50 protein-coding genes (2 of these 50 only partly in view) are annotated in these 57,671 nt (G+C 33.5%); 27 read left to right on the top strand and 23 right to left on the bottom strand.

Annotated features, from left to right (window positions below):
* The 3 genes from BMY96_RS06060 to BMY96_RS06050 all read left to right on the top strand — a co-directional run.
* A protein-coding gene (locus BMY96_RS06060; protein WP_092850372.1) for a hypothetical protein crosses the window boundary here: on the top strand, positions 1–834 show its 3' portion. It extends 762 nt beyond the left edge of the window; the window shows 834 of its 1,596 coding nt (coding positions 763–1,596); the start codon falls outside the window, past its left edge; its stop codon occupies positions 832–834.
* Positions 835–968: 134 nt separating this feature from the next.
* Positions 969–2,831, top strand: coding sequence for a sensor histidine kinase (locus tag BMY96_RS06055; RefSeq protein ID WP_092850370.1), 1,863 nt, complete (start codon positions 969–971; stop codon positions 2,829–2,831).
* Between the two features lie 2 nt (positions 2,832–2,833).
* A complete protein-coding gene (locus BMY96_RS06050) occupies positions 2,834–3,244 on the top strand; it encodes a response regulator (RefSeq protein ID WP_092850367.1) in 411 nt (136 codons plus the stop codon).
* A 26-nt stretch (positions 3,245–3,270) separates the two neighbouring features.
* Here BMY96_RS06050 and BMY96_RS06045 read toward each other — a convergent pair whose 3' ends face one another.
* From BMY96_RS06045 to BMY96_RS06030, 4 genes are all read right to left on the bottom strand, one after another.
* Positions 3,271–4,194, bottom strand: a complete 924-nt coding sequence (locus BMY96_RS06045) for an ATP-grasp domain-containing protein (protein WP_092850365.1) — start codon at positions 4,192–4,194, stop codon at positions 3,271–3,273.
* Positions 4,184–4,867 (bottom strand): hypothetical protein, encoded by a 684-nt coding sequence (locus BMY96_RS06040; RefSeq protein WP_092850363.1) that lies wholly within the window; start codon positions 4,865–4,867, stop codon positions 4,184–4,186. The genes BMY96_RS06045 and BMY96_RS06040 overlap by 11 nt, the downstream gene beginning before the upstream one ends.
* 105 nt (positions 4,868–4,972) lie before the next feature.
* Positions 4,973–6,445 (bottom strand): chymotrypsin family serine protease, encoded by a 1,473-nt coding sequence (locus BMY96_RS06035; protein ID WP_092850360.1) that lies wholly within the window; start codon positions 6,443–6,445, stop codon positions 4,973–4,975.
* Positions 6,446–6,489: 44 nt separating this feature from the next.
* Positions 6,490–6,729, bottom strand: a complete 240-nt coding sequence (locus BMY96_RS06030) for a hypothetical protein (protein WP_092850358.1) — start codon at positions 6,727–6,729, stop codon at positions 6,490–6,492.
* Positions 6,730–6,934: 205 nt separating this feature from the next.
* Here BMY96_RS06030 and BMY96_RS06025 point away from each other — a divergent pair, with 205 nt between their 5' ends.
* From BMY96_RS06025 to BMY96_RS06010, 4 genes are all read left to right on the top strand, one after another.
* Positions 6,935–7,423, top strand: a complete 489-nt coding sequence (locus BMY96_RS06025; protein ID WP_092850356.1) for a P-loop nucleotide/nucleoside kinase family protein — start codon at positions 6,935–6,937, stop codon at positions 7,421–7,423.
* Positions 7,424–7,619: 196 nt separating this feature from the next.
* Positions 7,620–9,053, top strand: a complete 1,434-nt coding sequence (locus tag BMY96_RS06020; protein ID WP_092850353.1) for a glycosyltransferase family 2 protein — start codon at positions 7,620–7,622, stop codon at positions 9,051–9,053.
* A gap of 247 nt (positions 9,054–9,300) precedes the next feature.
* Positions 9,301–9,984 carry a hypothetical protein gene (locus tag BMY96_RS06015; RefSeq protein ID WP_092850351.1) on the top strand — a complete coding sequence of 228 codons (684 nt, stop codon included), beginning with the start codon at positions 9,301–9,303 and terminating at the stop codon, positions 9,982–9,984.
* Between the two features lie 187 nt (positions 9,985–10,171).
* Positions 10,172–11,044 carry an alpha/beta fold hydrolase gene (locus BMY96_RS06010; RefSeq protein WP_092850349.1) on the top strand — a complete coding sequence of 291 codons (873 nt, stop codon included), beginning with the start codon at positions 10,172–10,174 and terminating at the stop codon, positions 11,042–11,044.
* 370 nt (positions 11,045–11,414) lie between these two features.
* Here the strand turns inward: BMY96_RS06010 and glyA are convergent, their stop codons facing one another.
* Positions 11,415–12,686, bottom strand: a complete 1,272-nt coding sequence (gene glyA, locus BMY96_RS06005) for a serine hydroxymethyltransferase (protein ID WP_092850346.1) — start codon at positions 12,684–12,686, stop codon at positions 11,415–11,417.
* Positions 12,687–12,918: 232 nt separating this feature from the next.
* Here glyA and fahA point away from each other — a divergent pair, with 232 nt between their 5' ends.
* Entirely contained in the window at positions 12,919–14,202 is a 1,284-nt protein-coding gene (fahA, locus tag BMY96_RS06000; RefSeq protein WP_092850344.1) for a fumarylacetoacetase, read from the top strand.
* A gap of 519 nt (positions 14,203–14,721) precedes the next feature.
* The gene (locus tag BMY96_RS05995) at positions 14,722–15,900 is read left to right on the top strand and encodes a hypothetical protein (RefSeq protein WP_175473523.1); all 1,179 of its coding nucleotides are present in this window, start codon (positions 14,722–14,724) and stop codon (positions 15,898–15,900) included.
* A 73-nt stretch (positions 15,901–15,973) separates the two neighbouring features.
* Here BMY96_RS05995 and BMY96_RS05990 read toward each other — a convergent pair whose 3' ends face one another.
* The 3 genes from BMY96_RS05990 to ytxJ are packed head-to-tail and all read right to left on the bottom strand — an operon-like array spanning position 15,974 to position 17,975.
* Positions 15,974–17,128: a hypothetical protein gene (locus BMY96_RS05990; RefSeq protein WP_092850342.1), complete on the bottom strand. Its 1,155-nt coding sequence runs from the start codon at positions 17,126–17,128 to the stop codon at positions 15,974–15,976.
* A 47-nt stretch (positions 17,129–17,175) separates the two neighbouring features.
* The gene (locus BMY96_RS05985; protein WP_092850340.1) at positions 17,176–17,577 is read right to left on the bottom strand and encodes a gamma-glutamylcyclotransferase family protein; all 402 of its coding nucleotides are present in this window, start codon (positions 17,575–17,577) and stop codon (positions 17,176–17,178) included.
* Positions 17,578–17,588: 11 nt separating this feature from the next.
* Positions 17,589–17,975, bottom strand: a complete 387-nt coding sequence (gene ytxJ, locus BMY96_RS05980; RefSeq protein WP_092850338.1) for a bacillithiol system redox-active protein YtxJ — start codon at positions 17,973–17,975, stop codon at positions 17,589–17,591.
* A gap of 266 nt (positions 17,976–18,241) precedes the next feature.
* Between ytxJ and clpB the strand changes: the two genes are divergently transcribed.
* Both clpB and deoC read left to right on the top strand, forming a co-directional pair.
* A complete protein-coding gene (gene clpB, locus BMY96_RS05975) occupies positions 18,242–20,851 on the top strand; it encodes an ATP-dependent chaperone ClpB (protein WP_092850336.1) in 2,610 nt (869 codons plus the stop codon).
* A gap of 440 nt (positions 20,852–21,291) precedes the next feature.
* A complete protein-coding gene (deoC, locus tag BMY96_RS05970; RefSeq protein WP_432416255.1) occupies positions 21,292–22,038 on the top strand; it encodes a deoxyribose-phosphate aldolase in 747 nt (248 codons plus the stop codon).
* 78 nt (positions 22,039–22,116) lie between these two features.
* Here deoC and BMY96_RS05965 read toward each other — a convergent pair whose 3' ends face one another.
* From BMY96_RS05965 to BMY96_RS05945, 5 genes are all read right to left on the bottom strand, one after another.
* On the bottom strand, positions 22,117–22,866 hold the full coding sequence (locus BMY96_RS05965; RefSeq protein WP_092850333.1) for a DUF6503 family protein: 750 nt from the start codon (positions 22,864–22,866) through the stop codon (positions 22,117–22,119).
* A 66-nt stretch (positions 22,867–22,932) separates the two neighbouring features.
* On the bottom strand, positions 22,933–23,787 hold the full coding sequence (locus tag BMY96_RS05960) for a 5-oxoprolinase subunit C family protein (RefSeq protein ID WP_092850330.1): 855 nt from the start codon (positions 23,785–23,787) through the stop codon (positions 22,933–22,935).
* Complete coding sequence (gene pxpB, locus BMY96_RS05955) at positions 23,780–24,511, bottom strand: 5-oxoprolinase subunit PxpB (protein WP_092850328.1); 732 nt, start codon at positions 24,509–24,511, stop codon at positions 23,780–23,782. The genes BMY96_RS05960 and pxpB overlap by 8 nt, the downstream gene beginning before the upstream one ends.
* 6 nt (positions 24,512–24,517) lie before the next feature.
* Positions 24,518–25,258 carry a 5-oxoprolinase subunit PxpA gene (pxpA, locus tag BMY96_RS05950; protein WP_092850326.1) on the bottom strand — a complete coding sequence of 247 codons (741 nt, stop codon included), beginning with the start codon at positions 25,256–25,258 and terminating at the stop codon, positions 24,518–24,520.
* A 13-nt stretch (positions 25,259–25,271) separates the two neighbouring features.
* Positions 25,272–26,381, bottom strand: a complete 1,110-nt coding sequence (locus BMY96_RS05945) for a DUF2891 domain-containing protein (RefSeq protein ID WP_092850324.1) — start codon at positions 26,379–26,381, stop codon at positions 25,272–25,274.
* Positions 26,382–26,546: 165 nt separating this feature from the next.
* Between BMY96_RS05945 and BMY96_RS05940 the strand changes: the two genes are divergently transcribed.
* A complete protein-coding gene (locus BMY96_RS05940) occupies positions 26,547–27,182 on the top strand; it encodes a response regulator transcription factor (protein ID WP_092850321.1) in 636 nt (211 codons plus the stop codon).
* A gap of 155 nt (positions 27,183–27,337) precedes the next feature.
* On the opposite strand, the gene BMY96_RS05935 is transcribed toward BMY96_RS05940, so the two are convergent.
* A complete protein-coding gene (locus BMY96_RS05935; RefSeq protein ID WP_092850921.1) occupies positions 27,338–28,873 on the bottom strand; it encodes a YifB family Mg chelatase-like AAA ATPase in 1,536 nt (511 codons plus the stop codon).
* A gap of 646 nt (positions 28,874–29,519) precedes the next feature.
* Here BMY96_RS05935 and BMY96_RS05930 point away from each other — a divergent pair.
* The 6 genes from BMY96_RS05930 to BMY96_RS05905 all read left to right on the top strand — a co-directional run bounded on the left by BMY96_RS05930 (position 29,520) and on the right by BMY96_RS05905 (position 36,488).
* Positions 29,520–30,059, top strand: coding sequence for a YfiR/HmsC family protein (locus BMY96_RS05930; RefSeq protein WP_092850319.1), 540 nt, complete (start codon positions 29,520–29,522; stop codon positions 30,057–30,059).
* Positions 30,060–30,067: 8 nt separating this feature from the next.
* A complete protein-coding gene (locus BMY96_RS05925) occupies positions 30,068–32,395 on the top strand; it encodes a TonB-dependent receptor plug domain-containing protein (protein ID WP_175473522.1) in 2,328 nt (775 codons plus the stop codon).
* Between the two features lie 30 nt (positions 32,396–32,425).
* Entirely contained in the window at positions 32,426–32,890 is a 465-nt protein-coding gene (locus tag BMY96_RS05920; RefSeq protein ID WP_092850315.1) for a hypothetical protein, read from the top strand.
* Between the two features lie 66 nt (positions 32,891–32,956).
* A complete protein-coding gene (locus BMY96_RS05915; protein WP_175473521.1) occupies positions 32,957–34,672 on the top strand; it encodes an ATP-binding protein in 1,716 nt (571 codons plus the stop codon).
* 10 nt (positions 34,673–34,682) lie between these two features.
* Positions 34,683–35,078, top strand: a complete 396-nt coding sequence (locus tag BMY96_RS05910; RefSeq protein ID WP_092850920.1) for a response regulator — start codon at positions 34,683–34,685, stop codon at positions 35,076–35,078.
* Positions 35,079–35,090: 12 nt separating this feature from the next.
* Positions 35,091–36,488 (top strand): ATP-binding protein, encoded by a 1,398-nt coding sequence (locus BMY96_RS05905; RefSeq protein ID WP_092850310.1) that lies wholly within the window; start codon positions 35,091–35,093, stop codon positions 36,486–36,488.
* A 94-nt stretch (positions 36,489–36,582) separates the two neighbouring features.
* Here BMY96_RS05905 and BMY96_RS05900 read toward each other — a convergent pair whose 3' ends face one another.
* The 9 genes from BMY96_RS05900 to BMY96_RS05860 form a co-directional block, all read right to left on the bottom strand.
* A complete protein-coding gene (locus tag BMY96_RS05900; protein WP_092850306.1) occupies positions 36,583–38,721 on the bottom strand; it encodes an OmpA family protein in 2,139 nt (712 codons plus the stop codon).
* Positions 38,722–38,732: 11 nt separating this feature from the next.
* Positions 38,733–39,671, bottom strand: coding sequence for a PorP/SprF family type IX secretion system membrane protein (locus BMY96_RS05895; RefSeq protein ID WP_092850918.1), 939 nt, complete (start codon positions 39,669–39,671; stop codon positions 38,733–38,735).
* A gap of 23 nt (positions 39,672–39,694) precedes the next feature.
* On the bottom strand, positions 39,695–43,711 hold the full coding sequence (locus BMY96_RS05890; RefSeq protein ID WP_092850303.1) for a gliding motility-associated C-terminal domain-containing protein: 4,017 nt from the start codon (positions 43,709–43,711) through the stop codon (positions 39,695–39,697).
* Positions 43,712–44,067: 356 nt separating this feature from the next.
* A complete protein-coding gene (locus BMY96_RS05885; protein WP_092850300.1) occupies positions 44,068–45,321 on the bottom strand; it encodes an alginate export family protein in 1,254 nt (417 codons plus the stop codon).
* A 128-nt stretch (positions 45,322–45,449) separates the two neighbouring features.
* On the bottom strand, positions 45,450–46,280 hold the full coding sequence (locus BMY96_RS05880; protein WP_217639587.1) for an ABC transporter ATP-binding protein: 831 nt from the start codon (positions 46,278–46,280) through the stop codon (positions 45,450–45,452).
* A 7-nt stretch (positions 46,281–46,287) separates the two neighbouring features.
* The gene (locus tag BMY96_RS05875; RefSeq protein WP_092850297.1) at positions 46,288–47,136 is read right to left on the bottom strand and encodes an ABC transporter ATP-binding protein; all 849 of its coding nucleotides are present in this window, start codon (positions 47,134–47,136) and stop codon (positions 46,288–46,290) included.
* Between the two features lie 251 nt (positions 47,137–47,387).
* Positions 47,388–48,494, bottom strand: a complete 1,107-nt coding sequence (locus BMY96_RS05870; protein WP_092850295.1) for an ABC transporter permease — start codon at positions 48,492–48,494, stop codon at positions 47,388–47,390.
* A 100-nt stretch (positions 48,495–48,594) separates the two neighbouring features.
* Positions 48,595–49,989, bottom strand: a complete 1,395-nt coding sequence (locus BMY96_RS05865; protein ID WP_092850293.1) for a CmpA/NrtA family ABC transporter substrate-binding protein — start codon at positions 49,987–49,989, stop codon at positions 48,595–48,597.
* Positions 49,990–50,348: 359 nt separating this feature from the next.
* Positions 50,349–51,098, bottom strand: a complete 750-nt coding sequence (locus BMY96_RS05860; protein WP_092850290.1) for a Crp/Fnr family transcriptional regulator — start codon at positions 51,096–51,098, stop codon at positions 50,349–50,351.
* A 220-nt stretch (positions 51,099–51,318) separates the two neighbouring features.
* Here BMY96_RS05860 and BMY96_RS05855 point away from each other — a divergent pair, with 220 nt between their 5' ends.
* The 9 genes from BMY96_RS05855 to moaA form a co-directional block, all read left to right on the top strand.
* Complete coding sequence (locus BMY96_RS05855) at positions 51,319–52,497, top strand: molybdopterin molybdotransferase MoeA (RefSeq protein WP_092850288.1); 1,179 nt, start codon at positions 51,319–51,321, stop codon at positions 52,495–52,497.
* 9 nt (positions 52,498–52,506) lie between these two features.
* Positions 52,507–52,845 carry a winged helix-turn-helix domain-containing protein gene (locus BMY96_RS05850; RefSeq protein WP_092850285.1) on the top strand — a complete coding sequence of 113 codons (339 nt, stop codon included), beginning with the start codon at positions 52,507–52,509 and terminating at the stop codon, positions 52,843–52,845.
* Between the two features lie 58 nt (positions 52,846–52,903).
* Positions 52,904–53,644 (top strand): sulfite exporter TauE/SafE family protein, encoded by a 741-nt coding sequence (locus BMY96_RS05845; protein WP_092850283.1) that lies wholly within the window; start codon positions 52,904–52,906, stop codon positions 53,642–53,644.
* Positions 53,645–54,229, top strand: coding sequence for a molybdenum cofactor guanylyltransferase (gene mobA, locus BMY96_RS05840; protein ID WP_092850280.1), 585 nt, complete (start codon positions 53,645–53,647; stop codon positions 54,227–54,229).
* Positions 54,213–54,446: a MoaD/ThiS family protein gene (locus tag BMY96_RS05835; protein WP_092850277.1), complete on the top strand. Its 234-nt coding sequence runs from the start codon at positions 54,213–54,215 to the stop codon at positions 54,444–54,446. The genes mobA and BMY96_RS05835 overlap by 17 nt, the downstream gene beginning before the upstream one ends.
* 42 nt (positions 54,447–54,488) lie before the next feature.
* Positions 54,489–55,586 carry a molybdopterin-synthase adenylyltransferase MoeB gene (gene moeB, locus BMY96_RS05830; protein ID WP_092850275.1) on the top strand — a complete coding sequence of 366 codons (1,098 nt, stop codon included), beginning with the start codon at positions 54,489–54,491 and terminating at the stop codon, positions 55,584–55,586.
* A 66-nt stretch (positions 55,587–55,652) separates the two neighbouring features.
* Positions 55,653–56,096: a molybdenum cofactor biosynthesis protein MoaE gene (locus BMY96_RS05825; protein ID WP_092850272.1), complete on the top strand. Its 444-nt coding sequence runs from the start codon at positions 55,653–55,655 to the stop codon at positions 56,094–56,096.
* 74 nt (positions 56,097–56,170) lie between these two features.
* Positions 56,171–57,082 (top strand): bifunctional molybdenum cofactor biosynthesis protein MoaC/MoaB, encoded by a 912-nt coding sequence (gene moaCB, locus BMY96_RS05820; RefSeq protein ID WP_092850269.1) that lies wholly within the window; start codon positions 56,171–56,173, stop codon positions 57,080–57,082.
* 177 nt (positions 57,083–57,259) lie between these two features.
* Positions 57,260–57,671: the 5' portion of a GTP 3',8-cyclase MoaA gene (moaA, locus tag BMY96_RS05815; protein WP_092850267.1), read on the top strand. The gene runs 596 nt beyond the window's last position; 412 of the gene's 1,008 nt are visible here — the first part of the coding sequence; it begins with the start codon at positions 57,260–57,262; the stop codon falls past the right edge of the window.

Raw genomic sequence — 57,671 nt, 5'->3', positions numbered from 1 at the left:
GATCAAGACCTTTTGGAAAATGAAGTGATTTTTGAAGGCGATCGTTTAGAACCTAATTTTTCTGAAACAACGGGGCAATGGGGCACTATTTGGCTATTAGATGGTAGTGTTAACAATACTATTAATTATGCTACTATTAAAAACTCAACCATAGGTATCCTATCTGATGGTAACCCAAACGAAACAAACAATAAACTAAGCATATCGAACTCTCAAATTTACAATTCTAGCAGCTTTGGAATTTTAGGAAGAAACACGTCTATATCTGGCGAAAACCTAGTTATAAATAATTCTGGTTTATCATCTTTTGCTGGAACTTTAGGCGGAAAATACAACTTCACCCACTCTACTTTAGTAAATTACTGGAACAATGGTTTTAGACAATTCCCTGCGGTTTTATTAAACAATTTTGTTTTAGATGAAGACAACAATGCAACCATTGCAGATTTAACTGAAGCTAATTTTAATAACTGTATTATCTACGGAAATGATAATCCGGAAATTCTTTTAGATGAAATTGAAGATGATGCTGTGGTATTCAATTTTAAATTCACCAATTGTTTAATTCGTTTTAATGATACGAATAACAATTACACAGGCGATAATTACAATTTTGATGACACTTTAAAGTACGAAGGAAACATTTTTAATGAACAACCAGACTTTAAGGATCCGGACTCAAACCAATTAATAATTGGAGAAGATTCTGCCGCGAATGGCCGAGGTTTAGCTACATTTTCTACCCAAGTTCCCCTAGATATTTTAAACACAAACCGAACAGGTTCTCCAGACTTAGGAGCATACCAACACGTTACTTTCCCAGAAGAGGATTAAGCATTGTTGTCTTTTATTACAACATTATTTTATTTATCTTTAGCAAATAGCTATACTAAAACTTAATAAGCGCAACCTTATTTACGGTTACATATAGCATTTAGTAACCCAATAGACTTAACCAATACATATTAATGAAACCTAATTTAAATTCTGAAATTATAGCTGTTATAGCTACCAATAATGAAGGAATAATCTACCAGTTTAATGAAGGTGCCGAAATCTTACTAGGATATTCTGCTTCAGAAATGATTGGTTTAAAAACAGTCAATTCTTTTCTGGTTGATAAAGAAGTTAAAAAATTTAAAAAAGACATTGCTTTAAAATACAACAGCAAGGATTCAGATTTCGATCCTTATAAATTATTAGCTAAATATAACGGTTACGATGCTCGCGAATGTACTATAGTTAAAAAAGATGGCGCCACATTTATTTCGCTTTCCACACTAACACCCTTAATAAACGAAAGTGGAAAAAACATTGGTTTTATTAGAATTATAAAAAATATAACCAATCAAAAACATATTGAGGCCGAACTATTAAGAAAAAATCAGGTTTTAAATTCTGCCGAAAAAATTACCATGATGGGAAATTGGCAGTGGAACCTTATTACCAATGATGTGACTTGGTCTAGTAACTTATATAACATCTTTGAGGTGCACCCTAATAAAAAATTAACTTACGATACGTATTTTAGTTTTGTTCATCCTGATGATAAAGCACTAGTAACCAATTCGGTTGAAAAGTCTTTAAACGATAAGTTTTTTTACGACCTTTTGCATCGCATTAAAACCACAAGTGGTAAAACCAAAACAATCCAACTACTTGGCGAACTTATTACGGACAAAGCAGGCAATATTATTGAAATAATTGGCACCTGCCAAGATGTAACCGAGCAAAGAATGGCAGAAATTAAGTTTAAAGGACTACTAGAATCTGCACCAGATGCCATGGTAATTGTAAACGAACTTGGAAACATTCAGTTAATTAATAAGCAAGCAGAAAAATTATTTGGTTACCACGCCGAAGAATTAATAAATCAACCTGTAGAAATACTTATACCACAAAGGTATAGTCATCATACAACGCATCGTAAAACCTTTTTTGAAACACCCAAAACAAGAGAAATGGGTGAAGGCAAGGAGCTTTACGGTATTAATAAAAAAGGAAAAGAAATACCTATTCAAATTAGTTTAAGTCCGCTAAAAACGGAAGAAGGTCTTCTTGTTTCGGCTGCTATTAGAGATATTACATTTCAGAAAAAAGCAGAAAACAAAATTTTACAAGCCAATGAAAACTTAGAACTTTTAGCAAATAAGCTTACTTCTCAAAATATTCAATTGGCAGATTTTGCACACATTACTTCACATAATTTACGGGCTCCGGTAAGTAACCTAAATTCTTTATTGGATTTTTACAAAGCGGCAAAATCAGAGGAAGAAAGAACCATCTTATTTGATAAGTTCGAAACGGTAATAAATCATCTTACACTAACACTCAACACATTAATTGAGGCCTTAAAAACTAAAGATGGACGCTCTAAACCTATGGAGTTATTATCTTTTAACGATGTTTTAAACAAAACCAAAGAGATTTTATCTGGTCAAATTTTAAAAACCAACACTAAAATAGTTTGTGATTTTTCAGAAAAACCAAATATTAAATATAATAAAGTATATTTAGAAAGTATTTTTCTTAATTTAGTAAGCAATGCCATAAAGTATAAATCCAAAGATAGAACTCCAGAAATTTTTATTCAATCTGTTGTTGAAGACGGCATTGAAAAACTCAAATTTAAAGATAATGGTTTAGGCATCAACCTAGAAAGACATGGACATAAAGTTTTTGGGTTAAATAAAGTGTTCCATAGACATCCGGAAGCTAAAGGCGTAGGTTTGTTTATGACCAAAGTACAAGTGGAATCTATGGGAGGAACAATATCGGTTGAAAGTGTAGTAAATGAAGGGTCTACATTCAATATAAATTTTAATAAATAAAGATGAGTAAAAACTTAAGCTTTTGCGTAGTTGATGATGATGATATCTATCAATACACCATCAAAAAAACAATACAATCTCTTGATTTTGACAATAGCGTTATCGCGTTTTCTGATGGTGAAGAGGCAATAAACTTTATGATTGAAAATCTTAATAAGGAAGATGAACTTCCTGATATTATTTTATTAGATATTAATATGCCTATTATGGATGGTTTCCAATTTATGGAAGAATACATAAAGATTAAGCCTAATTTAGGAAAGAAGATTACAATTTATATGGTATCTTCTTCGGTAGATAACGCCGATCTTGAAAGAGCGAAAAAGATTAGCGAGATTTCAGATTATATTATAAAACCCATAAAACGTGGTAGAATACAAACCATTGTGGACAACTTAATTGCAAACCAATAGCTATTATTTACTTTAAGCACCATTAATTACGCCACCAAATATTTAGCTAAAACTTTAGATATTTTTTGCCCTGTATTGCTTTCGTAATAGGAATACCCCGGCATTGGATTTACCTCAAAACAATATACATCGCCATTATCAGTAAATCTTAAATCGATACCGCTAAAATCTAATTTAAGTGCAGCACTAACGTTTACACATGCGTTTTTTATGGCATCTGAAATTTTGAAAGGCTCCAATTCGGTTTCGCCACCATCCTTTCTAGCATAACGATAATCGACACCTGTGGTTAGTATTTTAGTGGCTATAACCTCTTTTCCTATAACATGAACCCGAACATCGAAACCAGATAAACGTGCTTGAAATTGAACCGGGCAATACTTTATTTTATTTAACCTTTCGGTATCAGTAGGGTCGAACTCCTTTACAATGGAACGTATGCCACTAATAGATTTATAAATTATAGATTTATGGGCTGCATTAAAAGCTAAAACAGCTTTTGGATTATTGGTAATTAAAGTTGGAGGCGTTTTTAATCCGTAGCGCTTAATTATTTGTGCTTGGTACGGTTTACTACTATTACTATACATGTTGCTGTGCCTATTAACAACCTTAGCATTTGTAACTTCCAACCATTCAAATAAAGATTCGTGTAGCATTTTACATCTAGCCTTAGTTTTTTCATCTTTGCCCTCCATTTCTGGTAGGTTATTTTCGCTCATAAACCGAGAATACACACTCTTAAAACTCGATAAATCATAGCTGCAGTTGGACATATACAATTTTCCTTTAGGCACACCATTAACAAACTTCCAATCAATTTCTGTGTTTTCAAAATGTCTTTGATTAAAAACAACAACCTGTGCATCTGTTTCCATTAAAGCATCTTTAACTTTCGAGATTGGGCTTTCACTAGGTATACCACATAATAATACCATTTTAGTTTTCATAAATAATGTGTTTTAAAATAGCAATTAATTTAGCGCCATACTTACTAAGTTCTGGATAAGTATTGGCACTTAAAAATTGGGTTTCATCCTGTTTATTTATATAAATTTCTAACAAAGGTGTTTGGGCGAGCATAGAGAGTTTTATACAATGTTCAATCAAGGTTTTATTACGGTAATTTGTAATTACCTTTGTACCAACTACAAGTACAGGTTCTATTAGTGCAGTAGCCTCTGAAGATGCAGAATTAAATCCTGCTTTAAAGGCAGCATTAGCCCATTGTTGTTTAGACCAAAACACACCACTTAAACTATAACCTTTTCCTGGGTTGTAAATACGTCCTTTTTTACTAACCTGGGCTAACCAACTCATCATTAAGGCATTCATTTCAGATTGTACGTACTGGCGTTCGGGCTCTTTGGCTTTATCCCAAATTGGTGCTATAGCCATTTGTGTTCTATTAAACAGAAAATTGAGGTTGCTATTGGTTATTTCTAGCCCTTTTTTTGTTTTAATATAAAACAGGTCTTCATCATTATTAATATGTTGTGTCCATTCTTCGGCCATTAGCAACTCTTCCGGACTCACCAATTCTATATCAACATGGCTTTTTTTAAGCTCCAAATAAAGCCAAATGGCATCGCTATCTTGTGGATGACTTAATATTACATTCATAATAGGTAATTAATTAAAAACCTTAAAAACAAATAGCTACTTTGCTTTTAATATTTGTTTCTAAGGTTTTATTAAAAGTGACTAACTCAAAAATTATTTGCCGTATTACATCATACTGTCAGCAATATCTTTATTCATTTTTTCTTGCATCGCTGCAATATCCTGTTCATTAGTTAAAGCGCCCGATGATAAATCTGGCCGTAAATCTGAACCAATAAAAGCAGTTAATGCAGATAAACTTTGTTCTATTTGCGACAAGCGATCTTCAATTGTATTTCCGCCAGTATTAAAGTTACCTAAACCTGGTTTATAGTTATCCGAGATCTCTCTTAGCTTATTACCGCCATCAAAAGGTTTATCTAGCTTATCTGTAATAGGCTTATCTACTTTATCTGGCATAATGCCTTTATTATCTGGCAATTCCTTATAGAACTCTTTTTTAATTTCTTTTATTTCTTTTTTAAACTCTTTACTTTCTACCTTTTCAATCTTTTCCAGCTTTTCCTTTTTAATTTCCTTGTTTTCCTTTTTCTCTAGCTTTTCTAATTTTTCACTTTTTTCGAGCTTTTCAAGTTTAATTTCTTTAGCTTCTTTATTAATATCTTTAAAATCTTTTAAAACACTTTTAGATTTAATACATAAAGAAATATTCAACTCGCTTAAAACATGCGAAATCGGATTAATATAGGTGTAACCAGAATCGTTACCTGCAAAAAGCAACCCTATTACCTTATTATCGGCATCTACAACCACAGAACCCGAATCGCCTTTAGCACTAAATTTTGGGTTTACATTTTCGTCGGGTCTTATACCAATTTGATCGGTTAAAGTTTTAACACCAATGGTGTCTCCGTAGTTAACATTTACGGTGGCATTTATAGCATCAACAAAACCTTCGGTAAATAGTGTTGTTCTACCCCGTTTTCTTACTGCCGAATTTAAAACAGCCGATGCCGTTCCTTTTACATCGCCTATATCTACAATAGAACAGTCGTGCGGTCTGCCACTTAAAGTGGAAATAGCACCATCTACATGTCCGCTTAAAACAGCGCGTTCTAAAGCTCCTACTCTATCGGTTCCTGGCGAACCTGTATCCACACGACTTGGTTGGCACATAAAATCGCCAACACTCCATGTATTATCCACACACATAACATGATAATTACTTAATAGTACGGGGTTGTTTGTAACATTATCTTTAGCAATACAGCCTAAAGTTCCTGTAAATACATAGCCTGAAATAGTACGTTCTGGCCCGATGCTAATTCCGCCTTGTACCGTGGCATACGTAGTGGTATCGGCTTGTAATGAAATGTTTTCTAGTTTTTGAGAGAACACCTGAGGGAAAACTTCCATTTCAATAACATCTGTTTTAATACCGTTTATTGTTTCCGGAATTTTATCTTTTGAAGCAACCGTTTTCTTTTTTTGTTTTACATGTACCCTAATGGTAATTTCATCGGTACGTTTACCATCTGTGTACTTATAGCCTACATCGACTCCTGTTACGCCTTTTAGTTTAAATAAAGCAGCTTCGGCAGATTGCTTTTCCTTAATAATGTCGTTTAATGCTTTCATTTTAATGGGGTTTTAATTCTACATAGTTTTACAGTTTTAATTAATTATTGAGGGAAAATGGTTTTATATGTTACGCTAATTGCTATACCGTCTATAGATTCGGGGATATTTAAATCTTTAATGGTTACGTTTTCAGAATTCACTAAAACCCTAATACATAAATCGCTGGTGTACACACCGTCTTTTTTTAAAGATGCTATTTCTATACCTGTTACGTTAGGATAATCTATAACCTGCGCTTGTATAGTTTTAAAAACTTCTTTAACTTTAAAGTAATTTTTCATGAGTGTGTTTAATTGATAAAACCAAATTTAGTTTTAAAAACAAGGGCTTAAAAGAGGAAATAGCCTGATAACACACAAGGATTACACCTCATTTTTATAAGGGTTTTTCCTGTATTTGAATAACAAGTAACACTAATACCTTATATTTTTTCAAATTTTGAAATTGCTTTATACTTATTAATTTAGATAATATATTAAAGGCTACATGATACATTTAATAGTAGGAAATACAGGCGCTGGCAAAACAACCTATGCTAAGGCGTTAAAAGAAAAAACAAAGGGTATTGTCTTTTCTATTGATGCCTGGAATAAAACGCTATTTCTTGAAGATAAAAAGCCAGAGGATGGTTTAGAATGGTTTTTAGAACGCATTGAAAGAGCCGAAAAAATGATTTTAAATGTAGTAGAGCAATTGGAAGACGCTAAAACAGATGCCATTCTAGATTTAGGCCTATCAAAATTTGAACATCGAGAGAAATTTAGACGCTTTGCAAAGGCCAATGGCTACCAAATAAAACTTCACTTTTTAGATATACCAAAAGCCATTCGCCAAAAACGAGTTATGAAACGCAATACTGAAAAAGGCGACACTTTTGAGTTTGAGGTAACCCAAGAAAATTTCGACTTTATGGAAACTTGGTTTGAAACACCCGCTAAAACAGAACTTGAAAATGGTATAATTATAAAGGAATAAAAAAACTATTTAATTCCTAATACTTACCCATTACTTCCATAAAGCTCAGGCAATAGGCCTATTACCTATTTATAGTCTTGTTATTAATAAAAATGTTAAGCTTTAATTAACATTTACAGGACATCTAAACCAAATTTTCCTACGTAAATCTAGTATAAACCAAAAAAACAAATCAAACAAAAACCCTTATAGATTTATGGACATACAAGTTTACCTTCGTAAAATTAATTTCATTATCAAAAAATCAATCCATTCTACTAAAACTTTTTTTCGTTATCAATTAACTCCCGAAAATTCTCAAAACAACTTTGTTTCCCTAAGCACTTTTTTATTCATGGCTTTAGGGCTTTCTTTTTTCTGGGTATTTCATAACGATTTCGAGCAGTTTAACGCCAATAAATTTAGCACCACAATTGGTTATGCTTTTGGCGTTGTAGCCTTTAGTTTTATGGCGTACAAAGTGTTACTATTTTTATACATGGTTTATAACTTTTTTAAATATAAACCTATTGAAGCTGTTCCAGATACCGACTTGCCAACATGTACGGTTATTGTACCAGCTTATAACGAAGGTAAACAGGTTTATGATACTTTAATGAGTTTAGCTGAAAGTGATTACCCAGAAGAAAAACTACAACTTATTGCCATTGACGATGGTAGTAAAGACGATACTTGGACATGGATACAAAATGCTAAAGAAAAATTAGGAGACCGTTTAGAAATATACAAACAACCACATAATCAAGGAAAACGACACGCCCTTTACCGTGGTTTTAATGTAGGAACAGGCGATATTTATGTTACCGTAGATAGCGACTCTATTGTAAACACCGATACTATTAAACTTTTAGTAAGTCCGTTTGTACATAACGAGCAATGTGGTGCCGTAGCAGGAAACATTCGTGTTTTAAACAATAAAAAGGCAACGCTACCTAAAATGCTAGATGTTAGTTTTGTATTAAGTTTCGAGTTTGTAAGATCTGCCGAAAGTAATTTAAACTCGGTGCTTTGTACACCTGGTGCTTTAGCAGCTTACCGCAGTACAGCAGTGCATAACTGTTTACCACAATGGATTAACCAAACGTTTATGGGTACACCATCGGATATTGGTGAAGATCGCGCCATGACCAACATGATATTAAAACAAGGTAAACATGTGCTGTTTCAAAAAAATGCTATTGCTTACACCAATGTACCAGAGGAATATACAGGTTTATATAAAATGTTTATTAGATGGGGACGCAGTAATGTGCGCGAAAATTTAGAAATGGCTAAATATGTGTTTACTAATTTTAGACCCGATTCTAAATTCGGAACACGTTTATTATTTATTAGTCAGTTTTCTAAAATTTTAATGAGCTTTCCGTTTTTATTTTTCATGTTATACTTTGTACTTGTACACCCGTTATTATTTGTAGGCTCTACACTAGTAACTATTTTAGTACTTGCTACATTTCCGGTGTTGTTCTTTGCACATAGATACAGATCTTTCGAGGCATTTTGGGCTTATTCGTACAGCATTTTATACACCTTTGGCTTGTTCTGGATTACACCCTACGCTATTGCTACTGCAAACAAAAGTGGGTGGCTAACAAGAGAACTAGCAGATAAAAAAGTGGCTAAGGTTTAGAAGAGTCATTTTAGTTTTTACAATTTACAAACACCAACCATAATGACACCTAAATTATGGTTGGTTTTTTTATACCCTTTTTATACGCGTGCTTTTCTTGCTTTCTACAATTTGTAATTTTCTTACATAAAAAATAATTATATTTACGGGATAACAATAACTAAAAAGTTATTTTATCCTGACCTATTTGCGGGATATGAGTAATGAAAGTTATTATATAACGTGTTGTGGTTAATTTGACATACCAATGAAAATAAGACTAATCTTAATATTTCTATTTACCATTGTCCAAACTTCTTGGGCTCAAGATTGTGATTTTGTAATACGGAATTTGTCGAATATTCTAAATGGAAAATCGGAACTTATTGACAAATCGGAATATGATAAAGTTGTTAGAATTTCAGAAAAATTTATTGATTTTAAGCCAATATCTGAAATTGAACTGACCAAAAAATATCCTGAAATTTTCAAACTTAAAGACTCTTGCTATACATTTCGAGCAAATGCTAATAATGGAATTGGAATAAAAACACCTGAATTAAAAGCGTGTAAATATTTATTAAAAGAAAAAGGATATTCAAATTACGAATTTAAGGGAACTTATTGCGGAAACGCATTAATTGAAATTACTGAATTTGAGGGTTGGGGATTTTTATCAGTTGACTTGAAAAACGGACTGACTTGTTTTACAATGGGAAAACCTTTGACTTCAAATGGAGAAGCAACCATTTCTCACTCAAACTATTATGGAGAAGAAGAAATTGCATTAACGGATTTAAAAACGAAAGAACAGTACGTTATTGGAATTCAAGGTTGGAGAACGATTGAATCTAAAGTTTTAAATAATAGTTACTATTTAAAACTTGAATCTGAATTTCAAACAAGTTGCGAAAAGGAAATAAAATATTTGAAAGTGGAAATAAAAAACTAACCACAACAAAGAACTGAGTTAAAAAACAAGTAACTTTAAGCTAATTTTTAAACAAAGTTTTCGTCATAAGGCAATCCGCTTTTTGCAATAGTAAAAGTCTTTTATATACATAATAAATATAATAAAGGCAGTATTTGCTTCTGTTAAAAACGATACGCAAAAATAACATAACATTAAAAATAATGAAATGGCAGGAGATTTTATTGATATATTTAGGTGTACATTAAAAAAAAGACAAACCAATTTAACTAACAACTTTTCTATTGTTTCAACAAACTTTGGAAAGGTTCGTGTTTTTGATTCTAGGGGCAACAAGCCGGTAATAATATCGGTTCCTGATGGTCCGAATATAATTGAACATCACAACAACCTTATTTCGAAATTATCGCACAACTTTAGGGTAATTTGTTTTGAATTTATTGGACTTGGTTACTCCTATCCCAATTTTAAATATGATTATTCTTTTAATAAAGCTTCTCTTCTTGTAATAAACCTAATGGATATTTTAAGAATTGAAAAAGCTGCACTTTGTTTTTCTTGTTCAAATGGATTTTATGCCATTAAAACGGCCGAACTATTTCCAGATAGAATTGTGCATTTATTCTTATCGCAAACGCCATCTATAAACGAAATGGTAAAGTGGACACATAAAAGCATACCAAAAGTATTAAGATACCCCATAGTGGGACAGCTAGTAAATTCTTTTTCTGAAAAAAAATTAGCAAAAACATGGTATAAATATGCTTTACCTAAAGATACTGATAAATTAAATTTTGTTAATCCTGCAATAAAAATGTTAAATAATGGAGGTTGTTTTTGCTTGTCTGGGTTGGTACAAGGGCTAGAAAACGAAAGCGAGTCGGTATTAAAAGTCCTAGAAGTGCCTTCTACCTTAATATGGGGTACAAAAGACTTTACGCATAGAAGAACAAATAATAAATCTATTTTAGAACACCTGCCTAATTGCGAAATAATCGAATTTGAAAATTGTGGACATTTCCCAGAACTCGAAGACACTAATAGATATATTAAACTTTTAAAGGAAAGACTAACCACATAAAAATAGCCTAACAAAACAAAGCTCTAGCTTAAAAACAGCTTAGTTAAGGTGTTTGCCGCATAGAGTACTATGGCTAAGTTTTTGCTAAAAAAAAGCGATACTAATGGTAAACAAATTACTTAACCCCAAAAAACGCCATTATTTATTATAGCAATTAAGCACTGTATGCTACAGGACTAGATAAAACTTCTAATTAAGCACGCATTACAACTTACTTGCCCGCGCTAGGGATTGTAGCGGCATCCTTTTTTTGCTGCCATAAATGGCAAAAAAAGATATAGTGTAAAGCCCGACCCTTTTCGGGTAGCGCCCAAAACAAAAAAATCCCGCTTTGCAGCAGGATTTTTTAAATAATTATTTTTGGTTTTGCTTATACGAATAAAGGTTTATCCTTCATCATAGCATTTACTTTTATTTTTACGGCTTCTAGTACGGCCTCGTCTTCGAAGTTTGTAATAACCTCGTCTACAAGCTCTACAATAGCACCCATATCGTCTTCTTTTAAACCACGGGTTGTTACTGCAGATACGCCTAAACGAATTCCTGAGGTTACAAATGGTGATTTATCATCGAACGGTACCATGTTTTTGTTTACTGTAATATCTGCCTTTACCAACGCTTGTTCCGCATCTTTACCAGATAGGTTTTTGTTACGTAAATCGATTAGCATACAGTGGTTATCTGTACCGTTAGATATAATGTTATAGCCTTTTGCTACTAAGGCATCTGCCATAGTTGAGGCGTTCTTTTTAACTTGTAATTGGTAGGTTAAAAAATCGTCGGTTAAAGCTTCGCCAAATGCAATTGCTTTTGCTGCAATAATATGCTCTAATGGTCCACCTTGGTTTCCTGGGAAAACTGCAGAATCTAATAAAGACGACATTTTACGTAGGCTTCCGTTTTTAAGTTTAATTCCGAAAGGATTTTCGAAATCTTGCCCCATCATGATCATACCTCCTCTTGGTCCTCTTAATGTTTTGTGCGTTGTTGTTGTAACAATATGACAGTGTGGTAATGGATCGTTTAAAATACCTTTTGCAATTAAACCTGCAGGATGCGAAATATCGGCCATTAAAATGGCACCAACGCTATCTGCTATAATTCTAAAACGTTTAAAATCGATATCGCGAGAATATGCCGAAGCTCCTGCTATTATAAGCTTTGGTTGCTCTTTTGTTGCAATTTCTTGAATTTTATCGTAGTTTAAAACACCTGTTTCTTGCTCTACGCCGTAAAACACTGGATTATATAATTTACCCGAAAAGTTTACTGGCGACCCATGTGTTAGGTGACCACCGTGAGATAAATCGAATCCTAAAATTTTATCACCTGGATTTAAACAAGCATGGTAAACTGCCGTATTAGCCTGACTACCAGAGTGTGGTTGTACATTTACATAAGCAGCTCCAAATAAAGCTTTTGCTCTATCGATAGCAATTTGCTCTACTTCGTCCACGACTTCGCAACCACCATAGTAACGTTTTCCTGGGTAACCCTCGGCATATTTGTTTGTTAACACAGAACCTGCTGCTTCCATAACTTGGTCGCTTACAAAATTCTCTGATGCAATAAGTTCTATACCATGTAATTGGCGTTCTTTTTCTGCTTGAATAAGTTCAAAAATTTGTTCGTCGCGTTGCATAAGTGTTTATTTTTTTTATTTCCATACTAATGGAAATCTTGTTTTATTTAAATAATGTGCAAAAATAGCAAATAGATTAGTTAAACGTATTAAAAAAAAGTAGAATTGTTTTAAGTTTTCAACGGTTTATTAACTGTTAATTTTTATATATATTTTTTCTGTTTTGTTAACTTAAAATAAAAAAAATGTTTAGGTTTGATAAGTTAACAATAAACCTTTAACAACATAAGACATGCCACTATCCGCTAATAATCCAGATAGAACTTCGTGGTTACACGTTGATAAGAACTCGGACTTCCCTATACAAAACATCCCTTTTGGTGTATTTTTAACGCGCGACGATATTATTACTATCGGTACTCGAATTGGAGATACAGCTATAGATTTAGGGGCTCTGCATCAATTAGGTTATTTTGATGGTATTCCACTAACCGATGATATTTTTTTACAAGACACCTTAAATGATTTTATTGCCGATGGTAGAAAAACATGGCGCGCCGTAAGAAATAGAATAGCAGAAATTTTTGATGCCGAAAACGACACCTTAAAAAACAACACAAAACATAAGGAAACCATTTTATTTCGTTTAGACGAAATTGAAATGCAATTGCCTGTACAAGTTGGCGATTATACCGATTTTTACTCCAGCATAGAACATGCTACAAATGTAGGTACCATGTTTAGAGACCCCGATAATGCGCTTTTACCAAACTGGTTACATATTCCGGTGGGTTATCATGGTAGAAGTAGTTCTATTATTCCATCGGGCATCCCTATACACCGTCCGCAAGGGCAAACGCTACCAAACGGGGCAACAGAGCCTGTTTTTGGACCAAGTAAACTCATAGATTTCGAGCTAGAAATGGCCTTTATTACTACCGATGCTAACGATTTAGGCGAGCCTATACCAGTTAATGAAGCCGAAGAGTATATTTTTGGTTTAGTATTGCTTAACGATTGGAGCGCTAGAGATATTCAAAAATGGGAATATGTGCCATTAGGACCATTTTTAGCTAAAAGCTTTGCATCGTCAATATCGCCTTGGATTGTAACTTTAGATGCCTTAGAGCCTTACCGCGTAGAAAGCCCTAAACCATTAAAAAAACAGCTAGACTACCTTAAATATAAAGGTAAAAAGAGTTTCGATATTAACTTAGAAGTGGCCATACAACCACAAGGCGCTAAAGAAAACGTAGTAAGCAAATCTAACTTTAAATATATGTACTGGAACATGTCGCAACAGTTGGCGCACCACACCATTAATGGTTGTCCTGTAAATTCTGGCGATATGATGGGAAGCGGAACTATTTCTGGCCCTACCGAAGATAGTTATGGCTCTATGCTAGAGCTTACCTGGAAAGGCGAAAAACCTATTAAGTTAAAAGATGGTACAGAACGTAAATTTATAAACGATAACGATACTGTAATTATGCGAGGCTACTGCGAAAAGGATGGTACACGCATTGGTTTTGGTAAAGTAGCTAATAAATTATTACCTATTTATAGTAAAAAATAATAGTTTAGCACCTTAAAATTTAAAATACAAAAACGCTCTTAGACTACTGTTTAAGGGCGTTTTATTTTTTTAGCGTTACCACAAGGGTCGGGCTTTCCATTACAAGTCCTCGCACTTCCTTCGTCAGGCTGTGGGCTATTCATTACAATCCCTAACGCGAGTTAACCAGTCAAAACCAGTTACTAATGGGTTTACAACATTATTAGTTGCAGAGGCTTTTGTTTAAATTCAAACTATACCGACTATAATTACAAACTATAAATTTGAAAAGTTGATTTTACATATTAATAAAAATGAAAAACTCATAGTTTTAAAACCAAATTAATAAACACTAAAACACAGTTTTACAACTAAATTAGGGTATTCAAAAAACTCTTACCTACAACCAAAAAGTAATATTAAATTTACAAAACAAGATTTTTAATAACCCTTTATCGTATAAATTAACATTTCATATATAAAGTTCGTATTTTGGCACCACTATTGAAACAGTAACCAAATAATCAAAACAATTAACCCATGAAAAAACTACTACTTCTTTCAATTGTATTTATATTACTCATAGCTTGTAACACTAAAAAGCAAGTTGCAATTGCAGTTAATTCTGGTAATTATGATGGTGCTATAAATACAGCTTTAGAAAAACTAAGAAAAAATAAGAATAAGAAACGTAATTATGAGTATGTAATTATGCTTCAAGATGCGTATAATAAAGTCGTAAATCGCGATTTAGAAGCTATTGAACATCTTAAAAAAGACGCTAATCCAGAAACATTTAAAAAAATTTACGAGCTATACATAGATTTAAATGCAAGACAAAACGCAATAAAGCCTATTTTGCCATTAACAGTAAACGGAAAAGACATTCCGTTTTCATTTAATGACTACAGTGACAATATTATAGATTCTAAAACACAACTAGCAGATTACATTTACGAAAAAGGTTTAAATCTTTTAGAGTCTGATAATAAGCAGGATATAAAACAAGCACATACGGAGTTATCTTATCTAGAGCGTTTAAGTCCTAATTACGAGAACACTAGAGAACTTATAACCGAAGCCCACCAACGAGGAAAAGACTATATTTTAGTATCTATCCATAACGATACTCAACAAGTTATACCACAACGTTTAGAAACAGATTTATTGAATTTTGAAACCTACGGTTTAAATAAATTTTGGAGTGAATATCACGCTAACCAAATACCAAACCTTAATTACGATTATGCTATGAACCTTAATTTTAAACAAATAGAAATCGCTCCAGAACGCATTAATCAGCGTGAGTTTTTACGCGAAAAAGAGGTTTCAGATGGTTGGGAATACGAAAAAGACAGAAAAGGTAATGTTGTAAAAGATAGCTTAGGTAACGATATTAAACACGAAAAAGTTATAAAAGTAAGCGCTCGTTTATATGAAACCATACAAACTAAATCTTCCCAAATTATTGCAGAAGTTGTATATATCAATAACCAAAGCAACCAACTTGTAGATACCTTTACCATTGATAGTGGGTTTGTATTCGAACTTGTTTTTGCTAAATATAAAGGCGATATACGTGCATTAAATAATGAAGATACAAAGTTATTAAACAATAGACGTCTACCCTTCCCTAGCAACGAACAAATGGTTTACGATACTGGAGAAGATTTAAAACTACAACTAAAGGATATAATTAATGCCTACACTATTAGATAAAACAAAAACCCTCCCAAAACTTAAGTTTTGGGAGGGTTTTAAAATATATTGCACTATCCAATTTCTTTTACTTTTATTTTTTTGCACTTTCTGAATAGCGCATATAAGCAGAAATAAGGTTGTTTTCAAATTGTTCAATCTCTAACGAATCACACTTAAAATTTAATCTTAATCTTTCTACTCCTTTAGCTAGTGGATGGTTTCTTGAAGCAAAATTTTGCGTTAAATTTCTAACTCCAGCTTTCTTTTTACATATTTCTATAAATTTTGGGTTAACAAGGTAATGTCCCGTTAAAAGATCTCCTCCATAAGTGCCATGACTCCAACCATAACCATCAACCAATTGAAATTCTTCCGTAGTTTTATTATACGTAAAAGACATAGCTCCATCCTTAAAACAACTCTTAGGATTTTTTTTGTAATTATGCATATATTCCAATATTACTAAATTCAACATAGATAAATATTTTGCTTCCATGTGCCAAAATAAAGTTTTGCGAACATCTTTATTCATTCTTTCCAAGTCATCAGTAATATGCTTTGTATAAACTTTATCTAATTCCCTGACCTTTTTATAGTCATTTTTATATATAGCAAATAAATATTCTCCTCCTGAAATTTTACTAAATTCTGATTTTTGATAATCTTCTATATACTTCTTTTCTTTGGCTAATTTATTTTCTTTAATCTGCATTTTTGCATTTTTGATACTATCTTCTATTTCATTTTTCCTTCTCCAATAACTTTTAGATTGATTAATTTGTTTAATTTCATTTTCATCACTCGGACTAATGAATTCTGAGACTTCAGGATGATTATTATGTAATATTTTGTTATATACAGCCTCTCTATATTGATTTGCTAACCTTATATCTTCACAACTACCTGAGCTATAAAGTTTAGTTTTATAGTCTAACAATTTAAACTCGAACGAATTATTTATAGTAAAACACTCCTTTGGAATTACCCTAGTAATTAAAGTAAATTTATCTGAATTATTATGAATGTTAAAAAATTTAGTTTCAAACTTATAAGCGTCATCTGAGTGTTTAAAGGACTTCATGCTATAAATAATAGGAAAGTCTCTTGTGTATTTATCTAACTTTAATTTTATTCCATCACATGGCTGATAGCTAAATTCAGAATCATTTATTGATAAACACTCATAGTGTTGAGAATAAGAAAATTGAAATACATATATCGAAATAAAAAATAGAAAAAATTTCATAGAGATGACATTTCATTTGGATCACTTAAAGATAATTAATTTATTACTTACAACCTCAAAAAATCCCCAGATTCAATACAAGGTATACCGTCAAGCAATTGGTTATAAAGATAAACCCAAGTGTTCAATGTCCTTCCATCATCTAAAAATGCAGTAACAAGTTCTCTTTTAAACAAACTAGAATCAGGTTGGTTTTCATCTACACCTTCATAAGCATCTAAAACTTTATAAACTGAATCAAAATTGTTTAATTTAAAAAGTGCACCATAAACCTTATCCGTTTCATTATAACTAATTACAGCACCAGGATACCAAGACACTTTATATAATTTACCAATAAAATAACCACGTCCAAAAAACGCCGCATTAGCGTTTAAAAATTTGGACATCTCATTATTGGTGGTGTCCTTCAATAAAGTACCATAAACAAATAAATAATCCGAATTCAAAACGTTTTATATTATGAAACAAAAGTACCCAAATCCAAATCACTAATAGCACTATGCGAAGCGTGTGCCACCGTAACACCGTTTTTTATAATCAAAATTTGAGGCGACTGATGTAACACTTGAAATTTATATCCTACCTCATTGGAAACCTCTCGGTAATTAAGCAAATCTAAATAGTATAGATCTAAATCATTTTCCGTTAAACCATAGGCATCTACAAACTGTTTCATCACCATCCTACTAATACCACAGCGTGTAGAATGTTTAAAAACAACTTGTGTTTTCGTTTTCGATTTTTCACTAATAGCATCTAATTGCGCTAATTCGCTTAATGCAATCCATGGCAATACTTTTTCTTCTTTTGGAGCTTTAGAACTCCCAAATATTTTTCCGAACATAGTCCCGTTATTTTTAGCTTTTTATTCTACCATAATTTAAACAAAAATATCATAATTACAGCATGTATTTTAAATTTGGTCGAAAGGTTTTAATTAACTTACAATAAATTAACAAGCACACTTAAACTGACTAAAAGTCACTAGTAATAAGGGAATAACAGTCATTTTGTCTTGTGATTAGCATTGGTAAGGTAATTGAAATATACCTGTAAAATAAATAATAAAAATAAGGTTTCTGCTACCGCAGGAATAAAAACAAATACAATATGAACCCAAATAATTATACAATTAAATCGCAAGAAGCCATACAACGGGCGCAACAGATTGCGCAAAGTTATGGGCATCAACAAATAGAAAACGAACACTTTTTTAAAGCCATTTTCGAGGTTGATGAAAACGTATTACCGTTCATTTTAAAAAAATTGAATGTTAATATTAATGTTTTAGAACAAGCATTAGATAAACAATTAGAAAATTTTCCGAAAGTTTCTGGAGCAGATTTAATGCTGTCTCGCGAAGCAGGAAAAACATTAAACGAAGCTTCTATAATTGCTAAGGCAATGCATGATGACTACGTGTCTATCGAGCATTTTATTTTAGCGGTTTTTAAATCGAAAAGTAAAATAGCGCAAATGTTAAAAGACCAAGGCGTAACAGAAAAAGGTTTAAAAGCAGCCATTGAAGAGTTACGAAAAGGCGATAGAGTAACGTCTCAAAGTCAAGAAGAGACCTACAACTCGCTAAACAAATATGCTAAAAATTTAAACCAATTAGCAAGAGACGGAAAATTAGATCCTGTAATTGGTCGTGATGAAGAAATTAGAAGAATTCTTCAAATTTTATCACGTCGTACCAAAAACAATCCCATTTTAGTTGGAGAGCCCGGAACTGGTAAAACAGCTATAGCCGAGGGTTTAGCCCACAGAATTGTAGATGGCGATGTGCCTGAAAACCTGGTAGAAAAGCAAATTTTTGCCTTAGATATGGGAGCGCTTATTGCCGGAGCAAAATATAAAGGTGAGTTTGAAGAAAGACTTAAAGCTGTAATTAAAGAAGTTACAGAAAGTGAAGGTGACATTGTACTCTTTATAGACGAAATTCACACCTTAGTTGGTGCTGGTGGTGGTCAAGGTGCCATGGATGCTGCAAACATTTTAAAACCTGCTTTAGCCAGAGGAGAACTGCGCGCCATTGGAGCTACAACTTTAGACGAGTACCAAAAATACTTTGAAAAAGACAAAGCTTTAGAGCGTCGTTTCCAAAAAGTTATGGTTAACGAGCCCGATACTGAGAGTGCAGTATCCATCCTTAGAGGTATTAAGGAGAAATACGAAACGCACCATAAAGTACGTATTAAAGATGATGCTATTATTGGAGCTGTAGAGTTATCGCAACGTTACATTACCAATAGGTTTCTTCCAGATAAAGCAATCGACTTAATGGACGAGGCCGCCGCAAAAATGCGTATGGAAATTAACTCTAAACCAGAAGAGCTAGATGTATTAGATAGAAAAATAATGCAGTTAGAGATTGAAATTGAAGCTATTAAACGAGAAAAAGATGAGAGTAAGTTAAAATCATTACGCTCGGAATTAGCAAACTTAAAAGAAGAGCGTACCGAAATTAATGCCAAATGGATAAGCGAAAAAGAAGTTGTAGATAACATCCAGAATAGAAAGCAAGATATTGAAAACTTTAAGCTTGAAGCTGAAAAAGCAGAACGCGATGGCGATTACGGAAAAGTAGCCGAATTGCGATATGGTAAAATTAAAGAAGCTCAAGAAGCATTAGAAAAACTGCAAAAAGATTTGGTAGCTAATCAATCGGAAAGCTCTTTAATTAAAGAAGAAGTAACCTATGAAGATATTGCAGAGGTTGTTGCTAAGTGGACCGGTATACCGGTTACTAAAATGTTACAAGGCGAACGCGAAAAACTTTTAAAATTAGAAGAAGAACTACATAAACGTGTGGTTGGACAAGAAGAAGCCATAGTTGCTGTAAGTGATGCTGTAAGACGTAGTCGTGCAGGTTTACAAAACCCAGAAAAACCAATTGGAACATTCCTGTTTTTAGGAACAACAGGTGTAGGTAAAACGGAGCTAGCAAAAGCCTTAGCGGAGTACTTATTTGACGATGAAGGTGCGATGACTAGAATTGATATGAGTGAATACCAAGAACGTCATGCAGTTAGCAGATTGGTTGGTGCACCTCCAGGATACGTTGGTTATGACGAAGGCGGACAATTAACAGAGGCTGTTAGACGCAAACCTTACTCTGTAGTGCTTTTAGACGAAATTGAAAAAGCACATCCAGACACGTTTAATATCTTATTACAAGTATTAGACGAAGGCCATTTAACAGATAATAAAGGTCGTATTGCAGATTTTAAAAACACTATTATTATCATGACTTCCAACATGGGTAGCCAAATAATACAAGAGCGTTTTGAAGCCGTTAAAAATGTGGAAACAGCCATGGAAGGTGCCAAGGTAGATGTGTTAGCGTTATTAAAACAAACCGTTAGACCTGAGTTTTTAAACAGGATAGACGATATTATCATGTTTACACCGTTAACACAAGACAACATTACACAAATTGTTGGCCTACAGTTAAAAGGCATCACAAAAATGATTGCAAAACAAGGCATCACTTTTGATGCTACGCCGGAGGCTATTAAATACTTAGCCGATAAAGGTTATAATCCAGAATATGGAGCACGACCCGTAAAACGGGTTATTCAAAAAGATGTGTTAAATCAATTAAGTAAAGAGATTTTATCTGGGAAAGTAACCACAGACAGCATCATTTTACTGGATGCCTTCGATGATAAACTTGTATTTAGAAACCAAGGTCACTTGGTGCCAGAAAATTTATAATAAATATTTAATTTAAATGTAACTTTTTAAAATATTTAGGGTCTATATAAATGGTTGGTTAGTTAAAAAGCAACATGAATCTTATATTAAGATGATTGTTGCTTTTTTTATTTACTAATAAAAATCATTTTAGAAATCACTTAAATACTAAGTCCTATTTTTTAAGTTTTCACATAACTACCTGATACTGTTACAAAAAACAAATAAGAATTTACATTATAAAAAATAATACCCAAAACATAATTTTTTATAAATTATTTGGATAAAATTTAATAAATAATACCGTTAATCTAAAAGTAACAATTTAGTACCTTTTAGTTAACAAAATTTAATAAATTAGCTTATAATGTTTGCTCCAAAACACACATTAAATTAAAGAAACGATTATTTTTTTTTCATTCTCTCGGAAAAAATTAAAACACAAAAAACCTACTATAACAATGATGGACATTTCCAATTACATTGATTTTACACTATTAAAAGCACATACCTCGGAACGTGATATTATTGACCTTTGTCACGTTGCAAAAACACAAAACTATTACAGCGTTTGTATTAGCAGTTGCTTTGTGGCTCTAGCCAAACAACTACTAGAAGATTCTAACGTTAAAATATGTACTGTGGTTGGGTTTCCATTAGGAAACATGTCTACTGAAGCTAAAGTTTTCGAAGCGCAAAAAGCCATAGAAGATGGTGCAGATGAGATTGATATGGTTATTAATTTAGGCTACTTAAAAAGTAGAAATCACGTTTTTGTTTTAAAAGATATTATAGATGTTAAATTAGCCATAGGATCAACACCTTTAAAAGTAATCCTTGAAATTTCTGAATTAAATAAAAATGAAATTATAAAGGCTTCAGAAATATGTGTTGATGCCAATGCCGATTTTATTAAAACATCTACAGGATTTTCAAAAAGTGGAGCGACCTTAACGGCCGTAAAAATCATTAAAAAAACAATACGAAATAAAGCTAAAATTAAAGCTTCTGGCGGTATACATGATTTTGAAACGGCCTTAAAATATATAGATGCCGGAGCAGAAAGAATTGGCACTTCTAAAGCTATAAAAAGTAAAAGTAACAACCGACAAATTAGAAACACAAAAATTTACACAGATTATATTGAAACGGTTTTGCACAAAAACCCTACTCCAACAATGCAATCAAATAGTAATGCAAAACACTAAGATTTATATTTTTTTTGGACGGTAAACGCCAATAAAAAAACGTCTTTTAAATGTTAATTTGAAAGACGTTTTTTTGTACTATTCATAGCTTACCCTTACATCTTCCAATTCTATTTTGGATAGCAGTTTAAGTTCACCTTCAGCAAACAAAACGTCCAAATTTAATAAGGCTGCTTCTTCAGAAATTGAAATTGGCTTATAATTATTGTAATCTACAAACCTAATACCATTTACATAACGTTCGTTATAGGCTTCACGAAAACGCATTCCTAAACCATTGCCCTCATGGTACGAGTACGCTAAATAATCTACTTTATAAGTTTCACTATGCACCCAGTACAGAAAAACATCATCAAAGTCTTCTCCGCCTCCATCTTCATTAAAAGTCACTTTAATTTTATGATACGACTCTCCCTTTATGGATACTTGAGAAACGTAGTGTTTATTTACAGCTTCAGCATTTAACCCAATAGGCAATACCGAAAAATAATGCACAGAGTTAACCGATGCGCTGTACAAATTAGCTATAGAATCTGGCAAAACAACCCGTTGGTTATTTATAAAACGTTCAAAACCATCATTTGTAAGCCTATCTACAATAGAATCATGACCGGTAGTAAAATATCTTTCTAAAACATAATTACCGTTATTGTGTTTTGCCCTATACTGCTTATCTCGAAAATTGAATACAATGGTAGACGTTTTAAAACGCTCGCCACCAGAAAGCGCTATGGATTGATCTATAATAACCTCAGCGTCCGTATTAGGCGCTTTACAACTGTAGTTAAGACCTATTAAAACTAAAAGTAACAAAGTGTTTCTAAGCATAATTCTAAATTTTAAACTTAGTAGCAAAAGTAGCTAACACCTAAATTAAACTATGTTAAACTTTAATTAATACTGCGTATTTAATTGGAAGCTCACCTCGTGTCCTGTAAATTTTTGTGCTAGACTATTTATAGCACTTTCTTTTAATTGCAAAACACGAGGATACCCACCTGTAGTTTGACAGTCTCTCATTAAAATAATGAGTTTTCCCGAGGGCGTTAATTGAACCGTTCCCGGAAGCACTACCGAGGTTATTATGGCCTCTAAGGTATTCGATAAGGGCTCATTTAACTGATACGCCATTCTATTATTATCTTTTGAAATGGTAAACCTAGTTGAAAGCAATTGTTTTTGTTGAACAGCCGAGAGTAAATCGAATTCAGGACCTTTAAAAGCAGGAAGTACTGCTGATTCTAAATAGCTTTGTTGTATGCGAAGCCTAGAGTTCTGCTCACCTGCTTCTATTGTTACGCTATTTAACTCTAATTCATCATGCTTTTTAAGTACATAATGAAACGTAACACCTCTATACATACTTCTGCTACCCATAATACGTTCTGTTTGAAAACCACCAGAAACAGCTAAATAACAGCGAACGCCTGTTTGTAATGCTCCAAAAGACAACACATCATTAGGGTTTACTTTAATTAATTTATTATTGGTTAGCGGTACATTGTTTAATTTAGGACTTACATCGGCTCCAGATAAGCAAATTTTGGTGACACAATTAAATTGTAATGTTGGCCCTGTAATAGTTATTTCTAGAACGGCGGCGTTTTCAGAATTCCCTAATAAACCATTAGCCAATGCCGCAGCGTTTTGATCCATAGCACCAGAACTTGGTACGCCATACTGCTGAAAACCAAACCTACCAACATCTTGAATACTACTATAAAAACCTGGTTTTAGTACTTTAATCATATAGCACCTCACTTTCTAACTGATACACCTTGGCTTCCACTAAGGTTTTAATTTGGTTGTATTCTTGTAATGAAATGCTATAAAACTGAATTTTATCGCCAGCCTTTGCAAAACATGGTTGCTCTTTGGTCGCGTCGAAAAACGTAATAGGAGAATTTCCAATAACATTCCAACCACCCGGGCTTTCCTGTGGATAGATTCCCGTTTGATTTCCTCCAATAGCCACAGCTCCTTTTTCAATCTTTAATCGTGGGGTAGATTTTCTAGGTGTAAATAACACAGAATCTAATCCTCCCAAATATAAAAAACCCGGTAAAAAGCCTATAAAATACACCGTATAAATAGCTGAAGCATGTCGCGTAATAATACTTTCTTCTGAACAGTTTTTTACTTTTGAAATATACTCAAGATCGATACCAAAATGAGCATCATAACACACTGGGATTTTCCATAATCGAGATTCGGTTTTCAAAACATCAGTGTTTGACTGGTAAATATTTTGCAATTCAACAAATGCTGTTTTAAAATCAACAACCTCTAATACATAAACAACTAATAATGAATTATATGCAGATCTAACCTCAAGTATTGTATTACGGTTTTTTTTTAATATTAAATCCTTAAAATGAAGCAAATCATCTAAAATAGCGGTATCTATTTGCTTTGGCCATTCTATTAAAACAGCATGCACGCCATAAGGCTTATATGTAAGTTTATAACTCAATATTAATTATCTAATTTTATAGCCTAATGTCTTTAAGCGATCTACTAAACTTGAAACTAATTTAACAGCATCAGGGTGATCACCATGCATACAAAATGTATCCGCTTTAAGCGCCACCAATTTACCAGCTATAGTTTTAACTTTTTTATGAAAAACCATAGCATAAACATGTTCGAACACCGCCTCCGGATTAGTAATTAAAGCATGGTCTTCTTGTCTAGAAACCAATGTTAAATCGTCGTTATAATTCCTATCGGCAAACGCCTCATACATAATTTCAACATTGTTTTTAATGGCCACTTTAGCTATTACGGAATTATAAGGCACGTACAACTTGGTGGGTAACGCTAGTGCTTTTACAACTTCAACAATAACAGTTGCGGTTTTTTCATCTACTGCTGCCAAATTATACAAAGCACCATGAGGTTTTATATGATGAAGCGGCACATGCGCGCGCTTTAAAATGTCTAATAAATCGTTTATTTGATTTTTTACAGCCGTGTATAGCGCTACACAAGACATATCGACAATGGAACGCCCAAAGTTTTCTCGATCGGGAAACGAAGGATGTGCTCCTATTTTAACACTATGTTTTTTAGCAAGCGCAACCACTTCTTGCATAGAGTTTTGGTCTCCCGCATGTCCTCCGCAAGCAATATTACAGGACGAGATATAAGGCATAAGTAGAGATTCATTACCCATACCCTCGCCTGTATCTACATTAATATCTATTATTTGCTGCTCCACTATACTAAATTAGCTATTCTTGATTAGAATTCAAGGCATAAATAGCAAAACTTCCTAACCAATGCCCACCTTCGTAACTATCGCCAAAAATACTTGGCAGCGAATAATTGATATGCTTATTTGCTATATTTTTTAAATGCCTATACTCTGGCAAGCCTTCTGCTATTTTGTTCAAGCTCCATGCCCGCGAAAAGTTAACACCATCTAGATGCACCAATTGACCATCTGTTCTATCGGACACTACACCCACTTCTAAATTATAATTTCTGTTTTTTAATTCTGGTAGAAAATCATTAAGCCATAATTTAAAATCGTTTACAGGTAATAGACGCTTCATTAAAGCCGCCTCTTCTAGACACGGCGATAAAAAGTCACTTCCGCTAGGTTCCCAAGACATTGGGCAATTTTTATCGGCTGTAAAAAAGTATAAGGCACGCGATTTAATAGCGTTTTTTAAGGCTTCGTTATTAACAGTTACTGCATAATCGTAAGCAAACGATAAACCAAAGGCTGTATTTGTATGGGTTCCGACGCGCAGTGGATAATTTAACTTTGGTAAAAATTCGATATACTTCTGTACTATTAAATTGGTTAATGGTTGCAAATTTGCTTCTAGTTGTCTTGCCGTTTCATTGTCCCAAGTATGTAATGCTTCGGCTAATTTTAATAACCAAGCCCAACCGTAAGTGCGCTCGAAAGATGTGTTGTGTTTGCCTTTAAAATACACTACTTCGGCTGCTATATTTTCTTTTGAAATATTATTGAGTAGTTTCTGTTTTATTGTTGAAGCCTGACTAATATCTGGAAAGGATTTTAACAAACTAACTAAACTCCAATGCCCGTGAACCGATGAGTGCCAATCGAAACATCCATAAAACCCCGGGTGTAATTGCATTGGCGATTTTAAATCTGCTTGACTACCCAAGGTTTGTGATAAGCGGTTTGGATACTCGGTATTTATACAGTGTAAAGGTAAATTGGCTAATGCATTTGCTTGATCAATATTAAGCAATGCAACAGGTTCTGAATTTTTTTCGAGTTTTGGGGTTTCTGTTTTTGTGTTTTGATTATTTTGGCAATTAAAAACGGAAAGCGTAAGTACTAAAATTAAAATATTTTTCATGTTATAAATTTATAATTAAATCTATTAATGAAAAAGGAATAGGAAAATTAATAAAAACCTAAATACATAATTGATTTTTAACACCTTACGGTTCAAAAAAATTATTATATTTGTACTATTCCTCATTTAACCTAACGATTTAATAGCTATAAAAACGTATTAATTATGCATTATGTAGCTGTTGTAGACGATTTCCAACTGTTAGCCCAGGCTATGAGTACTTTGGTGAATTCTTTTAAAAATTTCCAGGTGTGTTACTCATGCAATAACGGGAAAGAAATTATAGAAAAATTAGACGCCTCTTTAAAACTTCCAGATATCATATTAATGGATGTAAATATGCCTATTTTAAATGGCATACAGGCCACCAAGTACATTAAGGACAAATACCCAAACATTAAGGTAATAGCCATTTCTGTAGAAAATAAAACAAAAGATGTTTTGCAAATGCTAGAAGCAGGAGCAAAAAGTTATTTATTAAAAGACATAGAAAAAAGCACCTTAGAAATTGCCTTAACCGAAACCATAAATAAAGGCTATTACCATACCGAACACGTCTCTAAAATTCTTGTTGATGCGCTCCATGGTCAAGAAAAACCCATGACTGTTTTAAAAGAACGTGAAATGGAGTTTTTAAACTACGCTTGTACAGATAAAACCTATAAAGAAATTGCAGATAAAATGTTTCTTAGCCCGAAAACAATCGATGGCTACCGCAATACTTTATTTAACAAGTTTAATGTAAAAAACCGAGTTGGATTGGTGCTCTACGCTATTAGAAACCAGCTTTTTAACCCTTAATAAAAAGTTACCCGCTGCTAACAAAATCCAATATTAACCCAATCTAATTTATCTTATTAATTTAAGTATTCTAATTGCTAATAGCGAAACGCTGGCGATAACGACATTGTAAATTAGAGTTATAATAAAAGAGATTCCTGCCTCCGCAGGAATGTTTAACCCAACCAACCATCACGATCCAAACTACGATACTGAATCGCTTCACTTATATGCGCTCCATTTATATGGTTAACACCTTCTAAATCGGCTATAGTTCTAGATACTTTCAAAATCCTATCGTACGCCCGAGCCGATAAATTTAAGCGTTCCATGGCGGTTTTTAATAGTTGTTTCGAGGCATCATCTAAAACACAATGTTTTCTAATTTGTTTCACATTCATTTGTGCATTATAATGCACGCTATCAGAATCTTCAAAACGCTTAGTTTGCACTTCTCTTGCTTTTGTAACTCGTTTTCTAATATCTACCGATGTTTCTCCTTTTCTGTCGTCACTCAACTTATCAAACGGCACTGGAGTTACTTCAATATGAATATCAATTCTATCTAACAACGGGCCAGAAATTTTCCCCATGTAACGTTGCATTTCCGCTGGAGACGACGTTATAGGTGCATCTGGATCGTTAAAAAAACCACTCGGACTCGGATTCATACTAGCCACCAACATAAAAGACGATGGGTAGGTAACCGTAAATTTTGCTCTAGAAATAGTTACCTCTCTATCTTCTAATGGTTGTCGCATTACTTCTAAAACCTCTCGTTTAAATTCGGGTAATTCATCTAAAAACAAAACGCCGTTGTGCGATAAGGATATTTCTCCAGGTTGCGGATAGCTACCACCGCCAACAAGTGCTACGTTGCTAATGGTATGGTGCGGACTCCTAAACGGGCGTTGCGCCATTAAACCTGTATCTTTTACACGCCCTACAACCGAATGAATTTTTGTGGTTTCTAAAGCTTCATGCAACGTCATTGGTGGCAAAATGCTGGGTAAACGTTTTGCTAACATGGTTTTACCTGCTCCCGGAGGACCAATTAAAATAATGTTATGGCCACCAGCAGCTGCAATTTCCATACAGCGCTTAATACCTTCTTGTCCTTTTACATCGGAAAAATCAAACTCAGGAAAATTTAGATTTTTTTCAAATTCTTCTCTAGTATTAATTATAGTTTGCTCTATGGCTTCACCTTTATCAAAAAAGTTAATAACCTGCTTAATATTTTCTACACCATAAACCTCAAGGTTATCAACAATAGCAGCTTCTTTGGCATTTTGTGCCGGCAGGATAAAGCCTTTAAATCCTTCTTCCCTAGCCTTTACCGCAATTGGCAAAGCACCTTTAATGGGCTGCAAACTTCCGTCTAACGACAATTCGCCCATAATTAGGTATTTGTCTAAATCTTCAGCTTTAATTTGATCTGTAGATGCAAGAATACCAATGGCTAAAGTTAAATCGTATGCACTTCCCTCCTTTCTTAAATCGGCAGGCGACATATTAATGATTATTTTTTTACCTGGAATTCTATAGCCGTTATTTTGAAGCGCTGCAGCTATTCTAAAATTACTTTCTTTTATAGCGTTATCGGGTAACCCTACAAGATGATACCCTACACCTTTATCTACATTTACCTCAACTGTTATAGTTGAAGCCTCAACGCCAAATACGGCACTAGCAAAAACTTTTTTAAGCATACTTTTTAGTTTACACCTTAAATGTAAGAAATGTATTTTAATTAAAAACCAATAGACTTCCATGCACCATGATAAATAACTGAAGCTTTCTTGTTTAAACTACAAAATTATTTAAAATACTAAATTTAAAGTATTTATTTTTAATACTTTACCCCAAAAGCCAAGTCAATAAAAAGCACTATTATTAAGAGAGTATTGGCGTGTATTTATATTTACAAGCCAAATTAATTAGACTTTACAACATTTGTATTTCTTAGATTAATTTCGAATATTTAGTTTAAAAAAAAACGACGTAAGGCTAATATTTTAGATAAAATGACTATTTTTGTCAGAATAGGTTCTATTTAATACGTTTTAATATTTAAATTAATAAAATTCCATAAAAAAAAAACGACCCAAATAAACCTATTTTAAAGTTTGTATTTTACGCTTTTAGTATTTTTTAAACATCTATAACTAAAACTAAAAATACCTTATTAATTAACTAAAACAATAAACCAAGTATTGCCTCGAATTTATTGGCTTATTTTTAATTTTGTTTAAAGCAACTATTTTTTAATCATATAAAAATTAAAATACTATAAAAATAAACTCAATTCTTTGTACCCAAATTATTGACTTTAGATCTAGAACGGAAACCTACTAAATGTTTAACTTAAAGTTATCTAGAAATATTAATAGCTTAGCTAAGCAATTAGCTTTTATCTGCATTGTTTTATGTTTAAGCAACATTATTAATGCTCAAAAAATAGCTGTTCCCGAAAACATACAGGCAGCACTTCTTACTAAGGTACTAAAATACAACCCTCAAATAACTCAAAATAAAAACATTAAAATATTAGTCGTTTATAACCAAAATTCTCTATTGGCTAAAGATGAATTTATTAAAGGACTAGGTAGTAATATCGTTGTTAAAGCCATAGCATTAAAAGAATTAGAGCAAAGCATTTTTGGTTTCCATGTTGTTTATTTCATGGCTGGCATTCATGACTATTCTAACGTATGTAAAGCTCAAAAAGTTTTATCTGTTACAGCTACAACACGTTTTGTAGAACAAGGCAAAATTTCCCTCGGATTTGGAATTGAAAACAATAAACCTAAAATATTAGTGAATTTAACATCACTAGAAATGGAAGGTCAATCATTCTCTTCGGATATATTGAGAATAGGAAAAATTTTTAAATGAAACAAGTTATGAATTTTAAGGAAAAAACACTTTTGTTCATTTTAATCATAACCCCCATGTTATGCTTTAACATCTTTGCGCAACAAGACAAAGTGTATAATGAAATGACTTTAGAAGAGTTATTAGATATTGATGTTGTAATAACAGCCTCTAAACATCCAGAAGATTTATTTGAAACCCCTCTATCTACAACTATAATTAGCAAGGAAGAAATTAATAATTCTGGTGTAACTACTATTCCTGAAGCACTTAGATTATCTCAAGGTTTAATTGTTAGAGAAATTACACCTGGTAATTATGACATTCATATTAGAGGCTACGACGATATTACTAAAAATGTATACCTCACATTATCTTACAACACCACCATTTTGGTTATGATAGATAATCGAATTGTATATAGTTACTTTAGTGGAGGAACCTTTTGGGAAACCCTACCGGTTGGTCTAAATGATATTGAAAGAATTGAAGTAGTTAGAGGTCCTGCATCTGCCTTATACGGCCCTAATGCAGTTACCGGTGTTATTAATATAATTACCTCACATGCCAATAAAAAAGGAAAAAATGTAACAGTAAACACCCAAATAGGAACTAATAAAGCTAAAAACGCTAGTTTAAACCTTGGTTATAATTGGGATGATAAGACAAAATTAACATTTTCAAGTAACTTTTCTGAACGTTACCGTTTTGATAGTAATTATTATGATTTTGTAAAAAAAGATTATACCGATATAGATAATTTAAGCATGTTTGTGGAGCCCATAAAAAACCACGATACTAACGCACCTTGGACGTATAAAGAGTATCAAGAAGAACTAGGTGCTTTTTACGACGAAGAACTTAGCTTAAGAAGAATAGGCGGAAATATCTTTTTTACACATAATTATGGTGTTAATTCAAATATAGATATCGCATTAGGTGCCCAAAAATCTCAAAGCCAAAGAACAGGTTTTTTAAATTTAGCAACACCTTTATCACAAACAGAATCCGAAAGTTACTATTTAAACGCCAAAATAAAGCACAATAACTTAAGCGGCCAGTTTAACATTAACACAGGAAAAGACGAAAACAATTACAAGTTTAATTCTTATAAATTTACTACTATTGATGGTAATTTAGAGTATTTTAAAGAATTTAAAACGGTAAGTATCAGGCCAGGTATTAACTATAAATATTTAATGTATAACAGTCCTTTTACATACAATGAAAGATTCAGTTTTAACGATCTAAATTTTCAATTTAAAGACGAAGCAAGAAAAACCTTTTCTATTTCTGCTTTTATGCTTACAGAATGGAAGCCCATACCAAAACTTAGAGTTATTGGCGCTGCCCGTTTAGATAAATTTGGGTTTAATAAAAACTATTTTTTAAACTATGAAATAGCTTCAACTTACCGTATTAATAAAAGTAATTTAGTTCGTGCTGTACATTCCAAAGCTTCAAAATCTCCCTTCTTTTTTGACACCTACTTAAATGGCATAATTACAACTAATTATAACCACGTAATTGATGACAGTATAGATCCTATAACCATACCAGTTACTCTGCATGTTAATGGACAAAAAGACCTTAAATACCCTACTATTACGAGTAGTGAAATTGGATGGCGAACTAAAATAACAAATACTTTAAATTTAGATTTGGAAATGTTTTATTCCAAAGTAGACAATTTTGTAAACCCAAACGCCTACCACGATTACATAACCGAACAAGAACTTGATGAAAACGGGAATGTAGGTGATTTACTTAGTATAAGTGCTAGTGGGGCAGTTAAATTTGAAAATTACAATTTAAATGCTAGCCAATATGGTCTAGGGTTTACGATTGATTATGACCTTAATGATAAATTTAAGGCTAAAGCTTTTGGAAATTATCAAAAAACGAACATTTCGGGAAGAAAAAATATAGACGTAGAATTAACCAATATTCAATTTGATGTAAATTCTACAGGGGATATCTTAACAACTAAATTAAGTAACACTACAAACCCAACGCAATGGAGCGAAGATGCAACCCCATCCTTTTTTGGTGGTTTTGCTATAAACTATAAACCATATGACAAATGGGGGTTTAATACAGATGGCTATATTTATTCTCAACACGAATTTGCTAATTATAACTATTACCAAATAAGCGATATAGAAAACCTTGAAAAAGACAAATCGCAAATGTACATTAAAACTAACCTTATAATGAACGCAAAAATATCTTATCAAATAAACAAAAATAGTTTAGTAAATATTACCGCAAAAAACCTACTAGGTCAACATCGAGAATATGGTTTTGCTGATAATATAAGGTCTATAATATTAATAGGATTCCAATGGAAAATTTAAGGCTAAAAATATTTAATTAACCAAGACAATATGAAAAACAAATACTATCTAAAAATAATATTTAGTTTAATTATTGCTTGTTTATCATGTAGTAAAGAGGATTCTTTATCGGCATATAACATTTTGAACTCTAAAACATGGCATATAAAAAGTAACAATCTACCTTCTAGTAAAATTTATGCAGGATTAGAAATTACAGAGCTTACCCTGTTTAAAACTAGTTTAAATAAATGCTACTCTTTTACATTTACCACCGATGGTGTTTTAGTTATAAATGACACTAACAACAACGTAGTCTTAAAAACCGTATGGACATTAAATAGTAATGAAAAAAAACGATCTTTTGCAAAAAATTTAATAACCCCCATTCCTAAAGTAGGAAACACTAGATATTGCTCCTTAGATATTACTGCTATCTCCTCATCAAAAATTAAAAGTACAGTTACAATGCCTAACAACGATAAAGTAAACCTATTTAATAACCATAACATCTAAATAAAAGTATTTTTCATTTAGCGCCTATACTATATGTTATTTAAAAACCTATCCATAAAGTTTAAAATGATACTTGTTATCCAACTAGTATCATTATTTTCCCTTGTAATAGGTTTAGTGTATGTCATCTTTAGTAATATTTCAAATTTTAAAGAAGACTTAAAAAATAATACCATTATTAATGCTCATCTAATTGGCGAGTATTGTGCTGTTTCTCTGGATTTTGATGTTTCAGAAAACGCAAAGGAAACACTTGAAAAACTAAAAAACATTCCATCTGTAGATGTTGGCATTGTTTATAATAACGAGAATGAAATATTTGCCGATTTTTATGCAGACGGAGAAAAAATTGTAACTTCAAACACCAATAATTCTGATTCTTGGGAGAATTTCGACACCAATTATTTAAACGTTTTTAGACCCATTTATATTGAAAACAATAAGGTGGGTTCTATTTACCTAAGAGTTTCGACTGAAGTTTTGTCCTTAAAAATTAGAAACTACATAACAACTATGATACTATTACTAGTTGGCCTTCTTGCTGTTAATTTTACGCTTGCATACGGCTTACAAAAAATAGTATCAGAGCCTATAATACATTTAACAAAAGCTACTAAAGAAATTTCTGAAAAAGGAAATTATCAAATGCGCGTTAAAAAACAAGGCAATGATGAAATAGGCGTATTAGTGGATGAATATAACAAAATGCTTCTGCAAATTTACGAACGAGAAGAGTCTTTAAAACAACGTACCAACGAATTAACAGAAACATTAGGCAACCTAAAACAAACACAACAAAAACTTATAAATTCCGAAAAACTAGCAGCCTTAGGCCAGGTAATTGCTGGTGTTGCTCATGAAATAAATACGCCACTTGGTGCCATAACATCTTCAATAGGAAATATAAAAAATACTCTAAATTTTGTACTAAACAAATACCCCATATTTATTAAGGACCTTCCAGAACAACAAAGGTTAGAATTTTTGGCACTTATGGAAGATTCTTTTAAAAATAGACACATGTTAACCTCAAAAGAAGAACGTGTTTTCAAGAAAAAGATAGCAAAAATATTTGAAAACCATAATATAAAAAACGCCTATTCTTTTGCAGACACCTTTGTAGACATGATGGTTGTTGATGGTGTGGAAACATATTTAGATCTTTTAAAAAATGAAAACTCAGAGAAAATATTAGAGGTAGCTTATAAAATAACAGGACTACAACGGAGCACAGAAAATATAGAATTTGCTGCCGAAAAAGCATCAAAAGTAGTTTTTGCTCTTAAAAATTCTTCTCGAATTAATAATAATGACGAGCAAGTACTTGCCGATATTACCGAAGGCATTGAAAATATACTAACCCTATACAGCAACCAAATTAAACAAGGAATTGAAGTAGCTAAAGACTATCAAGTAGTACCAAAAATTTTGTGTTATTACGACGAATTAAACCAAGTATGGACCAATATACTTCATAATGCTATTTATGCCATGGAATTAAGTGGCAAACTAGATATAAAAGTTTATACCGAAAAAGATTGGGTAGTTGTCTCCATTACAGATAACGGAAAAGGCATTCCAAAAAATGAAATAAACCGAATATTCGAACCCTTTTTTAGCACCAAACCAATGGGAGAAGGAACAGGAATTGGATTGGACATTTCAAAACGAATTATAGAAAAGCACAACGGAAAAATTGAAGTAGAAAGTAAACCAGGTAAAACCACTTTTAACGTTTATCTACCAATAATAAACCGTGAAAATCACTCAACAAAAATATAAGAATAGTGCTATGAAGAAAACTGTAATCTTATGTGTCGATGACGAAAAAGTCATATTAAACAGCATAAAAGCTCAACTAAAAGAGAACTACGGAAATGCATTTTTATATGAAACCGCAGAAAGTGCAAATGAGGCTTTAGAGATAATTGACGAAATAATGATGGACCTAAGCGTAAGACTTATAATAATTAGCGATTGGTTAATGCCAGGTATTAAAGGCGATGCGTTTTTAATTAAAGTGCATAACAAATACCCGAATTCGTTAAAAATAATGCTAACAGGTCAGGCCAATTATAAATCCATAGAAAAAACAAAACAAGAAGCGCGTTTATATAAATGCATTAAAAAACCTTGGGTTCAATCTGAACTATTTTCTTGTATAGATTCTGGAAGTGCAACTAATTAAAAACTAGGACGTATGAAAACAGGTGTGATATTTTGTGTAGACGATGAAAAAATCGTTCTAAATAGCTTAAAAACTGAACTTAAAAATGCCTTTGGCAATAACTATATTATTGAAACAGCAGAGTCTGGAATAGAAGCGCTAGAGGCCATCGATAATTTGCTAGAGTTAAATTATGAAATTCAGGTGGTAATAGCCGATTATGCTATGCCTATTATGAAAGGTGATGAATTTTTAATGAAAATATACGAAAAATCGCCTCATGCCCTAAACATACTTTTAACAGGGCAAGCCACGATTGAAGGCGTTGCAAATTCAATAAACTATGCTGGTCTGTATAGATATATTTCTAAGCCTTGGTGTACTAACGATCTTGTTTTAACTGTTAAACAGGCCCTTAAAAGTTACCAGCAGGACAGCCAGCTTAAAATAAAAAACGACGAACTAAGTGAGTTAAGCACATCCTTAGAACAAAAAGTTAAGTTACGTACCCAAGAGTTAAATACTAACAATAAATTACTTTTAGAAAATCAGCGCGAAATTACGCTTCAAAACAAAGAGCTTGAAACTTATAGAAATAACCTAGAAAATCTAGTTAAAGAGCGCACTTTAGAACTTACCGATGCCAAGGAAAAAGCTGAAGAAAGCGACCGAGTAAAATCTGAGTTTTTAGCAACCATGTCGCATGAGCTTAGAACGCCCTTAAATGCTATTATTGGTCTTTCCGATTTAATAGAAGGCGACTCATCAATGGAAGAAATTCTAGAGTATGTAAAAATCATTAATAAAAGTGGAGAGCATTTACTAAAACTTATTAATGATCTCTTTAAAATGTCGCAAATTGAATCTGGAAAAGAAAAATTGATTATGAAGGATGTCGATTTAAATATCTTTTTCTATGACATTCATAAATCCATCAAAGGGTATCAAATTAATTTAGGAAAGGAACACTTAAACTTCAATTTATCAATTCCAACAAACCATAAGAAATTAATTATTTATACTGACGAAATTAAGATTAAACACATTTTAACAAATCTATTAAAAAATGCTATTAAGTTTTCTGAAACTGGTACTATCGAATACGGCTTTAAAATATGTAAAAAAGATGGTGCTATGCATATTATCTTTTTCGTGGCCGATAAAGGCATTGGTATAGATCTAAATCATCAAGATTTAATTTTTAATGGCTTTACACAAGTTAATGGATCATTTAACAGAACGCATGAAGGTGTTGGAATAGGACTTACTATAGCAAAGAAGTTAGTAAACCTACTAGATGGCAAAATTTGGGTAAATTCTAAATTAGGTGAAGGTAGTACGTTCTTTTTCTCCCTACCAATAAATAACGTTAAAGGAGACGTTATTATTGAGGACAACTGTAATGATTTCGATGTATCACTTAACAGTTAGAAAAATTAGCTACTAGCCCTTATTTATCTTTTAGAATACATGAGTTAAAATAAATAGCTTATGCTTTATTAGTTTAAACTAATTAAAGTATAAGCTATTGGAGTTGCTTAATAACAAATTCCGATCTTCTATTAATTTCATGCTCCTCTTCGCTACAAGCATCTTCTGTAACACATTTTTGTAACGGTTTAGACTCGCCATAACCAATGGCAGTAATCCTATAAGATTCTATGCCTTTAGACACTAAATATTCTTTAGTTGAAGTGGCTCTTTTTTGAGACAAATCTTTGTTATAAGCTTCATTTCCCCTAATATCGGTATGCGATTCAATTTCAATTTGCATATTAGGATACTTATTAAGTAAATCGACCACAGGTTGTAAAACTTTTTTAACATCCTTTCTAATGTACCAAAGTTTATAATCAAAATTAATATCTGCCGTTACAATAACAAGCCTATTGTTTTTGGTTTTTAAATTAGGCTCAGAAGCTATAATATTATCATATGCCTTCTTTTTATTTTCGGCATCTTGCTTAAGCTTTACTTGTTCTTTCTTTTGCTTTTCCTGCTCTTTTTGTCGTTCTTTCTCCAAAGCGATTTGCTGTGCTTCCTGCTCCTTCTCTTTAATAGATGCTAAAGACACAAGTGCTAAAGATGCATCGTTTGTAATACGGCGCTCTCCTCCTATTATTATTTTACGTTGCGCATCTTGATAACCATGTGCTGTTGCTTTTACCAATACCGTAATTTCACAATCAACACCTGTATTAAAAGCCCCATCTTCTTTAGTGGTAAACGTAGCTAAATCTGTGCTTGGATCTATAGATATTATACTAAGGGTCACTTTTGCATTTGTAATACATACCTCGGTATCTTTATCGGTAATAATACCATTTATGTATTGTGTACAATCTTCTATAATTAAAGGTTTAATCTCTTTAAAACTATAAATATCGTCGCTCCCTTTACCTTTTATTCTATTGGATGATACAAATCCAGATTTTAAGGATTTATCTAAATAAAAAGCAAAATCATCGTAACCAGAATTAAGTGGTAAGCCCAAATTATCTGGCTTTTGGAAACTAGTTCCGGATTTCTTCGCCCAAAATACATCTAATCCACCAAAACCAAATTGCCCATTCGATGAGAAATATAAATCGCCATTATCTGCTATAAATGGAAACTGTTCGCGGTGTTCCGTATTTATGGCAGCACCTAAATTTACAGGAGCTCCGTATGTGCCATCGGCTTTTACATCAACATAAAACAAATCGAATTCACCTAAAGTTCCTGGCATATCCGAGGCAAAATACAAACGCTTACCATCTGGACTTAATGCTGGATGTTCTACCGAAAAATCATCACCATTAAATGGAAGGGCTTCAATGTTGGTCCAAACACTATCAATTAATTGGGCTTTATATATTTTTAAATGAGTAACAGATTTATCGTCTTTTACTTCTTTACCTTTAATATAATTGTTTCTAGTAAAATAAATGGTTTTAAGATCTTGCGTAAACGCAACCGAACCTTCGTGAAGTTTAGTATTTATAGCCTCTGAGATAGACGCTGAAGCCGTATTTCCTTTTGAAACACTATCCTTATTAATCTTATAAATATCTAAAAATGGCTGATTGTTCCAACCGTAATACTTACTAAAAATATTCTTTTTATGTCCTTCTTTTTTTGAGGCTGCATACACTAAATTATCTTGATAAGGCAACATACCAAATTCTGAATTCTCCGTATTTATAGCTAAGTTTTCAAGATTATAACGACTACCAATAGCTATAATATTTTCTTGCTTAACAACCTCAGCATCAAAAGTTTTTAACACTGAAACATCTCCTTTTTCTGCTAGAAATTCACGACTAACACTATTAGCATCTTTATAATTCCCCGAAGCTTTAAGCGCTTGGATGTACTTAAACACATTCTGGTCTGTTTTATTACCACGTTTACTATTTACTAAATAACCGTAAAGTCTTGCAGACGATTTAAGATCGCCAATATTATAATAACATGTTGCTAAATTTTCAACCACTTGGGTAATACGCTGTTTTGTATTTACTTTTTCGTAGAACGGAATAGCTTTAGCATAATCCGCACGCTCAAAATAGGCATTAGCACGTCGTAAATCATTATTAAAAATGGGTTTAACCGAAGCTTCTTTTTCCTGTGCAAACCCAGAAAACATAAGTATGAATGCAAATATTGGTAGTAATTTTTTCATCAATAATATTTTTAGAAAAATCTTGGTGATTTTTTATATCCTTCCTTTAAACCGAATAACGACACATCGAACAATAATACAATTTCGTGCGACCCGTTGTTATAATTAGAAAACTCTGAAACCGTAGCATCATAAGAGTAAGCCACCTTAAACGATGGAGTAACTCTAAACCCAACAATACCACTAACAGCATCATCCAATCTATACGAAAGACCAGCTTCAAAACGGTCGTGTATTAAGGCATTTACGGACACATCTAAGTTAACTGGAGCGCCTTTTACGGCTCTAGCCATAAATGAAGGTTTTAATTTTAAATTCTCGTTTACAGGATATACATAACCACCAATCATATAAAAGTGCACCTCCTCTTTTCCTAGTTTTGTAGCTACTACAGCATCATCAAGTTGAGTTGTTCGTAAAAAATTAGGAGCAGATAACCCTAAATAATAGGAGTCTGTAAAATAATAAGCACCTGCGCCAATAGTTGGATACACCTCATTTACATTATTAGTAAATGTAGGGTCGTTAGAGTTTATTAAGGTTCCAGTAAAAGCAGTATCATATAAAGTAAAACCGGCTTTTAACCCTAAAGACAACTTACTGTTGGTATTAATATTTAAAACGTATGCAAAGTCTGCGTTAATATTTTTTTCGTTTATTTCGATAACATCCTGCCCAATTTGATCGGTTGTAAATGTTAGTCCCATTTCAATTTTATCATTAAAAGGCGTATGTGCAAAAAATGAAAACGTTCTAGGACTACCAATGGTGTTTGTCCATTGCTTACGGTAATTAGCACCTAAATTAACCACACCAAAATCGGTTGTGGAGTACGCAGGGTTTACAACGCTCATATTGTAAGTATACTGCGTAAATTGCGGATCTTGTTGCGCCACTACGACATTGCATAACAATAAAGCTAACAGCACAGATTTTATATATTTTGACATTTTTGAATTGGTATTGCTAGTCATTATCGTTTTAAATAAACTTGTCCTTGATATGGTTTTGTATCAAATCGATTAAAATTAATTACGTAGAAGTAAACGCCTGTTGGTAAAACTTCACCACTAGAAAATCCTCCTTGATTACTTTTACCATCCCAGAAACCAACTTCTATATCGCCTTTAAAAACAACACGTCCGTATCTATTATAAATTTCAATGTTATAATCTGGGTACACAAATTCTATATTTAGTAACTCGAAGGTATCGTTGATGCTATCGCCATTAGGGGAAAATGCATCTGGAATAACTAATTCTTTTGGATCGCAAGCTGTTAAATCGACTGTAATACCTACCGCATTGCTTTCGCAAGTTATGGTTTGTCCCGACACTGTTGAAGTGACTTCGTATGCCGCGTAATAGGTAACATTATCTAGTACCGTGTTATTATCTAGAGTGTTTCGTGTAGACACATCATTAGTATCGTACCAAACTAAAGTATGGCTAGCTGGTATAGTAAAGCGTGCATTACCAGACTCATCTTCTAATAGATCTGCTATTTGTTTTTCTTGAATTCCGCAAAAATTAGCTGTTGTTGCACTTGGTAAAGGATCTTGAACATCTACCAAAGTTATTTGAATCTCTATAGCTTCACTTAAACAAGATTCCACCTCTACTTGCGCAAAATAGGACGTTCCGTTTTCTAATAAAACGGTTCCTAATAAAGGATTATCGCTTTCGTCCTTCCATACCACGGTTCCGTTGCCAAAATACACATCGTTTAACGTAGCTTGGTCTATACTACAGTGCAGTACTTGAAAATCATTGCTTGAAATTGTTGGATTAGCCAAAGTAAAAGTAACCTCCGTTCTTTCGTTACTTTCGCACCCTACAGTAATGGTTTGAGAAGCATAAATAGGCTCTGTAAGCGTCGATAATTCCAAAGTAGCATCTAATGCTGTTGTAGAGGTTTCATCGTCGTAAATAGTTATGGTATTTGACGTTTGCGTTTCTAAAGCATCTATTAACTCTTGCACAGTAGGCTCATTTTCTAAGCAAAATGTAACTGGTGATAATTCTGGTTTTGAAGCTCTATCTACTAACGAAAAATTAACTTCTACAATAGCACTAGAACATGCCTCTGCAATAATTTGTTGCACATAAACAGGACTTTTAACATTTTCTAGTAACTCTGTAGAAGGAATAGCTACTGTACCTGCTGCATCTGAAAAATAAGTAAGCTCACCTTCTCGAGATAGAGACGATTCGTTATAAGCCAAATCCTCTAAAGTATATACCGTACCATCGGCTGTACAAAAACTGTTTGTAATAGGTTCTGGGTTTGGAGCGACATCGGTTGTTGTAAATGTAACTTGAACACGCTCGCTCTCGCAACCTTGAATTGCTGTTTGCGATACCCAATATTCCTGCGTTTCATCTAATGGTAAGGCGGTACTTGTGTATTCTGGTCCTGTTTGCGAAGTAAACCATTGTATAATTGCGGCATCTGTTTCTACTTGCAAATCGCTTATTGTAGGCGTTGCAGAAGAACAAAACTCATTGGTTAATGGTGTTGGCGCATTAGCCTGATTAACAAAAGTAATTACAGCTTGGGTTCTTGTGGTACTTACACAACCTCCAGATATGGTTATTTCTGCCCAATACGCATTATTCGTATCAATAACGTCTGATGTGTTGTAAGCTATTCCATCGGTTTCGGCATCGTACCACACGATATCTTGTCCCGAAGTATCTAAATCTGAAACCGTATTGGTTACCAAACTACAAAACACATTGGTATTTAATGTTGGCGACGATGCATTGGATACTACCGAAACCATAAATTGCTCGGTTCCTAAATCGCAACCTGTTATGGCACTAGTAAATATGGCATTAAAAGTAGCATCTTCCGTTATTTCGAAAGTTTCTGGTACCTCAACATCATTTATATCGGTTAAAGCAATATTAACATCGGCTCCTGCAAAAATGGATAAATCGCCTAAAGTGACTGGTCCATTTAACAAACATACTTGAAAATTATTTTTAATTAATTTAGGTAATGGCGGGTCTCCAATTCTGAACGTTAAACGTGCATCGAAAATATGATTATTGCCAGATTTAGTTAAACCAATAGCAATACCTTGAGCGGCATAATTATCAATTTCTGTTTGACTTAATCCTCTACAAGCGGCATTATCATCTTGAACACTTCTTATAACAAAAACATAATCACCATCAGGAAGTTGGCTAACATCGTTAGTATTAGAAATATTCAAATCGATACCATCACCTTGAGTATTATTGGTTAATGACACACTAGGATCTCTCGGTTGGAATTGTCCTGGTTCGCTACCATGTTGGTAAATATCGAAAGTTACTGGGTTATACGCTATAAATTCCCCGGAAGGGCTATTAAAACCAAACTGAACACTTGAAGCATCGCACTTATTATCTGGTACAATACTAAACACAGGATTTGGTGGTGCAGGAATTAAATTAAGAAAAATGCCCGTATTTAAATCTTTACAATGCACAAAACTATTAGATTGATAAAACACCAATTGATTGCTACCTAACATAAAACGATCTACAGATACATTGGATGCGGCATTTCCGTTAGAGAAAGTCACCTCATCGGTAAAATCGACACCGTTTATAGAATATGTTACAGATTGTGTTCCATCAATAGGATTAAAGTTAGAATCGACAGTATTTAAATAGGTAATTAAAATATCGTCGAGCTCGCAACCCGTTGTGGATGTTATGGATATACTAGGTTCAACAAACATATCAAACATCTTTGGTGGCACATTTATTATAGAAGTACATAATGGAAGTCCGCCACAAGGAGATGGCCCTGTAATATTGTCTATTTGTATGGTTAAGGTCTCGCTGGATGTTAAATTAAGGTCTGGTTCTAGGTTAAAAGTTGCATTACCATTAGCAAAATCGACATTTTGTGTATTGGTGTGTGTCCCTAAATTGCTTCCTGTAACCGTATAACTTAAATTATACGTACCATTTGCCAACAGTGAACTATCATAATTTACAGTTACCACACCCTGGCAATCCACATCTAGAGTACCCGTTAATTCTAGTTGCTCTTCAATACATATTGTAAAAACGGCTTCTTGCTCTTCGCAAATGGGGTGATCTGGTATAACTTTATAGCTAAAGGTATACGTTCCAACCCCCAAGGTGTTATATATATTTTCAACGTTTATTACAGAATCTGAACCATTGGAAAGTTCGCCTGTACTTGGTACATTACTATCTGTCCATTCGCCATTAGTATCTTCGCCAGTTAATCTAGAAAAAAGATCTAAATCTCTTAAACTAGACATATCGACGCTTTCGCAAAGATTTAAAGGCGTTGCAACACCAGGATTTGGAGATCGTCTAACCTCTACATCTATAATTGCCGAACTTGAAGGGCAACCATTAACAGACGGCACCGTATAGGTAAAGGTATAGGTACCTATTGGTACATCGCCAAAATTAAAAAACTCATTAATTAATAAACCAGTTGCCATATTCCCTGGACTTTCTGTCCAAACGCCACCAGTATCTGGACCAATCATGGCGTTAGCGGTATCTATAAAAATAAATAAATCTATAATATTTGCGGCATCATCGTCATCGGCCTTTAAAACCTGACAAACATTGTTTGTACCTGGATTTTGATTGCTTTCTCCTGGATAACCACCCAAGTTTATAATTACTGTGGCTGTACTGGCGTCGCAAGCGGAATTCATGTAAGTAAATCCATGAGCACCAAACCTGTTAATAGCCCATAAGTTTACTATTCCTGCAGTTTCATCTAAAGCATCGGAATTAAAGTTACTATCTGCAACCCATGTTCCTCCGGGAGTTTCTCCGGTTATTTGATCGAATAAATTAAAAGCTTGTAAGCTGGGGTCTGTTTCTTTATCACATATTGTAATCTCCGACCCAGTACCTGCACATTGTGCTATACCATAAGACGAACTAAAAACAATAAAACTAGTAAAAATGAAACGGAATATATTGCGAAAGCAAGTATTCATTTAGTTATAGGTTTGAATTTAAAAGCTCACAATATATAAAAAAAGGACTGCAAAATCGCGCTTTATCGAATTTATGTGCATTTTAAAGAAAATACACCATAAAAAATTAAACTACTAAAAATCTATTCTTTTAATTACAGATTTAATAATGGGTATTATTTAAACGTATCATGTCTTCTAACACTTTAAAGAAAAGTAAACCTTTAACACAGTGAAACCTATAAATTGAAGTAATATTTACAACCAAAATAAAGAATCCCGCCGTAGCGGGATTCACATAAATTGAACTATCAAACTAATAACATTTAAAAAAATGAAAAACGTCCAATTTACTGATGAAAAAAGATAGTCGGTATTTAGTTTAAAAACTTAGGCTTAATAACTAACATGGCCCAAGCCCAGTTTTGCATATCTGCAGCAGCGTCCTCAGTAACACCTTTAAGTTCGTACATACCGTCGTTTGCAAACATTTGCGAATAACCCGCTACCAATGCGTATCCATTAAATGCTTTTTTAAACACAATATCGATTTCTGTTCCTAAAGATTTTTCTCCGCTTGCTAATTCTTGCTCGCCGCTAAAATTTAAAGCCTTAACCATTAAACTAGACTTTGCACCTAGTTTAAAGGTAGCACTAGCGTGTACATCTACTAAACCAATACTATTTGCGTGGTTACCCACATAGAAATAATCCATAAATCCGTTAAATTTATGATTGGTTCCGTATAAAGGAAAGAAAGCTTCGCTATCGGTAGTTTCAGTATCGTTTCCGCTAATAATTTCTAATCCTGCACCAAGTGTTACTTTATCTGAAGATTTATATGTAAAATCTAAACCTAATAAATAAGCACCATCAACTGTATCTCCCATTTGCAAAAAGGCATTCGCTGCAGCTCCAAATTTTCCTTTTTTATAATTTAAATGCGTTCCTATGGTTTGAATGCTATTAACACCATCTGGATTACTATCTGTATCATACTTTTGGAAACCATTATTTAAAATTAATAAGCTACCTGTAAAATTATCCCAAGCTTGATTTAAATATAAGTATTGCATAGTTTTATAAGAGAAAAAACCAGTAGTTGAGTATTCCGTTCCTACAGATTGAAACCCAGTTGGGTTAGAGTAATCTTGACTAAAAGCTAAACCAACATCGGCCATAAATTTACCTTTTTTGTATTTTAACAATGCCGCATCATGATTACGCCCTTGTTGTGCCCAATCTAGACCTCCAAAAATTCTTTGATCGTCGTAAGACAGCACTTGACGCCCTAATTTGGTAGAAAAACCTTCACCTAACTGGATATCTGCCCACGCTTGAAATACAGCAAACGAGTTGTTTTGGTCGTAAGGTAAAATTTGTCTGTTTTCCCCCCAAACCATAATGTCTTGAAAACTTACGTAAAATTTATAAGCCTCGGTATTATAGCCTGCATTTAACCTAACACGTGTTGAAATACCAAAACCAGGATCTGCCGCATCAGGAATAATACTTCCAAATCCGTTACGATACTCTGTTCTTGGTCTAAATTCTCCATCTAATGTAAACTGCGCTTGTGCAAATTGAACCACTAGGGCTAGTAAACCTATTAATACATATTGTTTTTTCATGTTACTTGTTTTTAATTTTTGATTGTTTGAGTTTTTGTTAATTTATAGCTGTAATTATCCTGTAATCATGAAAAAAACATTTTCATAACCTCAAAAAAAGCACAACCTGTATTTGTTTTATTTTTTAGTTAATGTTCTAAAAAATCAATTAAGTGTTTTCTGTATTTGTAGTAATCGTTATGCTCTAAAACCGACTTACGAGTTCTAGGTCTTTCAAAATCAATATTTAAAATATCGCCAATTTTAGCCTTAGGACCACTAGTCATCATTACCACGCGATCTGCTAGAAAAATAGCCTCGTCCACATCGTGTGTAATCATAACCGCAGTAATTTTTTCCTTATTCCAAATTTCTATAAGTATATCTTGTAGTTCCCCTCTTGTTAACGAATCTAACATTCCAAAAGGCTCATCTAGTAATAATACTTTTGGCTTAATAGCAAATGCCCTTGCAATACCTACCCGTTGTTGCATACCTTGAGATAACTCCGAAGCTCGTTTATTAAACGAATCTTCCATACCTACCTTTTGTAAATAATATTTAGCAATATCGGTACGTTGGGCTTTTGATGCATGCGGAAATACTTGGTTAACACCTAACATAACGTTCTGTAAGGTTGTCATCCAAGGCATTAAGCTAGGCGCCTGAAAAATAACACCTCTATCTGGTCCCGGACCTTTAATATGTTTTCCTAATACCGAGATATTTCCTCCCGAAATAGGATTTAATCCAGCAATCATAGACAGCATAGTGGTTTTTCCGCAACCAGAATGACCAATAATGGTAACAAACTCTTCCTTTCTAATCTGCAGATTTAAATCTTCAAGAACCACATAATCACCCTTTGGCGTTGGATACACCTTTTTAAGGTTTTTTAAATCCAACATAACATCCTTAGACGGAAAAAGACCATTTCCCACTAAACTTGCTTCTCTTTTATTATCCATTATAGCACTCATAAAAATCTTATTTAAACTGGTTTACAAAATCCTTCGGACTCAATTCCGGAAGCACATATTCTACTGTAGATTTCGATTTTCTTTCATCGCCAATATCCATTAAATACTCAATAATGGCATTTCTAGTTTCCTTAAAATTCGCGTTATCGTTCATTTCTGTTTTATCTCTAGGGCGCTCTAAATCTATTTTAAACTCAGGTCCTAAAGTGGCGTTTGGCCCAGGTCGTAATGGAATAATACGATCGGCCATATAAATACCCTCATCAACATCGTTAGTAATCAATAAAGCGGTACGCTTATCTTTACCCCAAATATTTAAAATCTCGTCCTGTAAATTGCCGCGCGTTAAAGCATCTAGCGCCCCTAAAGGCTCATCCATAATTATCATTTCTGGTTTCATGGCTAAGGCCCTAGCCACAGCAACACGTTGGCGCATACCACCAGATAATTCCTTAGGACGTTTATTAATAGCCGGTGTTAAACTCACCATTTCAACATATTCTGCAACAATGTCGTTTAACTCGGTTTTACTCTTTTTCGGAAAAGCCTCCTTAACAGCCATAAAAACATTTTGTCCTACGGTTAACCAAGGCAGCAACGAATAATTCTGAAAAATCACACCACGTTCATGACTCGTTCCTTGCACAGGCGCACCTTTAAACAAAACCTCGCCTTTAGTTGGTTCTATTAAGCCATTAATTAAATTTACCAAAGTTGTTTTACCACTACCAGTAAATCCCACAATAGCTACAAACTCACCTTCTTCAATTGTCAAATTAATATTGGACAATACTTCGGTTGCGCTATCACCTTGTCCGTAAGTTTTATAAATATTATTTAATTCTAAATATGCCATTTCTTATATCTTTATACGTTTACTTGCCTGTTGTTTATCCAGTATTCTTAGTTAAACAATTCACATTTAAAGTCAGTTTTTTTGGGCGTTACCACAAGGGTCGGGCTTTACATTACAAGTCCTCGCTCCGTGCCTCCGCTGTGGGCTTTTCATTACAATCCCTAACGCGGGTAAGTTTGCTGTTGCCTGTTCTCAGTTAGCAATCATTAGCTTATCTTAAAATGAGCTAAACTTTCGCCTTTTGTCAATAATTATATCGCATCCGTTTTATCAAAACTCACCCAGTTTTGTATCGTTAGCATTAAGCGGTCTAACAAGAACCCTATAATACCAATTACAAACATCGCAACAATAATTTTTGCGTTAGAGTCGTTTGCTCCATTTTGGAATTCTTCCCAAACAAACAATCCTAAACCAGGACTTTGGGCTAATAACTCAATAGCAATTAAAACCATCCACGCTACCGATAATGTAATTTTTAAACCTGTAAAAATTAATGGTAAAGACGATGGTAAAACTACTTTAAATATTTTCTGAAAATTACCAAGCTTTAATACTTTGGCAACATTTATATAATCCTTATCTACAGACGATACACCCATTGCAGTATTAACTAAAGTAGCCCACATAGAACATAATCCTACACTAATAAACGAGATAGTAAACGAGCTATCTTCATTAGAGCCTATTAATAATGTTTTTACAATCATAAAAACCAACAAGTACCAAACCACTGGCGATACAGGTTTAAATATTTGAATAAACCAATTAAAAGCACTTTTTAAAGTAGGACTCAATCCAATAAAAATACCTACTGGCACCGCAATAAATAAGGCTAATAAAAAACCAGCAAATACCGTTTTTAAACTTCTAAAAATTTGATCTACAAACGATGGTCTTCCCGTATAGGTTATAGGATCTAAACCCTGTGCTATCCGTGTTTCGTTTAATGCAGCTGTTTTTTCTATAAATGCCGCTTTATCTGCCGCAATAATATTATGGTCACGTAATAGTGATTTATAAGAATCCCAAACCTGACTTGGCGATGGTAATGTGTTTGGCTGGCATCCAGACTCTCCCGATGCTATACAAGCACGTAAAGCATCAGCCGCCTCCTGACCTTGATCTGTTAAAGCCTTTTCAATTTTATGGTTAGCTTCAATATTATACAACGACTTTGCTCCCATGTGCCACAAACCAATAAATAACAGAATAGAAGCAATTGGCACTACCGTTTTACGTAAAAAAGTTTTAAAATCTTCCTTATCTAGCTTCCCTGTAAATAGGTCTTTTAAAGTACTTAAAAAACCGAGTCCCATAAATTTGGTTACTTTTCCTAATGTTAAACTTTGCTTCATGATGATTTATTTAGTGTATTCTTTCTTTTAAAAACGTTGTTAGTTCTAGTGATTTTAGTGATGGGTAAAATCACCAGAACTAACAATAATTTATTTTATGTTATTGTACCGCTTTATCCTTGTTACCAATTTTAAAACTATTAATGTAAGCGATAGGATCTTTGGCATCATACAACGTACCATCTATAAAATCTGTAGTAGCAGGTTTGTAGCCATCGGTTGTTGGAATATCTCCTGCAGGAATATTACCTTCTTCTACTAAAAGTTTTGCAGCTTTTGTCCAGATATCTGGTCTGTAAATATCTTTAATAGTATTGGCATACCAATCTGCTGGTTTTGCTTCAGGAATTTGTCCCCATCTTCTCATTTGAGTTAAAAACCAAATCCCATCAGAATAAAAAGGATATGTTGCATTGTACTTGTAAAACACATTAAAATCTGGCATCTCACGTTTGTCTCCTTTTTCAAACTCGAAAGTTCCTGTCATAGAATTAGCTAATACTTCTTCTGGAGCACCAACATATTGAGACATCGATAAAATTTTAACTGCTTCTGCTCTATTTGATGGTTCATCTAACCATTTTCCTGCTCTAATTAAGGCTTTAGTTACAGCAATAGCCGTATTAGGGTTGTCCTCAACAAATTTCTCTGTCATTACAAATACTTTTTCTGGGTTATTTTTCCAGATGTCGTAGTTAGTTACCACAGGAACACCAATACCTTTAAAAACGGCTTGTTGGTTCCATGGCTCACCTACACAGTAACCATAAATAGTACCCGCTTCAAGTGTAGCTGGCATTTGTGGCGGAGGCGTTACAGATAGTAAAACCTCGGCATCGATTTGGCCTTGTACATTATCTGCTGTGTACATACCTGGATGAATTCCAGCTGCGGCCAACCAATATCTAATTTCATAATTATGTGTAGATACCGGAAATACCATACCCATTTTAAAAGCGTTACCATTAGTTTTATACTCATCTATAACAGGCTTTAATGCTTCTGCTTTAATGGGATGAATAGGCTTTCCATCGGTACCCACTGGTACATTTGGCTTCATTTTAGACCAAACATCGTTGGATACTGTAATACCGTTACCATTTAAATCCATTGAAAAAGCAGTAACCAATTTAGCTTGACGTCCAAAACCTGCACCTGCCGCAATAGGCTGACCTGCTAACATATGAGAACCATCTAGCTGACCATCTATTACACGATCCAAAACATTTTTCCAGTTTGACTGTGCCTCAACCGAGACAAATAAACCTTCATCTTCAAAAAACCCTTTTTCTTTTGCTATAGCTAAAGGCGCCATATCTGTTAATTTAATAAAACCAAAAGTTAATTGAGGCTTTTCAATAGCTAAGGTTTTAGTTTTAGAAGTTTGAGTAGCTGTGTTTTCTGCTATTGCATTTTTCTTTTCTTTTCCACCGCAGGCTATTAATAAAGCAGCAACGGGTAAAATCCAAGTTGTTTTTTTTAGTAGAGATTTCATTTTTGTTATGTTTTAAGTTTATTCTAAGTATTAATACTTATTCAAGGCAAATATATAAGTAGAGTTTATTTCATTTTATGAGTATCCCCATATCTATACCTCTTTTTAAACCATAACAAAACCTGCTAAAAATCATGTTTTAATCGTAAAAACCTAACAAACAAATAGTTGAAAGTAAAATAAATAATACGTATACCTACGTAAATTAAGTAAAAACAAGAAAAACAAAGTAGATACTAAAAAAGAAAGCAATAATTATTTACTCTAAAAAGAATTACTGAAACTAGAATAAATACTTTTACATTTTCAACCTAAAAGGTAGTTATAGGATGGTTTGTAATTAAAACGTTTTGAAGATATTAGGTATCTAAGAAATAGTTATGCTCACTAATTTCATTTTTTAAAAGCTGCACATCTGTAATGCCAATTTTTTTCCCTTTAGCACTTATTAAGCCTTCTTTTTTTAAGATAGAAAAGACTCGAATTACCTGTTCTTCGGTAGTTCCTGCATAATCTGCATACTCCCTTCTACTTAAAGGTAAATTTAAAAAGCCACGTAAGTCGCCAAACTTGCGGTTAATATATAGTAAGGTATCTATAACACGCTCACGAACTGTCATTTGAGAAATAGACTTTACTTTATTCTCACTTCTATTTAACTCATTAGCATAAAACAACATCATGCTATAAGCAAATTTCGGATTTTCAAGTAAATAGTCCTGTAATTTTTCTTTAGCAAAATAATACAACTCGGTGTCTTGCAAAGCAATAGCTCCAATAGAATAATACTCTTGAGTTCCAAAACCACGATGCCCGACAATTTCACACGCCTTTGCAAAACGTACAATCTGTTCGCGGCCATTTATACCTGTTCTAATAACCTTAACAGTACCAGATTTTATAAAATAAAGCCCATTTACTGGAGCGCCTTCTATAATAAACTGTTGTCCTTTTTGACACTTTAGTATAGGATTATTTCGTGCTTCTTTGGAATTAAATAGCACGTCATAAAAATTATGTATCAAGCAATTATGGCTTCCACAAACACCGCAGGTGCCATCTAATGATGTTTTATTTTCGAAAGGATCGTTTGATGTAGAAACCAACATGAAGTTATATATTTACGTAAAAATACGTATTAATACTTAAAAAGCATACTTAGAATGTTATTTTTACAAGTCCTACAATAAAATACACTTACTAATTAAGTAATCTAAATTTTAACAGCCATTTTTTATTTGATTTCTATTAATTTTAGAAGAACCATTTATAATATGGACCAACTAAAACAGATTCGTTATATTTGCAAAGACATAACGAAAAACACTTATGATCTCTATTCCTGAAGCCATTTCAATTGTAAAACATAGCAGTAAACCGCTTTTAAAAGAAACCATTAAGCGTGTTGAAAAAGCGGGAGGTTATTTCTTATTTAAAGATATTATATCACCTATTAATATGCCGCCGTTTAGGCAATCGGCCATGGACGGATATGCTCTCAATTTACATGATAATTTAACATACACTTTAATTGGCGAAATTAAAGCTGGCGATGGACACCGGCCTACACTAAAAAAAGGAGAAGCTGTTAGAATATTTACAGGAGCGGCTGTACCAGATTCGGCTAATGCTGTTATGATGCAAGAAAAGGTCTCCAAAACAGGACACAGTATCACTCTAGAAATACAAGCGCATACACAGCAAAACATCAGACCATTAGGCGAACAGGTAAAAACCGGAGATATTGCTTTAAAAAAAGGCACTAAGTTAACACCTGCCGCTATTGGTTATCTTATTTCATTAGGTATAACAGAAGTTTCTGTATTCAAAAAACCAAATATTGCACTGGTTACTACAGGTAATGAGTTGGTTGAAGCTGGCCAAGAATTAACTTTCGGGAAAATTTACGAGAGCAATTCTAAAATGCTTTTAAGCGCGCTGTACAGTTTAAAGTTTTATGATGTTACGCGCTACAAAGTGGAAGACAATTACGCTAAAACTATCGAAACGCTTCAAACAGCAATAAACAACAATGACCTTGTTCTTATTACGGGTGGAATTTCTGTTGGCGATTACGATTTTGTTGGCAAAGCCTTAAACGAATTAAAAGTCCAAGAGCTTTTTTATAAAGTAAAACAAAAACCAGGAAAGCCTTTGTTTTACGGCAAAAAGAATGATACCCAAATTTTTGCCTTACCCGGTAACCCCGCTGCTGCTCTATCGTGTTTTTATATTTATGTGTTTATAGCCTTGCAAAAACTAATGAATAGAGATGCTGAAGAATTACCTAGGGTTACCGCCAAATCTGTTTCAAGTTTTAAGAAAAAAGGCGATAGACCCCAGTTCCTAAAAGCCATTTATAGCAATGGAACTGTTGAGATTTTGGAAGGCCAAAACTCATCGATGTTGCAAACTTTTGCCCTTTCTAATGCCTTAGTTTATGCTCCAGAAACGGTTACGGATATTAATGAAGGAGATACTATAGAGGTTATTCTATTACCTATTTAAAACGTTATTATGGGATATAAAATAAAAAGTAGAATTTGGATAGAGGCCGATAACAATGTGCTTCTAGGCGAAGGTCGAGTGCACCTTTTAAAGGCTATTCAAAAAACGGGGTCGCTTTCAAAAGCTGCTAAATCACTTGATATATCTTATAAAAAAGCATGGCAATTGTTGGACTCCGTTAATAAATCGGCTAAAAAACCGGTTACCATAAATAGTATTGGTGGTAAAGGCGGCGGAGGCGCAGAACTTACAGAATATGGACAAGCCTTAGTTAAAGCTTTCGATGAAATCAATAAAAATTGTTGGGATTTCTTAGACAAGCAACTAGAAAAAATTGAGTGTATTTAAAACATCGCATACCATTTTACGTAAGCTTTGGAATTTAGTTATTAAAATTTAATTTTTAGTGTTACAAACCGAAAACATATATCTCTTTCTATTAATCCTGCCTGTGGTATCCTTTTTATACGCCAGCGTTGGTCATGGCGGTGCTAGTGGTTATTTAGCCTTAATGGCGTTGTTTTCTTTTGCTCCCGAAACCATGAAACCTACTGCCCTATTGTTAAATCTTTTTGTTGCAGGCATCTCATTTTACTACTATTACAAAGCGGGTCATTTTAATAAAAAGTTATTCATATCATTTGCTATAGCTTCCATCCCACTCGCTTATTTGGGTGGTACTTTGGAGGTTGATGCCTCTATTTACAAAAAAATACTTGCCATATTATTAGTCTTTGCTATTCTAAAAATGCTAAACGTATTTGGTAAAGAAAGCAATAGTATAAAACCTATTAAACTTTGGCAAGGTTTAATTACAGGTGGTATTATAGGCTTCTTTTCTGGGCTTATTGGCATTGGTGGAGGCATTATATTAACGCCTATAATTCTGCTATTACATTGGGGTAAAATGAAAGAAGCCGCGGCAGTTTCGGCGCTTTTTATTTGGGTTAATTCGGCTGCAGGTTTAATAGGCCAACTAAACAGTGGCGTAACTATACAAAAAGAATCCTTCCTATTGGTTGCCATTGCACTAGTTGGAGGGGTTTTAGGTGGTTATTATGGTAGTAAAATAATTAATAACCAACGTTTACGATATATTTTGGCCTTTGTATTAATCATTGCCTGTGGCAAATTATTTTTCACTTAAATGATACACAAAAAAAACATAACAGGCATTATTTTAGCTGGTGGAAAAAGCTCCCGCATGGGTACAGACAAAGGTTTTCTACTACTAAACAACAAACCTTTTGTGCAATATAGCATTGATGCTTTATCACCGTTAGTTTCCGAAATTATAATTGTTTCGGATAATGCTGATTATGATGTTTTCGGATTAAAACGCATTACCGACATCACTAAAAATGCAGGACCCGTTGCAGGAATATGCTCAGGTTTAAAAGCGTCTTCAACAGATTATAATTTAATTTTAAGTTGCGATATTCCGTTGATTAATACCCAAATACTTGAAAAGCTAATTGATAATATTGATGATTATCACGAAATTATTCAAGTAGAGAGCAATGGTAAAAGCATGCCATTAATAGCCTTGTATAAAAAAGACGTTGCCCAGACCTTTAATACATTTTTAAAACATGATGAAAGACGTTTACGGGTAGCTATTAAAAGCTGTAAATCCAAAAACGTCATTTTAGAAAAAGAAAATGAAATTACAACCATGAATGTAAATACTAAAACCGAATTAAAAGCCATTAAAGATGCAAATAATCATTAAATATTTCGGGCAATTAACCGAAATCACTCATATTGAAGAAGAAACATTAGAAGTTTCCGGAACATATATTTATGAACTTTTAGAAACCCTTTATAGAAAATACAACACCTTAAAAACTAAAGATTTTCAAGTGGCGCAAAATCAAGAACTCGTTTCGAAAGAAACCAAATTAACAGGTGCCGAAATTGCCTTATTACCACCTTTTGCAGGAGGTTAAAAAAATAACTGGTAGGATAAGATTCCTGCCTTAATACGAATAATGAGTAGATACAACAGACATATCATATTATCCGAAATTGGTCAACTAGGTCAAGACAAAATTTCCAACGCTAAAGTATTGGTTATTGGTGCTGGTGGCTTGGGCTGCCCTATTTTGCAATATCTAGCGGCAGCAGGAATTGGAACCCTTGGTGTTATAGATTTTGATGTGGTGGATATTACAAACCTGCAACGCCAGGTGCTTTATGGTAAATCTTCGTTAGGAGTAAATAAAGCCATTGCAGCAAAAACACGTTTAGAAGATTTAAACGATAGTATTTCTATTATCGCTTACGCGGAACAGTTAACGTATAAAAACGCCATAGTAATTTTTAATGAATATGACATTATTGTAGATGGTTCAGATAATTTTGATACGCGTTACTTAGTGAATGATGCCGCTATAATAACAAACAAACCATTGGTATTTGGAGCTATTTACAAATTTGAAGGACAAGTTTCTGTTTTTAATTATAATAACGGACCATCATACCGTTGTTTGTTTCCAAATACACCAGCGCAAGACAGTATACCCAATTGCTCAGAAATAGGAGTTTTAGGTGTGCTTCCTGGTATTATTGGAAGTATGCAGGCTAATGAGGTTTTAAAAATAGTTTTAGGTATTGGCAATGTCCTATCCGGACACCTACTTTGCTATAATGCTTTAACCTGTAAAACCTCCACTTTAAAAATTAAAAGAAATAAAAACGTTGTTTCTAAGGTTCTAAAAACCGAAGAAAACTTCCACAATACCAAAATGGAAGTTAATTGCGAAACGGAAATTAATACCATTTCTATTCACGATGTATTACCTCAAGACAACATCCAATTTATTGATGTTAGAGAAGCACATGAGCTACCAAAAATTGAAGGCTTAAATGTAACGGCTATCCCGTTAGGCATTTTAGAAAACAATTTACACCAAATAAGTACAGATAAAAAGAAAGTCCTTTTGTGTCAATCTGGTAAAAGAAGCAAACGCGCGGTTTTAATATTGCAACGCGCAAATATTACAAACTGTTTTAGTTTAAAAGAAGGCGCAAAGGACATAATTGATACTTACAAGGTTTTTAAAACGACGCAAAAGAACGAAAGTTAAAAAGACCTATAAGCCTGAAAAAGTAATAAAAAAACACCTCCTTTTGGAGATTAAAAAAACATAATCATGACAAACAAAAAAACCAAAAACGTATTCCAATCTGGTGCCATAACTTCAGAATTTATTGGTAATTCCATTTATAAACACCAAACAAAAACAAGTATTGGTGCCCATAACATTTTCTTAGGACAAGTAAGAGCAGACGAGATTGATGGTAAAACGGTTTCGGCCATTGAATACACCGCTTATGAAGATATGGCAAATCAGAAATTTCATGACATTAGAGAATCCGCCTTTGCTAAATTCGATTTAACATGCATGCATATTTACCACAGCCTTGGCACTGTAAAAGCAGGAGAAATTTGCTTATTTGTATTTGTGTCTTCACCAAGACGAAAAGTAGTTTTTGAAGCTTTAGAATATATCGTTGAAGCTATAAAAGCAGATGTTCCTGTTTTTGGTAAAGAAATATTTGAAGATGAATCACACCAATGGAAAGTGAACTCGTAAACGTATTTTGTTTAGCTGTTTGTCGTTAAATCGAAAACAACTAAACAGCAAACAACTAAACAACGCACAAAAAAATGGTCGACATTACACATAAAGTAACAACATTAAGAACCGCAATTGCTCAAGCTGTGGTAAAGGTTAGCAAAATAGAAACAATACAAGCTATTAAAAACGACACCGTTCCTAAAGGCAATGTATTTGCCATGAGCAAAGCGGCTGGATTATTGGGCGTAAAACGCACACCCGATATTTTACCCGATTGCCACCCCTTACCTATTGAATTTACAGGTGTTGAATATGAAATAAACGATTTAGAAATAACAGTTTTATTTACTGTAAAAACAATCTATAAAACAGGTGTTGAAGTTGAAGCCATGCATGGTGCAAGCGTTGTAGCTTTAAACATGTACGATATGCTTAAACCTATTGATAAAGGCATAGAAATACACGCCATTAAATTATTGAAAAAGAAAGGTGGTAAATCAGATTTTAAAGATACATTTAGAAAAGATTTAAAAGCTGCTGTTGTGGTGTGTTCCGATACTATTTCGGCTGGTCATAAAGAAGATAAGGCAGGAAAAGCGATTATAACTAAGCTTGAAAGCTGCGATGTTAAAATAACGGAATATGTTATTATTCCAGATGAAGTTGAAGCCATTCAACAAAAGGTAAAAGCCTATCAGGAACAAGGTATCGACATGGTAATTTATACTGGTGGCACAGGACTTTCGGGGCGAGATGTTACCCCAGAAGCTCTAATACCCTTATTGGATAGAAGAATTCCGGGTATTGAAGAAGCGATTCGTAATTACGGGCAAGACCGCATGCCATTTGCAATGCTATCAAGAAGTGTTGCCGGAACCATTGGCAGTACGTTGGTTCTAGCCTTACCTGGCTCTACAAACGGAGCCAAAGAATCTATGGATGCTATATTTCCATCGGTTTTACATGTTTTTAGAATTTTAAAGGGCGCAAGACACGACTAGTTTTTTACGCTAAGGCGCTAAGAAAAAAAGTCGCAGGATTCAGCACCAGTTGGCAGTTTGATTAGTTGTAGTGATAAGCTTTACCTTAAAATTCATGCTAAAGCAAAAAGTTTAAACAATGAAATTAAACCAGTTACCAAGACTGAGCGTGAAAGTGTAAATTGAGATAAAACAAAAATGAAAGACAAAACAAACATATTACAAGATGCGCATGGTAGAGATCATGCCTATCTTCGTATTTCGTTAATTGAACGTTGCAATTTACGCTGTACCTATTGTATGCCAGAAGAAGGCGTAACATTATCGCCTAAAAGCCAATTAATGACTTACGAAGAAATCTACGAAATTGCTAAAACGTTTGTAGACCATGGCGTTACTAAAATTAGGCTAACAGGTGGCGAACCTTTAATTAGAAAAGATATTCCGGTAATTTTAGAAAAGTTAGCGACACTTCCGGTTGAGCTCTCCATAACATCCAACGCTGTGATAATCGATAAATTTATTGGGGTTTTAAAAGCCAACGGTGTAAATAAAATAAATGTTAGCCTAGATTCCTTGGACGACGCTAAATTTAGGCATATTACGCGCC

The organism is Algibacter pectinivorans (assembly GCF_900112595.1).
Lineage (GTDB): Bacteria > Bacteroidota > Bacteroidia > Flavobacteriales > Flavobacteriaceae > Algibacter_B > Algibacter_B pectinivorans.
This window is presented reverse-complemented; position numbering and strand designations above follow the sequence as displayed.

What these genes read in the sequence shown, in the direction of transcription:
- BMY96_RS06055 (WP_092850370.1), top strand. Translation starts at nt 969, where the DNA reads ATGAAACCTAATTTAAATTCTGAAATTATAGCTGTTATAGCTACCAAT.
- BMY96_RS06050 (WP_092850367.1), top strand. Translation starts at nt 2,834, where the DNA reads ATGAGTAAAAACTTAAGCTTTTGCGTAGTTGATGATGATGATATCTAT.
- BMY96_RS06045 (WP_092850365.1), bottom strand. Translation starts at nt 4,194, where the DNA reads ATGAAAACTAAAATGGTATTATTATGTGGTATACCTAGTGAAAGCCCA.
- BMY96_RS06040 (WP_092850363.1), bottom strand. Translation starts at nt 4,867, where the DNA reads ATGAATGTAATATTAAGTCATCCACAAGATAGCGATGCCATTTGGCTT.
- BMY96_RS06035 (WP_092850360.1), bottom strand. Translation starts at nt 6,445, where the DNA reads ATGAAAGCATTAAACGACATTATTAAGGAAAAGCAATCTGCCGAAGCT.
- BMY96_RS06030 (WP_092850358.1), bottom strand. Translation starts at nt 6,729, where the DNA reads ATGAAAAATTACTTTAAAGTTAAAGAAGTTTTTAAAACTATACAAGCG.
- BMY96_RS06025 (WP_092850356.1), top strand. Translation starts at nt 6,935, where the DNA reads ATGATACATTTAATAGTAGGAAATACAGGCGCTGGCAAAACAACCTAT.
- BMY96_RS06020 (WP_092850353.1), top strand. Translation starts at nt 7,620, where the DNA reads ATGGACATACAAGTTTACCTTCGTAAAATTAATTTCATTATCAAAAAA.
- BMY96_RS06015 (WP_092850351.1), top strand. Translation starts at nt 9,301, where the DNA reads ATGAAAATAAGACTAATCTTAATATTTCTATTTACCATTGTCCAAACT.
- BMY96_RS06010 (WP_092850349.1), top strand. Translation starts at nt 10,172, where the DNA reads ATGGCAGGAGATTTTATTGATATATTTAGGTGTACATTAAAAAAAAGA.
- glyA (WP_092850346.1), bottom strand. Translation starts at nt 12,686, where the DNA reads ATGCAACGCGACGAACAAATTTTTGAACTTATTCAAGCAGAAAAAGAA.
- fahA (WP_092850344.1), top strand. Translation starts at nt 12,919, where the DNA reads ATGCCACTATCCGCTAATAATCCAGATAGAACTTCGTGGTTACACGTT.
- BMY96_RS05995 (WP_175473523.1), top strand. Translation starts at nt 14,722, where the DNA reads ATGAAAAAACTACTACTTCTTTCAATTGTATTTATATTACTCATAGCT.
- BMY96_RS05990 (WP_092850342.1), bottom strand. Translation starts at nt 17,128, where the DNA reads ATGAAATTTTTTCTATTTTTTATTTCGATATATGTATTTCAATTTTCT.
- ytxJ (WP_092850338.1), bottom strand. Translation starts at nt 17,975, where the DNA reads ATGTTCGGAAAAATATTTGGGAGTTCTAAAGCTCCAAAAGAAGAAAAA.
- clpB (WP_092850336.1), top strand. Translation starts at nt 18,242, where the DNA reads ATGAACCCAAATAATTATACAATTAAATCGCAAGAAGCCATACAACGG.
- deoC (WP_432416255.1), top strand. Translation starts at nt 21,292, where the DNA reads ATGATGGACATTTCCAATTACATTGATTTTACACTATTAAAAGCACAT.
- BMY96_RS05965 (WP_092850333.1), bottom strand. Translation starts at nt 22,866, where the DNA reads ATGCTTAGAAACACTTTGTTACTTTTAGTTTTAATAGGTCTTAACTAC.
- BMY96_RS05960 (WP_092850330.1), bottom strand. Translation starts at nt 23,787, where the DNA reads ATGATTAAAGTACTAAAACCAGGTTTTTATAGTAGTATTCAAGATGTT.
- BMY96_RS05945 (WP_092850324.1), bottom strand. Translation starts at nt 26,381, where the DNA reads ATGAAAAATATTTTAATTTTAGTACTTACGCTTTCCGTTTTTAATTGC.
- BMY96_RS05940 (WP_092850321.1), top strand. Translation starts at nt 26,547, where the DNA reads ATGCATTATGTAGCTGTTGTAGACGATTTCCAACTGTTAGCCCAGGCT.
- BMY96_RS05935 (WP_092850921.1), bottom strand. Translation starts at nt 28,873, where the DNA reads ATGCTTAAAAAAGTTTTTGCTAGTGCCGTATTTGGCGTTGAGGCTTCA.
- BMY96_RS05930 (WP_092850319.1), top strand. Translation starts at nt 29,520, where the DNA reads ATGTTTAACTTAAAGTTATCTAGAAATATTAATAGCTTAGCTAAGCAA.
- BMY96_RS05925 (WP_175473522.1), top strand. Translation starts at nt 30,068, where the DNA reads ATGAATTTTAAGGAAAAAACACTTTTGTTCATTTTAATCATAACCCCC.
- BMY96_RS05920 (WP_092850315.1), top strand. Translation starts at nt 32,426, where the DNA reads ATGAAAAACAAATACTATCTAAAAATAATATTTAGTTTAATTATTGCT.
- BMY96_RS05915 (WP_175473521.1), top strand. Translation starts at nt 32,957, where the DNA reads ATGATACTTGTTATCCAACTAGTATCATTATTTTCCCTTGTAATAGGT.
- BMY96_RS05910 (WP_092850920.1), top strand. Translation starts at nt 34,683, where the DNA reads ATGAAGAAAACTGTAATCTTATGTGTCGATGACGAAAAAGTCATATTA.
- BMY96_RS05905 (WP_092850310.1), top strand. Translation starts at nt 35,091, where the DNA reads ATGAAAACAGGTGTGATATTTTGTGTAGACGATGAAAAAATCGTTCTA.
- BMY96_RS05900 (WP_092850306.1), bottom strand. Translation starts at nt 38,721, where the DNA reads ATGAAAAAATTACTACCAATATTTGCATTCATACTTATGTTTTCTGGG.
- BMY96_RS05895 (WP_092850918.1), bottom strand. Translation starts at nt 39,671, where the DNA reads ATGTCAAAATATATAAAATCTGTGCTGTTAGCTTTATTGTTATGCAAT.
- BMY96_RS05890 (WP_092850303.1), bottom strand. Translation starts at nt 43,711, where the DNA reads ATGAATACTTGCTTTCGCAATATATTCCGTTTCATTTTTACTAGTTTT.
- BMY96_RS05885 (WP_092850300.1), bottom strand. Translation starts at nt 45,321, where the DNA reads ATGAAAAAACAATATGTATTAATAGGTTTACTAGCCCTAGTGGTTCAA.
- BMY96_RS05880 (WP_217639587.1), bottom strand. Translation starts at nt 46,280, where the DNA reads ATGAGTGCTATAATGGATAATAAAAGAGAAGCAAGTTTAGTGGGAAAT.
- BMY96_RS05875 (WP_092850297.1), bottom strand. Translation starts at nt 47,136, where the DNA reads ATGGCATATTTAGAATTAAATAATATTTATAAAACTTACGGACAAGGT.
- BMY96_RS05870 (WP_092850295.1), bottom strand. Translation starts at nt 48,494, where the DNA reads ATGAAGCAAAGTTTAACATTAGGAAAAGTAACCAAATTTATGGGACTC.
- BMY96_RS05865 (WP_092850293.1), bottom strand. Translation starts at nt 49,989, where the DNA reads ATGAAATCTCTACTAAAAAAAACAACTTGGATTTTACCCGTTGCTGCT.
- BMY96_RS05860 (WP_092850290.1), bottom strand. Translation starts at nt 51,098, where the DNA reads ATGTTGGTTTCTACATCAAACGATCCTTTCGAAAATAAAACATCATTA.
- BMY96_RS05855 (WP_092850288.1), top strand. Translation starts at nt 51,319, where the DNA reads ATGATCTCTATTCCTGAAGCCATTTCAATTGTAAAACATAGCAGTAAA.
- BMY96_RS05850 (WP_092850285.1), top strand. Translation starts at nt 52,507, where the DNA reads ATGGGATATAAAATAAAAAGTAGAATTTGGATAGAGGCCGATAACAAT.
- mobA (WP_092850280.1), top strand. Translation starts at nt 53,645, where the DNA reads ATGATACACAAAAAAAACATAACAGGCATTATTTTAGCTGGTGGAAAA.
- BMY96_RS05835 (WP_092850277.1), top strand. Translation starts at nt 54,213, where the DNA reads ATGCAAATAATCATTAAATATTTCGGGCAATTAACCGAAATCACTCAT.
- moeB (WP_092850275.1), top strand. Translation starts at nt 54,489, where the DNA reads ATGAGTAGATACAACAGACATATCATATTATCCGAAATTGGTCAACTA.
- BMY96_RS05825 (WP_092850272.1), top strand. Translation starts at nt 55,653, where the DNA reads ATGACAAACAAAAAAACCAAAAACGTATTCCAATCTGGTGCCATAACT.
- moaCB (WP_092850269.1), top strand. Translation starts at nt 56,171, where the DNA reads ATGGTCGACATTACACATAAAGTAACAACATTAAGAACCGCAATTGCT.